Annotated in this window: 69 protein-coding genes and 2 pseudogenes (1 of these 71 only partly in view); 13 read left to right on the plus strand and 58 right to left on the minus strand. The window is 41.6% G+C overall.

Features of this window, described 5'->3' with window-relative positions; translation table 11 throughout:
* The 10 genes from SLH55_RS01730 to SLH55_RS01775 form a co-directional block, all read right to left on the minus strand.
* A protein-coding gene (locus SLH55_RS01730; RefSeq protein WP_320322384.1) for a hypothetical protein crosses the window boundary here: on the minus strand, positions 1 to 181 show its 5' end (the start). The gene continues 581 nt to the left of window position 1, outside the view; only the first 181 of its 762 coding nucleotides appear in the window; its start codon is at positions 179 to 181; its stop codon lies off the left edge, out of view.
* The gene (locus SLH55_RS01735) at positions 178 to 633 is read right to left on the minus strand and encodes an NUDIX hydrolase (RefSeq protein ID WP_320322385.1); all 456 of its coding nucleotides are present in this window, start codon (positions 631 to 633) and stop codon (positions 178 to 180) included. Before SLH55_RS01735 ends, SLH55_RS01730 begins: the two co-directional genes overlap by 4 nt.
* Positions 634 to 717: 84 nt before the next feature.
* Positions 718 to 933: a hypothetical protein gene (locus SLH55_RS01740; protein WP_320322386.1), complete on the minus strand. Its 216-nt coding sequence runs from the start codon at positions 931 to 933 to the stop codon at positions 718 to 720.
* Between the two features lie 15 nt (positions 934 to 948).
* On the minus strand, positions 949 to 1,323 hold the full coding sequence (locus tag SLH55_RS01745) for a hypothetical protein (RefSeq protein ID WP_320322387.1): 375 nt from the start codon (positions 1,321 to 1,323) through the stop codon (positions 949 to 951).
* A 59-nt stretch (positions 1,324 to 1,382) separates the two neighbouring features.
* Positions 1,383 to 1,724, minus strand: a complete 342-nt coding sequence (locus SLH55_RS01750; RefSeq protein WP_320322388.1) for a hypothetical protein — start codon at positions 1,722 to 1,724, stop codon at positions 1,383 to 1,385.
* A gap of 127 nt (positions 1,725 to 1,851) precedes the next feature.
* Entirely contained in the window at positions 1,852 to 2,580 is a 729-nt protein-coding gene (locus SLH55_RS01755) for an HAD family hydrolase (protein ID WP_320322389.1), read from the minus strand.
* A gap of 138 nt (positions 2,581 to 2,718) precedes the next feature.
* Positions 2,719 to 3,267 (minus strand): GNAT family N-acetyltransferase, encoded by a 549-nt coding sequence (locus SLH55_RS01760; protein WP_320322473.1) that lies wholly within the window; start codon positions 3,265 to 3,267, stop codon positions 2,719 to 2,721.
* A 92-nt stretch (positions 3,268 to 3,359) separates the two neighbouring features.
* Positions 3,360 to 4,148, minus strand: a complete 789-nt coding sequence (locus SLH55_RS01765) for an ABC transporter permease (RefSeq protein ID WP_320322390.1) — start codon at positions 4,146 to 4,148, stop codon at positions 3,360 to 3,362.
* Positions 4,149 to 4,152: 4 nt separating this feature from the next.
* Positions 4,153 to 4,965 (minus strand): ABC transporter permease, encoded by an 813-nt coding sequence (locus tag SLH55_RS01770; RefSeq protein WP_320322391.1) that lies wholly within the window; start codon positions 4,963 to 4,965, stop codon positions 4,153 to 4,155.
* Between the two features lie 3 nt (positions 4,966 to 4,968).
* A complete protein-coding gene (locus SLH55_RS01775) occupies positions 4,969 to 5,943 on the minus strand; it encodes an ATP-binding cassette domain-containing protein (RefSeq protein WP_320322392.1) in 975 nt (324 codons plus the stop codon).
* Between the two features lie 184 nt (positions 5,944 to 6,127).
* Here SLH55_RS01775 and SLH55_RS01780 point away from each other — a divergent pair, with 184 nt between their 5' ends.
* Entirely contained in the window at positions 6,128 to 6,859 is a 732-nt protein-coding gene (locus SLH55_RS01780; protein ID WP_320322393.1) for a MerR family transcriptional regulator, read from the plus strand.
* Between the two features lie 98 nt (positions 6,860 to 6,957).
* Here SLH55_RS01780 and SLH55_RS01785 read toward each other — a convergent pair whose 3' ends face one another.
* The 5 genes from SLH55_RS01785 to SLH55_RS01805 form a co-directional block, all read right to left on the minus strand.
* Positions 6,958 to 7,389, minus strand: a complete 432-nt coding sequence (locus SLH55_RS01785) for a DinB family protein (RefSeq protein ID WP_320322394.1) — start codon at positions 7,387 to 7,389, stop codon at positions 6,958 to 6,960.
* Between the two features lie 92 nt (positions 7,390 to 7,481).
* A complete protein-coding gene (locus SLH55_RS01790; protein WP_320322395.1) occupies positions 7,482 to 8,729 on the minus strand; it encodes an MFS transporter in 1,248 nt (415 codons plus the stop codon).
* Entirely contained in the window at positions 8,726 to 9,175 is a 450-nt protein-coding gene (locus tag SLH55_RS01795) for a winged helix-turn-helix domain-containing protein (RefSeq protein ID WP_320322396.1), read from the minus strand. Before SLH55_RS01795 ends, SLH55_RS01790 begins: the two co-directional genes overlap by 4 nt.
* 128 nt (positions 9,176 to 9,303) lie before the next feature.
* Positions 9,304 to 10,824 carry a hypothetical protein gene (locus tag SLH55_RS01800; RefSeq protein WP_320322397.1) on the minus strand — a complete coding sequence of 507 codons (1,521 nt, stop codon included), beginning with the start codon at positions 10,822 to 10,824 and terminating at the stop codon, positions 9,304 to 9,306.
* Entirely contained in the window at positions 10,817 to 11,344 is a 528-nt protein-coding gene (locus SLH55_RS01805) for a sigma-70 family RNA polymerase sigma factor (RefSeq protein ID WP_320322474.1), read from the minus strand. Before SLH55_RS01805 ends, SLH55_RS01800 begins: the two co-directional genes overlap by 8 nt.
* Positions 11,345 to 11,544: 200 nt before the next feature.
* On the opposite strand from SLH55_RS01805, the gene SLH55_RS01810 reads away from it, so the two are divergent.
* Entirely contained in the window at positions 11,545 to 12,771 is a 1,227-nt protein-coding gene (locus SLH55_RS01810; protein ID WP_320322398.1) for a hypothetical protein, read from the plus strand.
* 284 nt (positions 12,772 to 13,055) lie between these two features.
* On the opposite strand, the gene SLH55_RS01815 is transcribed toward SLH55_RS01810, so the two are convergent.
* Positions 13,056 to 14,060, minus strand: coding sequence for a hypothetical protein (locus SLH55_RS01815; RefSeq protein WP_320322399.1), 1,005 nt, complete (start codon positions 14,058 to 14,060; stop codon positions 13,056 to 13,058).
* Positions 14,050 to 14,595, minus strand: a complete 546-nt coding sequence (locus tag SLH55_RS01820) for a sigma-70 family RNA polymerase sigma factor (RefSeq protein WP_320322400.1) — start codon at positions 14,593 to 14,595, stop codon at positions 14,050 to 14,052. The genes SLH55_RS01815 and SLH55_RS01820 overlap by 11 nt, the downstream gene beginning before the upstream one ends.
* Before the next feature lie 169 nt (positions 14,596 to 14,764).
* On the opposite strand from SLH55_RS01820, the gene SLH55_RS01825 reads away from it, so the two are divergent.
* Entirely contained in the window at positions 14,765 to 15,556 is a 792-nt protein-coding gene (locus SLH55_RS01825; protein ID WP_320322401.1) for an alpha/beta hydrolase, read from the plus strand.
* 55 nt (positions 15,557 to 15,611) lie between these two features.
* On the opposite strand, the gene SLH55_RS01830 is transcribed toward SLH55_RS01825, so the two are convergent.
* Positions 15,612 to 16,280: a hypothetical protein gene (locus SLH55_RS01830; RefSeq protein ID WP_320322402.1), complete on the minus strand. Its 669-nt coding sequence runs from the start codon at positions 16,278 to 16,280 to the stop codon at positions 15,612 to 15,614.
* Between the two features lie 77 nt (positions 16,281 to 16,357).
* Positions 16,358 to 17,125: a 2,3-diphosphoglycerate-dependent phosphoglycerate mutase gene (gpmA, locus tag SLH55_RS01835; RefSeq protein ID WP_320322403.1), complete on the minus strand. Its 768-nt coding sequence runs from the start codon at positions 17,123 to 17,125 to the stop codon at positions 16,358 to 16,360.
* Positions 17,126 to 17,241: 116 nt separating this feature from the next.
* Here gpmA and SLH55_RS01840 point away from each other — a divergent pair, with 116 nt between their 5' ends.
* On the plus strand, positions 17,242 to 18,942 hold the full coding sequence (locus tag SLH55_RS01840) for a pyruvate oxidase (RefSeq protein ID WP_226673368.1): 1,701 nt from the start codon (positions 17,242 to 17,244) through the stop codon (positions 18,940 to 18,942).
* Between the two features lie 69 nt (positions 18,943 to 19,011).
* On the opposite strand, the gene SLH55_RS01845 is transcribed toward SLH55_RS01840, so the two are convergent.
* From SLH55_RS01845 to SLH55_RS01865, 6 genes and pseudogenes are all read right to left on the minus strand, one after another.
* Positions 19,012 to 19,614, minus strand: coding sequence for a hypothetical protein (locus SLH55_RS01845; RefSeq protein ID WP_320322404.1), 603 nt, complete (start codon positions 19,612 to 19,614; stop codon positions 19,012 to 19,014).
* 155 nt (positions 19,615 to 19,769) lie between these two features.
* Positions 19,770 to 21,074: pseudogene (locus SLH55_RS23205) on the minus strand (PEP-utilizing enzyme); the annotation flags it as partial.
* Positions 21,075 to 21,128: 54 nt separating this feature from the next.
* Positions 21,129 to 22,358: pseudogene (locus tag SLH55_RS23210) on the minus strand (PEP/pyruvate-binding domain-containing protein); the annotation flags it as partial.
* Positions 22,359 to 22,560: 202 nt separating this feature from the next.
* Complete coding sequence (locus SLH55_RS01855) at positions 22,561 to 23,403, minus strand: permease prefix domain 1-containing protein (protein WP_320322405.1); 843 nt, start codon at positions 23,401 to 23,403, stop codon at positions 22,561 to 22,563.
* Entirely contained in the window at positions 23,390 to 23,740 is a 351-nt protein-coding gene (locus tag SLH55_RS01860; protein ID WP_320322406.1) for a PadR family transcriptional regulator, read from the minus strand. The genes SLH55_RS01855 and SLH55_RS01860 overlap by 14 nt, the downstream gene beginning before the upstream one ends.
* Before the next feature lie 128 nt (positions 23,741 to 23,868).
* Entirely contained in the window at positions 23,869 to 24,291 is a 423-nt protein-coding gene (locus SLH55_RS01865; RefSeq protein WP_320322407.1) for an SRPBCC domain-containing protein, read from the minus strand.
* 364 nt (positions 24,292 to 24,655) lie between these two features.
* On the opposite strand from SLH55_RS01865, the gene SLH55_RS01870 reads away from it, so the two are divergent.
* Positions 24,656 to 25,639 (plus strand): phosphotransferase enzyme family protein, encoded by a 984-nt coding sequence (locus tag SLH55_RS01870; protein ID WP_320322408.1) that lies wholly within the window; start codon positions 24,656 to 24,658, stop codon positions 25,637 to 25,639.
* A 52-nt stretch (positions 25,640 to 25,691) separates the two neighbouring features.
* Here the strand turns inward: SLH55_RS01870 and SLH55_RS01875 are convergent, their stop codons facing one another.
* The 7 genes from SLH55_RS01875 to SLH55_RS01905 form a co-directional block, all read right to left on the minus strand.
* Positions 25,692 to 26,234, minus strand: coding sequence for a DUF402 domain-containing protein (locus tag SLH55_RS01875; protein ID WP_219166674.1), 543 nt, complete (start codon positions 26,232 to 26,234; stop codon positions 25,692 to 25,694).
* 17 nt (positions 26,235 to 26,251) lie between these two features.
* Positions 26,252 to 26,650 (minus strand): VOC family protein, encoded by a 399-nt coding sequence (locus SLH55_RS01880; RefSeq protein ID WP_320322409.1) that lies wholly within the window; start codon positions 26,648 to 26,650, stop codon positions 26,252 to 26,254.
* 95 nt (positions 26,651 to 26,745) lie between these two features.
* Entirely contained in the window at positions 26,746 to 26,952 is a 207-nt protein-coding gene (locus SLH55_RS01885) for a hypothetical protein (RefSeq protein WP_219166672.1), read from the minus strand.
* Between the two features lie 257 nt (positions 26,953 to 27,209).
* The gene (locus tag SLH55_RS01890; RefSeq protein ID WP_320322410.1) at positions 27,210 to 27,872 is read right to left on the minus strand and encodes an AraC family transcriptional regulator; all 663 of its coding nucleotides are present in this window, start codon (positions 27,870 to 27,872) and stop codon (positions 27,210 to 27,212) included.
* A gap of 26 nt (positions 27,873 to 27,898) precedes the next feature.
* Positions 27,899 to 28,570 carry an HAD family hydrolase gene (locus SLH55_RS01895; RefSeq protein WP_320322411.1) on the minus strand — a complete coding sequence of 224 codons (672 nt, stop codon included), beginning with the start codon at positions 28,568 to 28,570 and terminating at the stop codon, positions 27,899 to 27,901.
* 52 nt (positions 28,571 to 28,622) lie between these two features.
* Positions 28,623 to 29,006 (minus strand): hypothetical protein, encoded by a 384-nt coding sequence (locus tag SLH55_RS01900; protein ID WP_320322412.1) that lies wholly within the window; start codon positions 29,004 to 29,006, stop codon positions 28,623 to 28,625.
* A 10-nt stretch (positions 29,007 to 29,016) separates the two neighbouring features.
* Entirely contained in the window at positions 29,017 to 29,340 is a 324-nt protein-coding gene (locus tag SLH55_RS01905; protein WP_320322413.1) for a hypothetical protein, read from the minus strand.
* Positions 29,341 to 29,701: 361 nt separating this feature from the next.
* On the opposite strand from SLH55_RS01905, the gene SLH55_RS01910 reads away from it, so the two are divergent.
* Positions 29,702 to 32,734, plus strand: a complete 3,033-nt coding sequence (locus SLH55_RS01910; protein WP_320322414.1) for an efflux RND transporter permease subunit — start codon at positions 29,702 to 29,704, stop codon at positions 32,732 to 32,734.
* Between the two features lie 60 nt (positions 32,735 to 32,794).
* Here the strand turns inward: SLH55_RS01910 and SLH55_RS01915 are convergent, their stop codons facing one another.
* Positions 32,795 to 33,238 carry a hypothetical protein gene (locus tag SLH55_RS01915; protein ID WP_320322415.1) on the minus strand — a complete coding sequence of 148 codons (444 nt, stop codon included), beginning with the start codon at positions 33,236 to 33,238 and terminating at the stop codon, positions 32,795 to 32,797.
* A 63-nt stretch (positions 33,239 to 33,301) separates the two neighbouring features.
* Positions 33,302 to 33,730 (minus strand): hypothetical protein, encoded by a 429-nt coding sequence (locus SLH55_RS01920; protein WP_320322416.1) that lies wholly within the window; start codon positions 33,728 to 33,730, stop codon positions 33,302 to 33,304.
* A gap of 329 nt (positions 33,731 to 34,059) precedes the next feature.
* Here SLH55_RS01920 and mraY point away from each other — a divergent pair, with 329 nt between their 5' ends.
* Positions 34,060 to 35,016: a phospho-N-acetylmuramoyl-pentapeptide-transferase gene (mraY, locus tag SLH55_RS01925; RefSeq protein ID WP_320322417.1), complete on the plus strand. Its 957-nt coding sequence runs from the start codon at positions 34,060 to 34,062 to the stop codon at positions 35,014 to 35,016.
* A 75-nt stretch (positions 35,017 to 35,091) separates the two neighbouring features.
* Here mraY and SLH55_RS01930 read toward each other — a convergent pair whose 3' ends face one another.
* From SLH55_RS01930 to SLH55_RS01950, 5 genes are all read right to left on the minus strand, one after another.
* The gene (locus SLH55_RS01930) at positions 35,092 to 35,418 is read right to left on the minus strand and encodes an antibiotic biosynthesis monooxygenase (protein WP_320322418.1); all 327 of its coding nucleotides are present in this window, start codon (positions 35,416 to 35,418) and stop codon (positions 35,092 to 35,094) included.
* A gap of 116 nt (positions 35,419 to 35,534) precedes the next feature.
* The gene (locus SLH55_RS01935; RefSeq protein ID WP_320322419.1) at positions 35,535 to 36,446 is read right to left on the minus strand and encodes a GNAT family N-acetyltransferase; all 912 of its coding nucleotides are present in this window, start codon (positions 36,444 to 36,446) and stop codon (positions 35,535 to 35,537) included.
* A gap of 54 nt (positions 36,447 to 36,500) precedes the next feature.
* Complete coding sequence (locus SLH55_RS01940) at positions 36,501 to 37,025, minus strand: DinB family protein (protein WP_320322420.1); 525 nt, start codon at positions 37,023 to 37,025, stop codon at positions 36,501 to 36,503.
* 171 nt (positions 37,026 to 37,196) lie between these two features.
* Positions 37,197 to 37,418: a cyclase gene (locus tag SLH55_RS01945; RefSeq protein WP_320322421.1), complete on the minus strand. Its 222-nt coding sequence runs from the start codon at positions 37,416 to 37,418 to the stop codon at positions 37,197 to 37,199.
* A gap of 53 nt (positions 37,419 to 37,471) precedes the next feature.
* Entirely contained in the window at positions 37,472 to 38,314 is an 843-nt protein-coding gene (locus SLH55_RS01950) for an alpha/beta fold hydrolase (RefSeq protein ID WP_320322422.1), read from the minus strand.
* Positions 38,315 to 38,736: 422 nt separating this feature from the next.
* Between SLH55_RS01950 and SLH55_RS01955 the strand changes: the two genes are divergently transcribed.
* On the plus strand, positions 38,737 to 39,093 hold the full coding sequence (locus tag SLH55_RS01955; RefSeq protein ID WP_320322423.1) for a VOC family protein: 357 nt from the start codon (positions 38,737 to 38,739) through the stop codon (positions 39,091 to 39,093).
* Between the two features lie 22 nt (positions 39,094 to 39,115).
* On the opposite strand, the gene SLH55_RS01960 is transcribed toward SLH55_RS01955, so the two are convergent.
* The gene (locus SLH55_RS01960) at positions 39,116 to 40,006 is read right to left on the minus strand and encodes a LysR family transcriptional regulator (RefSeq protein WP_320322424.1); all 891 of its coding nucleotides are present in this window, start codon (positions 40,004 to 40,006) and stop codon (positions 39,116 to 39,118) included.
* A 118-nt stretch (positions 40,007 to 40,124) separates the two neighbouring features.
* Between SLH55_RS01960 and SLH55_RS01965 the strand changes: the two genes are divergently transcribed.
* Positions 40,125 to 40,751 (plus strand): class I SAM-dependent methyltransferase, encoded by a 627-nt coding sequence (locus tag SLH55_RS01965; protein WP_320322425.1) that lies wholly within the window; start codon positions 40,125 to 40,127, stop codon positions 40,749 to 40,751.
* A gap of 113 nt (positions 40,752 to 40,864) precedes the next feature.
* Here SLH55_RS01965 and SLH55_RS01970 read toward each other — a convergent pair whose 3' ends face one another.
* The 4 genes from SLH55_RS01970 to SLH55_RS01985 are packed head-to-tail and all read right to left on the minus strand — an operon-like array spanning position 40,865 to position 42,705.
* On the minus strand, positions 40,865 to 41,296 hold the full coding sequence (locus tag SLH55_RS01970; RefSeq protein ID WP_320322426.1) for a hypothetical protein: 432 nt from the start codon (positions 41,294 to 41,296) through the stop codon (positions 40,865 to 40,867).
* Positions 41,297 to 41,353: 57 nt separating this feature from the next.
* Positions 41,354 to 41,824, minus strand: coding sequence for a GNAT family N-acetyltransferase (locus SLH55_RS01975; RefSeq protein WP_320322427.1), 471 nt, complete (start codon positions 41,822 to 41,824; stop codon positions 41,354 to 41,356).
* A gap of 42 nt (positions 41,825 to 41,866) precedes the next feature.
* Positions 41,867 to 42,133, minus strand: coding sequence for a hypothetical protein (locus SLH55_RS01980; RefSeq protein ID WP_320322428.1), 267 nt, complete (start codon positions 42,131 to 42,133; stop codon positions 41,867 to 41,869).
* A 23-nt stretch (positions 42,134 to 42,156) separates the two neighbouring features.
* The gene (locus SLH55_RS01985; RefSeq protein WP_320322429.1) at positions 42,157 to 42,705 is read right to left on the minus strand and encodes a hypothetical protein; all 549 of its coding nucleotides are present in this window, start codon (positions 42,703 to 42,705) and stop codon (positions 42,157 to 42,159) included.
* Positions 42,706 to 42,811: 106 nt separating this feature from the next.
* Between SLH55_RS01985 and SLH55_RS01990 the strand changes: the two genes are divergently transcribed.
* Positions 42,812 to 43,507, plus strand: a complete 696-nt coding sequence (locus SLH55_RS01990) for a DUF4386 domain-containing protein (RefSeq protein WP_320322430.1) — start codon at positions 42,812 to 42,814, stop codon at positions 43,505 to 43,507.
* Here the strand turns inward: SLH55_RS01990 and SLH55_RS01995 are convergent.
* Positions 43,499 to 44,083: a Crp/Fnr family transcriptional regulator gene (locus SLH55_RS01995; protein ID WP_226673398.1), complete on the minus strand. Its 585-nt coding sequence runs from the start codon at positions 44,081 to 44,083 to the stop codon at positions 43,499 to 43,501. The genes SLH55_RS01990 and SLH55_RS01995 overlap by 9 nt on opposite strands.
* A gap of 208 nt (positions 44,084 to 44,291) precedes the next feature.
* On the opposite strand from SLH55_RS01995, the gene SLH55_RS02000 reads away from it, so the two are divergent.
* Positions 44,292 to 44,471 (plus strand): hypothetical protein, encoded by a 180-nt coding sequence (locus tag SLH55_RS02000; protein ID WP_320322431.1) that lies wholly within the window; start codon positions 44,292 to 44,294, stop codon positions 44,469 to 44,471.
* 78 nt (positions 44,472 to 44,549) lie between these two features.
* Here SLH55_RS02000 and SLH55_RS02005 read toward each other — a convergent pair whose 3' ends face one another.
* From SLH55_RS02005 to SLH55_RS02035, 7 genes are all read right to left on the minus strand, one after another.
* Positions 44,550 to 44,723 (minus strand): hypothetical protein, encoded by a 174-nt coding sequence (locus SLH55_RS02005; protein WP_320322432.1) that lies wholly within the window; start codon positions 44,721 to 44,723, stop codon positions 44,550 to 44,552.
* A 56-nt stretch (positions 44,724 to 44,779) separates the two neighbouring features.
* Positions 44,780 to 45,022 carry a hypothetical protein gene (locus tag SLH55_RS02010; protein WP_320322433.1) on the minus strand — a complete coding sequence of 81 codons (243 nt, stop codon included), beginning with the start codon at positions 45,020 to 45,022 and terminating at the stop codon, positions 44,780 to 44,782.
* 19 nt (positions 45,023 to 45,041) lie between these two features.
* The gene (locus SLH55_RS02015) at positions 45,042 to 45,623 is read right to left on the minus strand and encodes an AAA family ATPase (protein ID WP_320322434.1); all 582 of its coding nucleotides are present in this window, start codon (positions 45,621 to 45,623) and stop codon (positions 45,042 to 45,044) included.
* A 27-nt stretch (positions 45,624 to 45,650) separates the two neighbouring features.
* Positions 45,651 to 45,857, minus strand: coding sequence for a hypothetical protein (locus SLH55_RS02020; RefSeq protein ID WP_320322435.1), 207 nt, complete (start codon positions 45,855 to 45,857; stop codon positions 45,651 to 45,653).
* Between the two features lie 30 nt (positions 45,858 to 45,887).
* A complete protein-coding gene (locus SLH55_RS02025) occupies positions 45,888 to 46,526 on the minus strand; it encodes a nucleotidyltransferase domain-containing protein (RefSeq protein WP_320322436.1) in 639 nt (212 codons plus the stop codon).
* Positions 46,527 to 46,674: 148 nt separating this feature from the next.
* Positions 46,675 to 47,106 (minus strand): GNAT family N-acetyltransferase, encoded by a 432-nt coding sequence (locus SLH55_RS02030; RefSeq protein WP_320322437.1) that lies wholly within the window; start codon positions 47,104 to 47,106, stop codon positions 46,675 to 46,677.
* A complete protein-coding gene (locus tag SLH55_RS02035; RefSeq protein WP_320322438.1) occupies positions 47,094 to 47,999 on the minus strand; it encodes a DMT family transporter in 906 nt (301 codons plus the stop codon). Before SLH55_RS02035 ends, SLH55_RS02030 begins: the two co-directional genes overlap by 13 nt.
* 106 nt (positions 48,000 to 48,105) lie before the next feature.
* Between SLH55_RS02035 and SLH55_RS02040 the strand changes: the two genes are divergently transcribed.
* Positions 48,106 to 49,500: a PLP-dependent aminotransferase family protein gene (locus SLH55_RS02040; protein WP_320322439.1), complete on the plus strand. Its 1,395-nt coding sequence runs from the start codon at positions 48,106 to 48,108 to the stop codon at positions 49,498 to 49,500.
* A gap of 94 nt (positions 49,501 to 49,594) precedes the next feature.
* Here the strand turns inward: SLH55_RS02040 and SLH55_RS02045 are convergent, their stop codons facing one another.
* The 6 genes from SLH55_RS02045 to SLH55_RS02070 form a co-directional block, all read right to left on the minus strand.
* Positions 49,595 to 50,272, minus strand: coding sequence for a phosphopantothenoylcysteine decarboxylase (locus tag SLH55_RS02045; RefSeq protein WP_320322440.1), 678 nt, complete (start codon positions 50,270 to 50,272; stop codon positions 49,595 to 49,597).
* Positions 50,273 to 50,639: 367 nt separating this feature from the next.
* Entirely contained in the window at positions 50,640 to 51,035 is a 396-nt protein-coding gene (locus tag SLH55_RS02050) for a DUF4181 domain-containing protein (RefSeq protein WP_320322441.1), read from the minus strand.
* A 133-nt stretch (positions 51,036 to 51,168) separates the two neighbouring features.
* Entirely contained in the window at positions 51,169 to 51,792 is a 624-nt protein-coding gene (locus SLH55_RS02055; protein WP_320322442.1) for a hypothetical protein, read from the minus strand.
* Positions 51,793 to 52,265: 473 nt separating this feature from the next.
* Positions 52,266 to 52,868, minus strand: coding sequence for a hypothetical protein (locus SLH55_RS02060; RefSeq protein WP_320322443.1), 603 nt, complete (start codon positions 52,866 to 52,868; stop codon positions 52,266 to 52,268).
* A gap of 183 nt (positions 52,869 to 53,051) precedes the next feature.
* Positions 53,052 to 53,777 (minus strand): alpha/beta hydrolase, encoded by a 726-nt coding sequence (locus SLH55_RS02065; RefSeq protein ID WP_320322444.1) that lies wholly within the window; start codon positions 53,775 to 53,777, stop codon positions 53,052 to 53,054.
* A 527-nt stretch (positions 53,778 to 54,304) separates the two neighbouring features.
* Positions 54,305 to 54,916, minus strand: a complete 612-nt coding sequence (locus SLH55_RS02070) for a CGNR zinc finger domain-containing protein (RefSeq protein WP_320322445.1) — start codon at positions 54,914 to 54,916, stop codon at positions 54,305 to 54,307.
* A 120-nt stretch (positions 54,917 to 55,036) separates the two neighbouring features.
* Here SLH55_RS02070 and SLH55_RS02075 point away from each other — a divergent pair, with 120 nt between their 5' ends.
* Complete coding sequence (locus tag SLH55_RS02075; protein WP_320322446.1) at positions 55,037 to 55,510, plus strand: hypothetical protein; 474 nt, start codon at positions 55,037 to 55,039, stop codon at positions 55,508 to 55,510.
* Positions 55,511 to 55,582 lie beyond the last annotated feature (72 nt).

Consider the following 55,582-nt stretch of genomic DNA (forward strand, 5'->3'; position numbering starts at 1 on the left):
AGAGTGCAAGATCCAAACAATTCCCCGACATGCCGAATTGTCCCCGGTGCTCGCGCATGAGAGAGACATCACGCTGTTTCTTCGCACTTCCCTCGTTATAAAACCAAACCTTCGTTAACGTCTCCATTGGGAAATCATTGAACTTATTCCATGTGTTTAATATGCTATCTGACGCATTCATGTTCGCACCTCGGATTGAATGTATGGCATGATATATCTCTTATATTCATCCGTCAGCCCGTGCGGAAGTTCATTCAGTTTGAAAAATTGAACTGAAACCGATTCAGATTCATCCACTTCCATTTTTCCGCTCACGTCCTTCGTGACATAGACAGCCGTAACGGAATAGAGTTCATCCCCATTCGATACCTTGAAATAATAATCCTGACCGGAGAAGATGTTGACCAGGGTCAGTTCCCCGACCTCAAGTCCGGTTTCTTCCTTCACTTCTCTCCTTGCCGTTTCTTCTAAACTTTCACCGAGCTCCATCAATCCTCCCGGGAGTCCCCAACCACCGTCTGTCCGGTGCTGAAGCAGGACTTCATGCTGGTCGTTTACGATGATGACGACAGCCCCGGGGAGAATTAAGGGTAGGGTGCCTACAAGTTTTCGCAGATCTTTGACGTAGTTCATTATTTCCCTCCTTATGAATGAATCATGACGAAGAAAGGGTTCAATTGACTTAAAAAACCAGCTTTGCACATGAATTCAACTCATTTAACCACTTTGTCGAATATCCTTCAGAGCTGCTTTTTCCGACTTCAAATTTCTGATTTTCGAAATGAAATGATTTATTATAAACCCCCCTACTAAATAGACCAGTAAGAATACATCCGGCACTTCTTCCCAGATTAATTCTGTCACAACAAACAATGCGATCGAACCCAGTACGGCTATCAACCACAATCTCAATTGAAATGTTCTCTCTGACATACAATCCAACCTTTTTTAATCTTTTGCTAAAGTGAATGTTTCCTCCTGATTATCCCATCTCACCGTTACCTCAACCTCAGTATCTTCACTCATTTTGGCATTCGTGGGACCTGATTCACTGCTGTCACGGATCACTCCATTCTCTTCAAGGGTCACACCCGTTCTGCCAAATCCACCAACTTCTTCTACGTCATAGGCAACATTCCCCACAGAATCAATATCCTCCCCTTTATACTTCAGAACAAAATCCTGTTTTTCAAAATCACTGGACTGGTTGACGTTTAGTTCAGCATGCCAGTGATCGGACTCTCCGGAGAAGGAGAAGTCTTTGGTGTTGCAGGCTGTTAACAAAAGAACCGTCCCCATTAGCATGATGAATTTTCTTAACATAGGAATACACTCCTAACATGTGATTCTAGATCTCTCTTTTCAAAATGTGTCTACATTTCTTAAAACGAGCTCGACTTACGAATGATCTCCCCATCAGGATTCACACTATATTGAGCAATCGAATTGGAGACCTCATCTTCACCCTTAACCCCATCCTTATAATTGAACGTAATTTCCCATGCCTTGGACGAGCTGCTGAATTTGGTTTCTTTTGAAAGGAGTTCCACATCGTTTAGATTGATTTTTTTAACGGCAGTTTCATTGTGATCCTTTACATCATTTTCAAATTGTTCCATTGCAATGTTCTCCGCTTCCTCGCTGCTGATTCCATCATTCTTTCCGCAGCCGAGCAGGAAAAGAACTACTGAAATACTTATCATGAAAATGAATATTTTTTTCATATGATGTTCCTCCCTGATACAACAGCTTTATTACTCACAATTCCAATTATTCCAGTTTATTGAAAGTAACTCAATGATTAGTTCATAAAAAAGAAGCTTACCTATTGTTTTTAATAAGCTTAGATAATTATAATTTTTTCTCAATGCCGGTCCTAAGCAAAATATCTCTTATCTCCATAATAGAAGACACAATGGCAAACGGAGTATGATCCGTTGGCTTTTCTTCCCCTCTGAAATTGACCCATATTGTTTCCATTCCTGCTTCCATGGGTCCAAGTACATCGTGAGTCCATGAGTCACCTATGAATATCGTCTCTTCGGGTTTCTTTTTGAAAGCTTCTAAAGCAACATTGTACATTCTAGAATCTGGCTTTCTAAAACCTAATGATTCTGCGTGAAATATCTTATCCTTGCTGAATATATCCCCTAAACCCATATTGAGTATCTTTTGGTGAGGATCATAAAGTCCGTTTGTAACAATGGCAACTTCATAATGCTTATTCAATTCATTCATTAAATTTAAGACGGATTCATCGGCAGTAATATAGTTCATACTGGTGTTAAGAAAGAGTGATTCCAATTGATCAATTTCCTCAACATTTGCTTTCACGCCAAAGGAATCAAGAGCACTCTTCCATCTTTCTCTTTTAAATTCAAATGTGGTTAGTTCACCACTTACAAGTTTATCTATTAGAAATCTTGGAGGTTGTTTTATTTTCTGCAAGAATCGTTTTTCATCCATTCCCTGTGTCATTGGATGTTCCGCAAGAGACTGAACCAGCCCATCGTCAAACCATGCGGAATTTTCAAGCAGAGTGTCATCCAAGTCAAATAGAAGAAGGCTATACTTTTTCATTGGTTTATCAACCCTTTAGTTTTTTAGAATTCAAGTTGGGTCTCTGTATGAGAAACGAGGATTATGAGCGTTGATTTCCTGAATATTAAAGATGTCTCTTCAACACACTCTCCACCCACACAACTTCACCCCTCTACTTCATAACGAATGCAACCGTCCCATCACCACGGTATCGTAATAACGTCCGTCCGATAATAATTTATCTCTTTTCAATACTCCCTCAACTTCAAAACCGTTATTTTTATAAAGCATGATGGCTTTTTCATTGGTTTCAAGGACATTCAAGGTGATCTTCTTAATGTCGTTGTCATCTGCCCAGCGTATGCTCATCTTTAGTAGATTTTTCCCGATAGCGTACCCCCAGAATGCCTGTAATACGCAAACACCAAACTCAACCTTATGAGCTGCACGCTTTAAGGATGTCCCCTCACATCTGGAGAAACCAGCAATCCTGTCCTCGACTTCACAAACCAGGAAGAGATTTCTCGGACTCTCTGAATCTTGTTTGATGATCTGATTGAAGCCCTCTTCGTCTATGTACGCCTCTCCTCTTTCCCTGTCCATGTTTTCCGTCTCTCCATCTACTTGGAGCCGGACTTCTGAAAGCTTGTGCGCATCTTCTTCTCTTGCTGACCTTATAATATAAGTTAGACTACGAATATGAAATTCTATTGGATGAATAATGATCTTGATTCACTCCTTGAACTTGTGCTCGCTATACCCTGAAACTATTATCCATTAATTTCTAATTCCTAACAACCGTTATCTTGATCATCACATCAAGAAGTAGCACTCGAATACCTGCCCAACCCCTTCCTCCACAAAAATCCTGTAAACTGCGATATCACAAAGGTCAACAGAAGCAGTCCCACCAGTTGAACCAATGAAACTCCATGGAACAGCGCATATGTCGGAACTGCAGCCACTATTCCAACAGGAACGATGGTATAAAGAAGCCACTTAATCATCGGTGGATACAGATCAACGGGATACTTCCCCATCGTCCATATACTTGAAAATAGAATGAAGCCGCCACCTGTTCTACCGAGCCAAAATGACAAGATGCCGATCCACATTCTGAAGGAGTAGCTGATGATGAGGGAGCAGGATAACAAAAGGACAAACTGAATGAAATGAAGAAGCACGACCTCATCGAAATGAAAAAAGACTGCTCCCGTTATGACGGTGAACCCAAGTAGGATGTCAGTGATTGCCCACACATTGCAGCTGCCGAAGCTCGATAGGAACTGGGCATTCTCCGGTAGTAATAGCGTTTCGTCCAAGTGACCGTCGACGACCTTATCTGGTAAAGCTTCAATGTTCCCCATGACAAAAAGGGAAAGGACACCTGCCACCAATTGGTAGACTCCAAATAACGTGATGATTTCTACATATGTCCATCCTGCCAGTGAATCTGTAAATTGAAACACAATGCGGAGGCCGAATACTCCGCTTGCGAAATAGAAGAGTGTAGAAACTGCCTGTGTAAGAAAATTGACTCTGTAAGGCAGCTGGGTCATGAGCGACATTCTAAAGAACAGGAATACTAAAGCCAACTTTTTTCTCATTTTCTTAACCTCCAAGAGCAGAATATCGTTTAATGCCTTTTTTATATACAAAGGTACTGCATAGGACCAGAATGCCGATCCAGCCATACTGCAGGGCAAGTCCGGGAATGATAGAGATGCCACTGGTGCCGGTCAGGACTTCAGCCGGGAAGCCCAACATCCCGTAAAAAGGAAGATAGTATAACCATTCACCGAAACCTCCCTGTATAAGCAAAAGTGGAGCTACTTCTCCTCCGATAAAGAAGATGGCCACTTCACCTGCGTTGACTAATGATTGAGTTTTTTCAGTCCAGAAGGCAGCGAGTGTCAACAAGTAAAGCCACAGAAAGCGGAGGATGCAGGCGTTGAAGACAGTCAGGATAAAAAGACTTACCGTTGTGAAAGACGGTGTACTGTCACGGCTTAGCCAAACCCAAAGAGCGATGAGCATGGGGATGGAAATCGTATAGGACACCATTTTCACAGCAAGGTTTTCCCCAATGACGACATAAAGCAAGTGATGGGGCTTCAAAAGCAGATTGGTCAATTCACCGTTGTAAATCTGCATGCCAAACATATGGTGTTCATATGAGACTGTCAACTGTCGCACGATGACAATCGCTAAATAGTAAATCAGGAACTGACTGGATCCCCAGCCTCCAACGACTTGCCCTTTTGCCGTGACCGTTTGCCAAACAAATAACGAAACTAACGGTGTGATCAAATGAGAAAATACGAGCAGGTAGATGAATGACCTCCAGCTAAACACATCCATCGTTTTCCATACCGTATAGCCCTTAAGCAGGCGATAGCCGTTATAAATAGCGATTCTACTCATTCTTTACACCACCTCAGTTTTATATAGTTGTTGAATCGTATGATCAAAAGGCGGATGTTCGACGGTCAAGTCAAGAATGGAATAGTCGGATAGTAAGCGGGCGGTCACGGAAGGAACGTGTTCATTCGAAACGCGAATGGTGTAATTCCCTTCCTGAGCGTCTATTACCAACTCAGATAAGTCGGCAGTCAGCACACTGGACTTTTCAAGGGTAAAGACAATCAATTTATAGGGAGTCAACTGATCGACCATGTGACTCATATCTCCATTAAAACGTAATCTCCCTTTATCAATGACCATCACTCTCTTGCACAACTGGGTCACATCCTCCATGTAATGGGAGGTCAACAGAATCGTTGCATTGGTTTCCCGATTATATTCTTTCAAGAAATGCCGAATCCGTTGCTGGGCATCGGAATCAAGACCGATCGTCGGTTCATCCAGAAAAAGGACTTCTGGATTGTACACAAGTGAACAGGCTAGACCACAGCGCATCCTTTCTCCTAAAGAAAGAGTTCTAAGCGGCTTTTTATAATAAGGCTCAATCTGTAACCAATCGACAATCTTACATAAATCCCTGGTGAATTCCTGATAATCGATGTCATAGATTATCCTCTGCATATGAAGTGCGTCCAATGCTGTCAAGTCAGCCGGTGCAAAGAGAGGCTTGCTTCCCCGGATTAAGGCAATCTTCTTCAAATAGTCATGTTGACGTTGATGAGGTTTATACCCGAGAACATTCACCTCTCCTTTCGTTGGATGCAGGATGCCGCTGAGCATTTTCAATGTGGTGCTCTTTCCAGCTCCGTTCGGTCCGATAAACCCCACCATTTCCCCTGTTTGAATCTCGAATGAAAGATCCGATATCGCACATACCTCTTTCTTTTGACGCTTTATAAAACTGGAAATGGCCCCTTTGAGTCCTGATTCCCTCACAGGGACCTCATAGACCTTCCCTACATTTTGAACCTGCAGCATAAGTATCTCCCCTTTTATGATGATTGAAAATTTGAAATATTTTACTTATACTTTAATCGTAGCACTTTGTTGCAAGGTTCGAGGGTTTGTCAAAATAGAGGTGGAAGGATCATTGAATCCTCAATAGAAAGTCGGAATGAGACTTTCATGTTTTACGTCAATGTTTCAGGAGGAGTCAGTAAAATTGCGAATTTATAGAGGAATCGAAATCACCAGGCCATTTAATCTAAGTGCAGACCTGCTCAGGAAATATGAAACGTGGGGATTCATTCCCAGTGCCCCAAGGGGGAAAAATAATTATCGGCAATACACCGAGATACATAAACGATTTTTTGAAGCTTCACGTCTTATGTTGGCTGGTTACTCATGGACAGAAGTAGCGAAAATGATGAGGCTCGTTGTAAATATGGACCGGGAAGCAGCCATCATCTTAGCGGTAGAATTCCAGGCAGAACTTGTTAAGAACTACAAAGAAAGCACGCTGGTTCTAGAACAGTTGCAATCCACGTTGAGCAGTCAAGAAACTGTATCACATGTTCAAGTAGACGGCCCCGTTACATACAAAGAGGTGTCAAAGCGACTAAGCCTGCCGATCTCCACATTAAGAGTGTGGGAACAACAAGAGCTTTTCGAAGCCAGCAGAGGAGAAAATAATTACCGGTATTTCAATGGGGCATTACTAAACAAGCTGTTTATCATCAAACTACTTCGCTTATCCGGGATGGGGTTCGATCAATGCAGAGAAGTCCTGAAAGGAATGGAGACAAATAATTACCGAGACATCCTCCCCATCCTACAAGGACGGATCGTGGATATGAGAGGGCAGATGAATAACGGATTGAAGGCGTTGGGAACGTTGAATGAGTTGGTGACTTATTTAGAGGGGATCCATTATTTTAGTGAGTCATCGGAGTAAGGGCTTTTTCAGAAGACAAAAAAACCGGAGATTGGTCTGCAATCTCCAGCTATCCGGTTTCATCGCTGTGACGGCCACGAACCCTGCATCTTCCTCAACTACATGATTTGCCCCGTATGATAGGCATCATGAAGCATGATGTCCAGAAGCTTTTCTTCGAGAGAATCTTCTTCAATCTTTGCTTCTGTTGTTTGACTGAGCGCTTCTCTAAAACCCTGATGTGCGGTCTCTACGCGTTCAACAATTGCTCGCCATTCCTTGTCGTCATTGACTTGCTCAGTCAGGTAGAAGGTATCATTACCGTCAAGAGGATTCGTCCATTCACGACCTTCCAATTTGGCCGTCAACCTCTCTTTATAGTAAATAAGATGATTCACATTTTCCCAAATGGTTTTGGTCGCTTCCCCATCCGGTCTCCAACAAGCTTGAACAGCCGTGAGCCCTTCGATTGCAGGTTTGAAAGGGGCATACCAGCTTTCCTGGTCGTAGGTTGTGTCGAGCATTCTTAAGAGCAAGGTTTTTCGGTTCATTTAATGTTCCTCCTACTAATTTAGTTTTCTACTTAATATTTCATCATAAATTGAATAATTCCTTGCACAATCTACAAAACAGATAACGCTTTTCAAATCTCTTCTTTGACAGTAACTGTTGAAGGTATACTTCCTTTTTCCTTTAAATGCGAAATCGTTGTTAACGCACAGAGCAAAGCGGCGATTAGGGCAATGATGAGCGTAGTTCCAATGACTAAATATTTCACTCCATATACCTCACTCAATAACCCTGCCAGCAAGATTGTTACTATTAGCATTGAACTCTGGAATAAACTCAATGTTGTTCCTATCCGACCGATTTGATGGGATGGGATGCTCGTTTGGAAAAAGGTTTGAAAGCCTGTATTAGCGAACGAGGAGAAGAAACCGAGTATGATAAACCCTATACTTGCTACTAAAAATGTCGTTGAAAATGAGTAGATAACGTAGCCGGCACTGAACAAGCTTGTACCAAATCCAATCATATATGGGATTGTCATTTTTTTTGCAACCATTGACATGAGTATGGATCCTATTAAATAGCCGGCACCTGTGATGCTCATTAATAAACTGAACTGACTTTCTGTTAATCCAATCACTTTCTGTGTAAAGACAACTTCCTGGGAATCCAGTGCTATCGCTAAGGTCATGATGAATTGAAATAAAAGATAGACGGCCAGGAAATACCGGTGCTTCTTTAAGAAATGCAGCACCATTCGTAAATCATCTAATATGATCTTTATGTACTTGGATTTTTCTACAGTAGAATCAGATCTTATGTGCAGATTGGGTAAAAAGAAAATCATAACCCCTGATATCAGGAAGGAAACTGCGTTACACCAAATGGCGACCTGATATGAACTAAATTGAATTAATGCACCTGCTATGGCTGGACCCAGCACTAGAGAACCTGTTGTGAGAATCGAACTGAGTGAGTTATACCGTAACAAGTTTTCCTTGGGAACAAGTTGTACCGTGTAAGCTGTGGAAGCAGGTCTAAAAAAAGAGCTGCACAGGCTTATAATAAATAAGACAGCATAGATGGACCATAACTCGGACATCAAGGGAATCACAGCGACAAAACATCCCCTCAACACATCCATTAAAATCATAATATGCTTTTTGTAAAGTCGATCAATGATGCTGCCTGACCAGAACCCCGTGATGATGCCAGCTATCGGTCCAATAATCCAGAGTCCGGCAACAGCTGCTACAGAATCCGTTTTGGCAAAAATAAATAAATTCAATGCAACCAGATAAATGAAGTCACCAATATAAGAAATCCCAACGGCACCCAATAACAGTCCGGGCGCTTTCCACTCTCTTAATGATCCCCTCATTGATCCTTAACCTCTTCAAATAAACAGGACACTTTGAATTCCTGTTTTTGATCATCCTTTGACAGATGCCTTTCCCATCTGACAAAAAGCTGCTCCAGCTCCAACAGGAATTGTTCTTTTTCTTCTGGATTTAACGTTAAGTTTGTTGAAAGAGAAGAAGGAGCCTCAGAGTCTTGTTCTTCTAAGACGAACCTGGTCGCTTTAGATCTATAATACTTCTCCAAGATGCCCCCTTTCTTCTTCTCCTTCACAAGTTCCAATATCCCACCTTTATAGAGAAGTTGAATGTGATAATGGACACTCCCTACAGATTTCTCCAATCTTTTCGCAACTTCCATTGCGGTTAATTCCTCATGCTTTAACAGATGAATAATTTTTATTCGAGTAGCGTTTGAGATCAACTTCTGCTGCTCCATTGAAATGGATATCGACGATTCATTTTTCATGATTAATCCCCCTTATTCTAATATTATAGATTATTCTATTTTTTTAGAACATCTCCTTCTTTTTTTAGAAATCTTTTTTCAGAAATTTAAAAAGCGCATATCTTAACACGTGATATGCGCCAGTAAACCTATTTTGTTTTTTTATAAGTACCCAACAACCTTTTCAATTCACTGCCGGATACATCCTGCGTGACGATTTCAATTATATAGTCACCGCTCTCTCCTTTTGCGAGAACCTCATCTGTGCCTTCCACTTTGAACATACGCCATTGAATTCCGTTCATTAGCATAGAATCAATTTCTTCGCCTAGTGGCCTTACAAAATCGCCTGTTTTTCTGAGGTATGTGTCCTTAGGATGTATCCTTGTGTAAAGCAAACGAGATCCGGATCCAACTTCATTTACAGGCTTGTCATAACTGTAGACGACATAAGCGTGAAGATCCTTGCGGTATTTTTCAATACTTGCAGAAAAAGGGGAGAGTTTCGGATTGTTAAACTCATAAAACAAAGGCATGGTCTTCCTCTGAATGGCCATTACTTCTTCTACTTCAGTCCGTTTTGTATCAGCATGTTCAATGACTTGGAGTTCCCTATCCCTCTCATCCCTAAAAGAGTGAAATCCGTCAAGATCAGGCTCGAACTCATTTTCATGGAATGTTTTATTAATCTCCAAGCTTTTTGGATGTAAATAACTGACTAGTTCCCCGGTATCACTATATATCTCATTTTTCACCATGATTCCAGTATCTTTATCCACCCACATCCTAAATTCTTTTTCTTTTGGTTGCATGGTATCGACCAGGCTATCGTCCAGTGTCCCTGCGATGACCAGCGTATTATGTCCCAATAGTTTCTCATTTTGCTTTTCTATTGACCATTCATTTTCAGGTCTCAAGTATTTAGCGATGAATGTATAATTATAAAGCGAAATTCCCGCTAACATGTTTGGAGGAGTCTCCCTAAAAATGTTCATGGTATCGTATTCAAGAATATCGTCTGGATCCATTTTGAAAATGTCATCTGCCTTTACAATTGGTATATTCTTTTCCGGCATTATGCCGAATTTTACATATTCCATTGAGTCTAAATCAAGGTGCCAAACATTGTGTTTGTTATAATATGTTTTACTTACCTTCTCTTTCGATTGGGGATTCTTCGGATCTGGATAATCGATTACCTTCTCGTATCCACCAACCACACCTTTATTTCTCACCTTATACTTAACCGTTGATTTACTTAAATAGTATACTTCGAATTCGCCGGCCGCTGTCTCAAAGTAATCGACTGAATTAAATAACTTATGAAGGACTTCCTCTTTTGTCATAACCTCATCGTTCTCTTTTGGCTGTGGGTGAGTATGCTCTTTATGTTCTTGAACCTCATTCGATTTTTCATTCTTTTGAGAAAGACCTTCGTCTTTTGATAAACCCAAATGATCCATTATAAAATAGCCGGCGACTCCTAAAAATAAGACTGTAAAACAGAAGCTTAAAACCAACCCTATACCAAAGTGCTTCTTTTCTCTACTCGGCTCACCATTACTTTTAAAGTGGTTCCTAACAAACGCTTTGTTTCTCTCCCTGAAATCTAAATCTTTCAGTACCTGTTCATCCAATTCTTCTTTCAATTGATTCAACATATCACTCATTTCCCTCCCCTCCTTTAAGCTTCTTCCGTAACATGTTTCTTCCCCTATGTAATCTGGATTTGATTGTTTGGCTGCTGACCCCCAACAAATCTTGAATCTCCTTATACGTAAATTCTTCATAGTAAAACAGAATCATGATTTCACGATATTTGATTGGAAGACCCAGTACACTTTGGGATAATTCTGTTTTTGCTTCTAGATTAAGTAACTTGCTCTCTGGGGTATGATTTGTGATGCTCCTTGAAGAAAAGAAATCACTAAACACAAGGTTCCTAAAGCTCCAGCTTTTCAACCGATCCTTACACAGATTTACCGTTATGGAGTAAATCCATGTTTGATAGGATGATTCTTGACGGAACGTATCAAACTTTTGATAACACTTTATAAACACTTCCTGTGCCACATCCTCTGCGAGTTGCTCTTGTTTCAAATAGGTATAAGCAAGTCGCACAACCTTCTTACCGTACTCATCCATTAACCATTCAACCGTCTCTTCTCTGCTCATTTCATTTTGCTCCATATACAACTTCTTATCTCCTATCATCATGTACTCCCTTTCAACCTTTAGACGACGCCCAAATTGAATGGTTGCGAATATTGTAAAAAAATCCTTTTATGCTTTTATTTTCATATTAGCATTGAAGTCAATGAAGCCCCTCTACATAAATGGACCGATTCAAGAAAATAGTAAGAACACAAACATAAAAGGAGACTTAAACAATGAGAATAGCCATCCTGCTAACCTTCATCCTTGTATTTATTTTTCCATCAGCACCCTCCGCATCTTTACATAATCAAGTTAAAGCCGCCTTTATCAGGGATGGAAACTTATGGACATTATTAGATGGCAAGGAAACACAAATAACGAATTCAGGAAACGTCCATTTCAAACCAAAATGGTCAACAGACGGAACGTTGATTGCCTATCAAGTGGAAACATCTACCGAAGGGCAGTCGGAGCTTTGGACCTATAATCTTAACAATCAAAGTAAGAAAAGAATTTCGGATAACGGCCATGTACCAAAATGGGCTCCCCATAAAAACCATCTAGCCTATATAAACAACGGTATTTTAGATATTTCAGACCTCAACCGATTCTACAACATCGCTACCGGGGTCAGTGATTACACGTGGCTTCTGGATGGCAGTGGGTTTCTTCTGTCTTCATCGGGAACCCTCAATCCGGATGGATGGTCAAGCGCGTCTTTGTTCATTAAGAAAGTCAGTGATAACTATGAGGACATCGTTCTATTTGGAGGGGTGAAGCCATTCTTCACACTCCCACGGGAAATCGGTACAAACGATCAAAACAAACTGATTGCGGTCTATGCCGAGCAGCTCACCTATTCGCCGAGTGGCAAGTGGATTTCATTCGTTGTGTCTCCAACCGCTTCGTGGTCCATGGACAGCAATATGGTGTGTGTCATTGATAAAGACGGGAAAAATTTCGAGGTTTTGGACGAGATGATTTTGGATGTCGGCCAGCCAAAATGGTCACCTTCTACAGATACGTTAGCTTACATTGCAGGCGGCGGGAGAATCGTATTCGGTTTTAAAGATAAGGACCTTAAGGTAAAGGAAATGCCGGTTTCAGGAACGTATACACCCGCTCATTACGCAGATCTTGATTTTGACTGGATGACCGATAAGACGCTTGTGGTTTCGAGACTTAAGGAACAGGCATGGACAAACGATTTCAGCAAACACCCACTGCCAGCTCTATACACTCTGAATATAAATTCTAATAAACAGAATAAGATAACGAGTCCACCAAAAGGATTCGGTGATTATGCCCCTCAGTACATCTCATCTATTGGAAAACTCGTTTGGTTAAGGGGGACATCCCTGACTGATTTGAAAAGGGATCTTTGGATCGGGAATCCGGATGGGACTGAAGCTGGGGAATGGATTCGGGATGTTGAGGAGGTTGTTTTCTACACAGGTTGATTCAAACATCTTGCGCGGGATGTGCTTTCGTTTAAAGAAAATTCGACATCCCGGCATGATTATCTGAAATCTCGCATGATAATTTTTAATCCCGCATGAAAAAGCCAGATCTCGCTCGATTATCTTTCATTTGGCATGATTTCTTACAAAACCCGCATGATTCTCCTGTCAAGAAGATTAAGGAGCTAAAGAAACCATCCCTGTGGTATGTCCCGGCCCCTATTTCCAGCTAAAACAGAACAATCATAACTTAAAAACAGAGTACTAAACATTAATTTCAACTCTCAACGAGTAATCTCCATCACAATGACATCAAACAACTCCCCATCTGCATATAGTAAAAATGCCCACTCCCCGTGTTCAGGAATCGTCACAGACGACGGAGCATGAACATCCGCACCGTTATTCTCCCCTCCTAGAGGAATCGTCCAACTCTCACCATTATTTAATACGGGGTATACGGTACCTGAGTCTTTGTGATAACCAACAACAGTCAGATTTGAAGCGTCCGTATTCCATAGATGCCACATCCATTTTTGGCTGGACAGGCTTGGCATATCGGCCCCGATGATACCGGACTTTCCTTCATTCCCGATCATATTCTGTCCAAAGGTAGTCGCTTTTTGATCCCAGTTGATCGCATCAACATCACTATCTTGAACGTAGGAAGTGATATCATCAGGTAATATAACAGGGCTCTCCTCGTTTTCATTTACATTGACCACCACTTCACCGTACACCTTGTCGTCAAGATAGACTTCATATTTCCATATCCCGCTATCAGGAACCCGAAAAGTGGTGGTGAAGCGCTGTAAGCTTGAGTACCCCATTGAAGGCTGTGTGATTGTTTGAGGGGCCACTACTTCCACTCGATTCCCTGTATTTTTTTGAATCGCAGAAATAGACAGTTCTTTTCCTTTATACGTGTCAAAAGGTTCTTTGAAACTAAAAATATATCCATATGCCTTACCCGCCTGAAGCTCGGGGTCAGGTAAGATGCTAAATAAAACTTTGTCATTCTCTTTATACTCGTGATGGACTTTCCACGGATCTGGGCTCCCGTTACTCCCACCACTCTCTTTCACTAACAGTTCTGTTGAAACAAAGAAACCTATTAAACAAAGAACAACAGATGTCATGATGAAAATAATGAATGGATTTGGGCTTTTTGATTCCATTGGACGGTGAACAGCATGGCGAATCTTGCTTTTTTGGATATCCGTGAAATGCCGGCCTTTATGCGTCGTAGTATCCATTGCTCTCTTTAACTCATCAAGCTTACGTTCCATCCTGTTCCCACCTTTCCATTATCTCTTTGAGCTTCCCTCTGCCTCTATTCAACCTTGTTTTGATCGTGTTTCCGTTCACACCCAACAGTTCTTGAATCTCATCAATGGAACATTCTTCATAATAATAAAGAATAATCACTTCTCTATATTTAACGGGTAAGTCCAGAACGCTCTTTGAAAGAACCTCTTCCTCGCTTCGTTTCACTAAAGTCATTTCCGGTAATGCTTCTTTTGATGTAAAAAGAGAAAACAGGCTCGAATTCATCACCACTCTCTTAAACGCCGAACTCTTCAGGACATCCTTCGCCCGATTGATGGCGAGTCGATAGATCCATGCTTTGAATGAAAGTATTTCATCTATTTTTTCAAAATGCGTGAAGCATGTAACGAAGACTTCCTGCACGATGTCTTCGGCCATACTCCAGTCTTTCACATAGTTGTAAGCCAATTTCGTCAGCCGTTCTCCGTACTCATCCATGATGCTTTCAAGCCACGCATCCCGGTCTGAGTTCTCTGCATTCTTGACCTTCCTCACACGATCCTCACCTCATTCCCTTTAATGCTAAGACGAATCAAACAGGGGTTGGTTTCATTATTTTTTTATAAAACTGCCATTTACTGCATTCAACACAGATGGATGAGTATCCTTTGATTAATCCAGAAAATAACATATACTTTTAATAGATTAGAAGGAGGGGATTTTCATGGCTATTCATCATAAAATCATCGGAGACGGTTTTCCCATCGTGATGGTCCATGGGTGGACGCTCGATCATCAGGCGATGATGCATGCAATGGAACCGAATTTCGAGGGCAGGAGCGGTTGGCAAAGAATTTACATAGACCTGCCTGGAATGGGTCAGTCGGAAGCGCAATCGTCCATCAAGAATTCTGATGATATGTTAGCAGCCGTTCTTGAAAAGTTGGACGAGCTTATTCCCGATCAACCTTTCATCATTTGCGGGTATTCGTATGGAGGGTATATGGCGAGGGGGATGGTAGAAGCACGGCATGATAGAGTTCGAGGCTTAATGCTCCTGGCACCTATGGTCATACCTGATACTGATAAAAGAGAATTACCGAAGCAGATCGTATTAAAAAAGGATCCTGATGTGCTATCAAATCTCTCTTCACTGGAAGCCGAGGTCTTTTCTGCGATGGGCGTCGTGCAGGGTCAGAGGGAATGGGAACGATTTCGTGATGACATCCTGATGCCTTCCACTCAAACGAATGAGGAGTTCGTAAACCGGATCAGGGAGAACGGATATGGGTTCACCTTCGAGTTTTCACATACACTGGACTATCCAACGCTGATCCTAACAGGGCGGCAAGACCATGTAGTCGGATATCAGGATGCGTGGCGACTGATTGAGGATTATCCAAGGGCATCATTTGCTGTGCTTGATATGGGTGGTCATAATGTGCAGATTGAGCAGGAAGAGGTTTTCAACTCCCTGGTGCAGAACTGGCTTGATAGGATAGAAATAATTGAATAGATATCACGTTCAAAAAACGATCAAGGTTGAATCCTATGATCGTTTTTTTAAACAACTATTTAAGCATTGAAATGAATCTTTCCAATTCCTGTTTTGAGAAGTCCGCATACCCATAGCGGACTTTTTCATATAGGGGGATCACTTCTACCGGACCGTTGATGCGATGGAACCACTCTGAAATGGTTTCACTTTTCTTTCTCTTTTTATAAGGTGATAACCGGTTTTCCCATTGTTTTAGTGTTTCTCGCACTTCATTCATACTGGATAGAGGTAATTCTTCGGTGTGAACTGCTGAATTCTCTTGTTCGGCTTGCTTTCGGATTGGGTCTTTAAGAGCATCGGCGACATCGTCTGATTCTTCATTTGATCTCTTTTTCTTAGACCGATACCATAAAACTGCCACTGTTAGTAAACATAACGCCACTACAGCCGACATGATGGTCTTTCTTACAATTGACCCTTTGGACGAAGGAATCCCCAAAGGGAACTTACCTTTCACAATAATCTGGCGCCATGTGTCAGAATGGTCGGGAGGACCCTCTAAAGCCGTAAATTGATCAGCGTTCACAACGAGCGGCGGGCCTCCCTCTCCAGATTTTGCTTCTTCTGTGTTTGCATAAAAGTGTTTGATTTTACTTGTTGCAGCCATCGACCCTTCACTCAACAGAAAAGCCGCTGCTAACCCAATGAACAAAAAAACGAAGATAACTAGTATTTTTTTCATTGTAATCCCCTATTTATTCGGCATGATCATAATTGTTATTACAATTATAACATATAAAGGATTTCACCTTAAAAACTTCACCCCATCCAATCCCAATTCTCCCTATCATCCAAATCCATATGCCGAGGAATTCTCTCATGCGGCACCTCTCCCTCATCATCCAGATAATAATGCCTGATGGGCTTTAAGTCGTCATCCAATTCATACACAAGGGGGATGCTGTTTGGAATGTTGAGGCTGACGATTCCGTCGTCGGGTATATGATCAAGATATTTCACGAGTGCCCTGAGCGTATTTCCATGCGCTGAGATGATGACACGCTGATTATTCCGGATGCTCGGGACAATTTCTTCATGCCAATAGACAAGTGTCCTTTTTTCCGTATCAAGTAGGCTTTCCGATAAGGGCATATCTTCCTTAGGTATAGATGCATATCTAGGATCAGAAAGATTCCCTTGATGACCCTCTTCTGAAATCACTGGTGGCCGAATATCGGCGGAACGCCTCCACTCATGCACCTGTTCTTCTCCGAATTTCTCCGTCACGTCATCTTTATCCAGTCCCTGAAGACCGCCATAATGCCGTTCATTCAATCTCCAGGATTTATGGACAGGAATCCACACCAGGTCCATTTCGTGCAGCGTGATCCACAATGTCCGGACCGCACGCTTTAAGACGGATGTGTAAGCAACATCAAATACAAACCCGTGTTGCTTCAGAACTGCCCCGGCTTTTCTTGCCTCGTTATAGCCATCATCGGTCAAATCCACATCCGTCCAGCCGGTAAACCGGTTCTCAAGATTATATTGGCTCTCACCGTGTCGGATCAACACTAGCTTCTTCATCTTTACCACCCCAGGTCTTTTTTTTCAGTATGTGCATGTTGGATTAGAAATATTGAGTAATTTAGGAAGTATTGTACCAAAATAAGAACAACTAATTTTGGAGAGGAGACGGTGTGATGTTTAAACAGAACGCTGGTGAAAAATTAATTGATCTTTTGATTGAATGGGGAGTCGACCATATTTACGGGATGCCCGGTGACTCCATCAATTCGATTATCGAACCACTGCGAAAGAAACAGGACAAAATTAAGTTCATTCAAGTCAGACATGAAGAAGCAGGGGCATTGGCCGCTGCTGCGTATGCAAAGTTGACGGGAAAACTAGGTGTGTGCACAGCGATCGCCGGTCCGGGAGCGATCCACCTTCTGAACGGCCTGTATGATGCCAAGCTCGATAAAGCTCCAGTATTGGCCATCACCGGCCAAGTGGAAACGGACCTGTTAGGGACGGACTCCTTTCAAGAGGTGAACCTTGAGAGGATGTTTGACGATGTCGCCGTCTATAATCAGCGCATCATGTCCGCTGAGCAGCTCCCTGCCGTTGTCAATCAGGCAATCCGGACGGCCTATGCGAAAAAAGGGGTATCCGTGCTGACGATTCCGGATGATATCCCCCGTTTTGAAGTGGGGAATGAAGCTCGCGTAACGGCCCATTTTGCTGTAAAGCAAGACATCTCACCGCTTCCTGAGGATTTACAAAGAGCGAAAGAGATCATTGAGGGAGCTGAAAAGCCGATCATCCTTGCTGGAAAAGGGGTTCATGGGCATAGGGAAACGTTATTATCGTTTGCTGAAAAAGTCGGGGCACCGATCGTGTTGACCCTGCCTGGTAAAGGGGTCATCCCTGATAAACATCCGTATTGTTTAGGAGGTCTCGGTCTGATCGGGACCAAGCCTTCATATGAAGCGATGCAGGAAGCCGATATGCTCATGATGATCGGTACTTCATTCCCGTTTACTGGGTTCCTGCCTGACAGTGCCAAGACAATCCATATTGACATCGATCCCACCCAAATCGGGAAGCGCTACCCGGTGGATGTCGGTCTTGCAGGTGATGCCGGTACCTCCCTTAAATGGCTGACTGAGCATGTTGCGAGAAACGAAAATCGGGAATTCCTCGAGAAAAATCAGGAACGAACGAACAAATGGTGGGAGAAGCTAGAGGCACAAGAAGAGAACGGATCGGTTCCACTCAAGCCTCAGCGACTGATTCATGCCTTGAAAGAAGTCGCTTCCGATGATGCCATCCTGTCTGTGGATGTTGGAAACGTAACGGTGTGGATGGCGCGACACTTCCCGATTACCAATCAATCCTTTGTCATCTCAAGCTGGCTCGCGACGCTTGGCTGCGGTCTGCCTGGTGCCATCGCCGGTCAAATCGCCTATCCCGATCGACAGGTGTTTGCCATTTGCGGCGACGGCGGATTCGCCATGACCATGGCGGACTTCGTAACGGCAGTCAAATATGACTTACCCATCATCGTCGTGATTCTAAACAATCATAAGATTGCCATGATTAAGTTCGAACAGGAAGTTATGGGGAATATTGAATTCGGGACAAACTTACAGAACCCGGACTTCGCCAAATACGCCGAAGCCTGCGGTGGCGTTGGATACCGTGTGGAGCGACCAGAAGAGATCCTGCCATCTTTGCAGAAGGCGATCCAACAAAAGAAACCATGCATCATCGACGTCGTCGTAGACGCCGACGAAGCCCCAATGCCTGCCAAAATCCAATTCTCTCAGGCAGCCGGCTACACCAAACACATGCTAAAACAACTATTCGAAGAAGGAAAATTTGACCTTCCTCCACTATAAGAGAGAGGGACGGACCTTGCTTTGCAAGGTCCGTCCCTCTAATTTTCTTAGATTTGAGGTCCGTCCCTCCTATTGTTCGAAGGGGACGAGGTCGAGTTTTGCCATGAAGCCGTCGGGTTCTTCCCGTTTCATGATGTTGGCGTATTTTTTGATGGTGGTGATGTCTTTAGATTCTTCGGTGAGAGGAGTACTACCGCTACTGGTAGTCAGGTTTTCACCAAGTGGACCGAGGATTTCTTGTACGTCTTTATTTTGTTTTCTCGGGTCGAGAACGATTTCAAGTCTATAGCGTTGGTTTTCACTTGGTCTTGGAATCGTGATCGACTCCATCGTACCATCCTTCTTCACTTTCACCGATCCTGAAGATGCGATAGTGTCCAGTGGCTCGACGGCGGTTCTGATGATTTGAAGGGATGTCGCATCATCGGGATATGGTTTTAATTGGACGTCTACGACTGCTCCTTTGGGTAAAGTGGTCTCACCTCGTATGAGAAGAGATTTCTTAAATAACTGTGCCTTCGCGTCTAACTTCAATTCTTCATTAGGCTTTTGTACGATCTGTTCCACTTCACTCTTGTCTTTGCTTTCATCAACCAGGATCACCCTGCATCCAGCTATTAACGGAATGAAACATAGAATGACGATGATCCATTTCCTTCGCCATCCCTTCATATATCTGCCCCCTCTACTCTCAACCAGTTTAATTAATTCCCATTATACCTCTTACTCTTCCAACAAAAGTAAATTCTCCACAAAAAAATCATCCAGATCGAGTAACCGACCTGGATAATTCTCTCTATCTATTCAACAGCGTGACCATGAATCTCTTACAAAAGCTCCACATACCCTTCTGTCCCATGCACCCTGATCCGCTGTCCATCTCCTATCCTCTCGGTCGCACGTTCAACGCCGACAACAGCCGGCAGTCCATACTCCCGTGCAATCACCGCTCCATGTGTCATCAGTCCACCAACTTCTGTGACTAAGCCTTTGATGGAAACAAATAACGGCGTCCAGCTCGGATCGGTATACGCGGTGACCAGGATATCACCCTCTTCCAGATCTGCGTCTTCCAGATTTGTAATAACACGTGCCCGACCCTCTATCACTCCAGATGATACAGCCAGACCGGGAATGGCATCTGACGGGAGATCCTCCCGCTTGTATTCACCTGTAATGATTTCTCCGTCAGAAGTGATCACCCTTGGTGGGGTGAGCTTTTCATAAAAGCGGTACTCTTCTTTTCGCTTACAGATGAGTTCGTTTTTCGACTCATGCATTTTCACCAAGTCCTGCAATTCTTCAAATGAAAGGTAAAAAATGTCCTCTTTTTCAAGAAGAATATTTTGTTCGACAAGTCGATCAGCTTCTTTTAATAATGCCTGCTTATAAACGAAGTAGCGGTGAATCATGCCGTATTTCGGATATTCCCGGTAACCGGTGAAATACCGGATGATGTCAATCCTTCTTTTCGTCTCTTTTACCTTTTGTTCTCCATCTGGTAATGAGCTTAATCGCTCCAGTAATTCTCGTTCCTTTTCTAACGCTTCCTGCCGCCCTTGCTCAAATTTCCGCTTGCTTTCCTCCGGCTCAAATTGTTCGATGTTCCTAAGAATCATCGGGACAATGGTTGTTGGCTTTTCACTCCAGCGCACCCTCGAAATATCGATTTCTCCGCTGCATCTCATTCCATATCTGGTGAGAAAGTCTTCGATGGCTTTCCGGGCTTCCTGTCCACCCTCGACTTTCACCAATTCGTCGAGGAAATGATCCTCTTTTGCGTGGCGCAAATAATCGATTACTGCCTGATGAGGACGTATCACATCTGCTACGTCCATCAATGCCAAGCCCATTTCAGAAGTAATGTTATTCGGGACCGATTGAGACAGGATATCTGCCACATTTTTTTCTCCCAACCATTCGTATATATGGTCATTGATCCAGAATAAAGCATCCATCGCGGCCATGATCACCCGGGAACTCTCGGGATCAAATAGAATCCTCTTCAATTCCTTCATATCTTCTAAGATGAAATCCATTAACCCGGATCCCGTTTTCGAATGGATGGTTTGTTACAACTGTTCGATTGAGGAGTCACTTTTCTTCATTAATTCCGCAACGATGGCAGGATCGGGGTCGATTGCATCCACTCCATTTTTCCTTGGAACAGGCATAGCTTCATCTTCTACCGTTTTGATGAAACCGTTCCTCTCTACAATCGTTGTAAGAGCATCTTTTGTAAGTGGTTCAGATTTGCCCATTAATTCTATGAACGATTGTCTGCTGGCAGGTGATGCCAACCGGGGTGTGCAATCCACAAACAATCTTCCTCCTGCAACTTTCATCGGTGCAGGAGTCGTTAATAGGAAAAAGGACAAGCCTAAAGGTTTCATGGCATCCGTCATCATTTGCTGATGGCCGACGGAAAGATATACTCGATTCTCCCCTTCAACCGCTTCAGGAATCGGGTAGAGCGTCGTGATCGGCCGACTTTGCACAATATAAAAGGTGCCATCTTCCAAACACCATTCAATATCTTGAGGAAAGGCAAAATGTGCTTCGATCTTCCTGCCAATTTTCGATAGTTGTAAAACCTGTTCATCCGTAAGGGCCGATGCCTTTTGCTGGTCCGAAGGGATAGGCTTCGTCTCCGTTCCTCCACCGTTCACCCCATAAATAGCCAGATTCTTCGTTCCAATCTTCTTCTCAATGATCACACCGTCCTGTACTTTATAGGAATCTAGTGAAACCAGGCCGGACACCAATGCCTCACCAAGTCCAAAGCCTGCGTCGATGGATACCACTTTTCGATTGGAACTCACGGGATCAGCCGTAAACAGAATCCCTGAAACCTGTGGGAATGCCATTTTCTGAACAATAACGGAAATGTGCACCTGACTGTGATCAAACCCATTTTGCATACGATAAATGACGGCACGATCCGTGAAAAGGGAGGCCCAGCACTTGCGGATATGTTCCAGGATGGAATCCTTGCCGATCACATGAAGGTACGAATCCTGCTGCCCGGCAAAGGAGACATGTGGCAAATCTTCCGCCGTGGCACTGGAACGCACGGCATAGGCATGCTCCTCTCCAAACCGGGAGTGATAGTGCGTAACAGCTTCCACTACATCGGAAGGAATCGTTACACTCATTAGGACATCCCGTATCTCCTTGCTGATTTCACCAACTTCTTTCCGATCCTCCGGTTTGAGCCTGGATAACCTCGCCAGCAATATGTGATACGTCTCATTCTGTTCAACCGCCCGTTGAAATCCAACCGTCGTCACACTGAATCCGTCCGGAACCTGAATTCCTTGAATCCTTGATAAAACTCCGAGGTTCAACCCTTTTCCCCCTACAAGCGAAAGCTCCGATTGTTCCATTTCCTGAAAGCTGAGAACCAATGAATTCATCCTGCCACTCCCCTTATCCATCAATGTTATTTGATTTTAGCAGGAGTGCAGTGGAAGAAACAGTCTGTAATATGGTTTTTTAGCGTGATATAATGAAAGTAGGAAGAGATGTTTAGTTTTTAGAAACATAAGATAAAGATGATAAAAGCTCAGAGATATTTCTCTGAGCTTCTTTTAATACAATTTCATATCGGTCATTCAGCTAAAGGCTTTTTGCTTCTTTAACTCTCATTTTGTGCTTTTTTCTTCCCACAACGTAATAACCCAAATACCCCAATACATTAAACAAAGCAAACACCAAAATCCACCCAATGTTTAATCGTCTATGATGATACGCGTTAATCGTTGCCCAAATCGTAAACAACGTGATATAAATCGCCATTCCTGAGAACAAAATGATCGCCAACCAATCACCTATATGTCTTGTTTCCATTTGGATGTACCACTGTTTTCCATCTCCGTTTCCGTATGGAAAGAAATCTCCTTGGAGCCATTCAGGATTCCACACTTTTTGTTCAAATCGGTAATCGGGCTTTGCGTCTCTGACATAATCAAATAATAGATTGTTATTTTCCACACTACTTACATCATAAATTTCAACACTTGCGATTTGATCCGTCATTTCAATTAAACTATTTATTTTCATTTTCATCTCATCAGTAATGCTGGACTTATCTTCTATAACATAAGCAACTTGGGTAGCTATTTCAGAGTTTTCACTAGCATTTTCTTCTTCCAGTGACCATATATACCCGAACGCAGAAACGGTAAAAAGAAGAACAACAAGTGCAAGATAAAGCACCCATTTAGCAAACGTTTTTTGAGCTTTGAATAGTTGCCCTACAATCGAACGCATCTCCTGTTCGCCACCGAAGCGCTCAATGGCCGAATCAACAGCTTCCTGCTCACGCATTCCTTCAGCTTTAAGTTCGTGAACGGACTCCATCAAGTGACTCTTCATCTCAGCTTTCAATTCCTGAATTTCTCTTCGATTACCCCCGATGTTTTCATAAACAGAATCTACATATGCATCAATCTGTCTCAAGGTTCTCTCCCCCTTCAATAAAGGTATCAATGATTTTTTTTATGAATTGCCACTCCCTGCGCTTTTCTTCAAAACCCTCTTGGCCTATTGGTGTAAGAGTGTAATACTTTCTTCTTCCCCCAGGTCCTTGCTCATCACCCCAGTAAGAAGAAATCCACTGGTTTTTTTCTAGCCTTTTCAATGATAAATAAAGCGTACCTTCTTTTAGTTCGAATTGATCTCCACTTTTTTCACGAACCGTTTTCGCTAATTCATATCCATACATATCACGGAAATTCAGAAGCGAGAGAATCAATGTATCAATATGTCCTTTTAAGACCTCTTTATTAATTTCCAAATTTTACACCCCCTTACATATTTATATAATACATTACCTAATAATGCAAGGTATTCATTTATATAAAAATCACCCTTCTGTTAAAGGATGATTTTTATATAACCATTCATTAAGGTTATCTCTACACCTCACTTAACAAGTGAAGCTCTAAGATTCACACCATACTCCATGTACCCCTTCAAGCATGTTGACATATATACCCAGCCTTCTTTATTATCTACTAATTCGTTGATAACATTTTCATTGTTCCCATCGAACCCTTCTTCTTTCACTCCTACGATTGTGCTGCCATTTTCTTCTTGAATAAAGGATATGGTCACCTTATGGTTTCCTGTCCACTCGAAAACGATCTTCTTTTGTTCTTGGATTTCTACTATATGTATCTCACCTTGAGCATCATACTCTTCATATCTCAAAGTAACCGTCTTTCCTTCCTCCCACCTCTCAGAACTTGAAGAGAACCAGAAGTTCCCTATCATTTCAGGGTCAACAAATGCCTCGAAAATTTCATGTGCGGGCTTTTCAATTTTCATTTGTGAGATATTATTCATGAATCATCCGCTCGCTTTCATTTTATTTAACACTTATTATACCTCAGACTCCCCCATTCGAAATCCCTTGATTTCCCAATCTTATAAATGGTATAATTTTCATACCAATAATGAAGGGAGTGAGATGACGCAATGACTAATTTCATGAAGATAACCTTGGAGAATGATACGTATTGCCCTCTCACTCATACGGATACATTGTAATAATAAATGAGCATGGGCTTATGATGAATAACGAAATTTTTAGCCACAGGGTTATTTTATATACCCTGTGGCTTTTTATCTTTCGTGTTCTACCCCAATGTCGTCTCCAATTTTTCTTCTCAATGGCATGACCCAAACTAAATGAGGAGTTGACTGTTTTATGTTGAAGCTGAAATATCTATTTAATAATGTGGACCTGGCAGAAATGCTGGTAAGGAATTGGGAACTCGATGAACGATCACCTGACGTGTTCACCACCTACAGAATCTCATCAAATGCTACTTACTCTTTTCAATTCAATGGGAAGACTCAGTTTCTCAGATTTGCTCCAACATCAGAGAAGTACCGGGAAAATCTTCTCGCGGAACTTGATTTTATTTCTTACCTTCGCTCAAAGGAGTATGGCGTACTAGAAACGGTGGGTTCAAAGAGTGGAAATGAGCTTATGGAAGTTCAAACCCCCTGGGGGGAGTACTATGCTTCCGTATTCAAACAGGTACCAGGTGTACCAATTAGCGAGACTGACCTAAATGATCATATTATCTTCAGTTATGGAAAATCATTAGGCAAACTTCATCGATTGTCCAGTGAGTATCAACCTGTTCGGTCCAAGCGTCAGTCTTTTAGCGATGTCCTGACTTCCATTGAGACGTTTCTGATCGATCTTCCACATGAAACATTAGCGTTAAAGGAAACAACGTTATTACAAGATTATTTTCAGAGCATCCCTAAGTCAAAGAACAATTTTGGATTGATTCATTATGATTTTGAATACGACAATGTATTCTATGATGCAAAATCTCAATCTTGTTATGCCATTGATTTTGACGATGCGATGTATCATTGGTTTGTGATGGACATTGAACAGACACTTGATAGTTTGCAAGATTGCATTCTGCCTAAATTGTTTCAGGAGAAAAAAGAATGCTTTCTGGATGGGTATCGAACCGAATTTAAAATCGAGGATGATATGATGGAATTACTTCCGGCTTTCAGAAGGTTTGCGGATTTATACGGGTATGTACGTATTTTGAGATCAACAGAAGATCAGTGGAACCATGAACCGGACTGGTTAGTAGGCTTGAGAGGACGGTTAATGGAGGCAATGAAGAATAAATCGCGGTATTTTGGAATGGATTTATAACATAAAAGGGGTGTCTGGCTCAATATGCTGAGGCTCAGACACCTTCCTCTTTTTACTTAAGTGCAATCTCCAACAATCTTTTATGTTCCTGAGCCAGTTTTATAATCACAAATTCATCATTTTGAAGCTGGCTCATCATTTCTTTGCATTCATCCCAGGCTAAATCATACATATTTTTAGAAATTATTCGGTTTTTATAAGCCTGCTCAAGCTCATCCTCATCAAGCAGAAAAATTTCCCCAGAGGGCAGCACTACTATATCCAAGAAGAGATCGTCCATCCAAGGAACACCAGATTCGATTCCATTACCATGGCATATATCTATGTACCATTGTACGATTTCTCCACTCGCATCAAACATCGTAGTGACGCTATGATGTTTCCCATAAGGAAACTGCTGAAGCCACATATATCCGTTATCAACAATACATATTTCTTTGTCTCCATATCGGGTGATTAATGGTTCCTTCACTTTCACTGTTTTCAACAGTGTAATATACCCTTGGAATTCCTTCGTGTTTAGATGGGATTGAGAGTATTTCCTTTGTTCTACTCTCCTCCAATCAGCACGGTTTCCGTATTTTCTTTTGAGCATACATTCACTCCATTACTTCATTTAGGCAAATTCAACTGCCACGATACCCCAAATCGGTCATTCAGCCAGCCAAATTTCTTACTGAATCCATAATCCCCAAGTGGCATAAGCGCTTGACCACCTTCAATAAGCTTCCCATAGATCGTCTCAAGTTCTTCTTCCGTATCGCATGTAAGAAAGATGGAGAAGGAAGGTGTGAAGTCAAACTGATGCTTCACATTGCTGTCAATGCACATAAATTCCTGGCCCTTCAACGTGAACGTCGCCTGCATCACCGTACCTTCATCTCCACTTTCATTTGCGCCATACCGAACAATATTGGTAATAGCTGAATCTTCAATCAGAGACGTGTAAAAATTCATTGCTTCCTCTGCATCCCGGTTTTGAAACATTAAAAATGGTGTGACTTTTTCCATGTTCGATCTACTCCTTTTTATCTATTTCCTAAAGTATAATTCAACTTATATAGTTATATCCAATCTCTCCATGAGATTTTCTCAACATTAACTCTCTAGTTAGTCATCCCTAAGAGTTCAGCCACAATATCAGCACTCCCCGGGGTAAACATAAATATAGATAGGCCAATCAATGCAGCACCCAGAACCCCAAAGAAAATCACCTTTATATTTATTAATGAGCCTTTCTTCAACGCCTGCAAACCTGCTCTAAAAATCAGAAAAACTCCTATAAATAGAATGGCAAAGTAATAAACACCCACTCTATCACCTCTTTCAGCTTTTTAATCATCACACTTACAATCACAGAATCATCCTTTATTTTTCCCAAAACCAGATTACACTAAAGAAAATCATAAGACTCCCCCACACAGAAAATGAGAATAATAGAGTTTTTTGTTTATTAAACCGTTTAATAAGCATCGATCCAACCCATTCAACTGCTCCAGCTACTAAAAGCAATCCAAACACCAATGCTAAATCATTCATTATATTCATCACACACCTGCCATGAATTATGTCACTTACCTTGACGACTGTCCTTGATCAGACGAAAATACTGCGTATCCCCCAACCCATACTCTCTAAAATTCTCAATCATAAGCGATACCAGCTTCTCAACCGGAACGTCCCGATGCTTTTGAATATACAACTTAAGCTCATTGTCCTTCTTAAGGTAATTCAAATAAAGTTCAATGCCTCTATTTAAAGGTTTTAGCTCAACCGATTCAGGCATTTCATGGTGAATCATCACTTGTTCGTAAAGAGCTGCATACCCTTTGGCTTGGAGGGAATATTCGTTCAGGGGCTTATACTGATCATCCACAAGATGAAGGTCAATTGATCCTATATACTCTCTCTGGTCCAGCCAGGCGAGGACCGTCAGCACATTCATCTGACAGAACATATCTTCATCAAACCATAAGGCAATATGGTCCACGTTTTCTTTAAAGAGTGGCTGCAACGGCTTTAGCGTAATGTCAGCATATTGATCCCGCGTTACATGATGCACCCTTGCACGCATCTCAATAAACTCATCTGAGAATATGTTTTCACACGTCTTTCCATAACACATGGCCTCGTTAAAAGGGATCATCTCTTCTGTTTTAAGAAACCCTGTCTCTTTAAATCGTTTGTACATTTCTGTTCCATTCAGGATATGGAGCGTTTGATTTTCAGTCACATAACCACCTCCAGGATGCACTTCATCTATTTTTTTACTCCTTGCTTTTTTGCAGGAAACAGCGTCTTTAATTCCAATAAATCCTCAATGATCACGTCAGCTTGAGCAAGCTCCTCTTCCCGGGCAAAGTCAAACCGACACCCAACGGAAAGCAAACCATTGTCCTTCCCCGCATGGATATCTGATAACCGGTCCCCTACGACTGCTCCACTCGTAATCTCGTATTTATCAACAATCCTCCGGACCAAATCTGATTTATTCAGAGATTCAATATGCTGAATACTGAATGTCTCCGATACCCATCGGTCCAGGTCATAATAATCGACAATAGCCTTTAAGTAGTCTATTAATCCGTTACTGGCTATGTAAATGAGGTAATCATTCTCTATTAAATAGGTGAAGACCTCCTGAACATGAGGGTATAGGGCACCTTTCCCTTGCCTGATATTTAGAATTAACCTCTCTAAGAAAAAGGCATCAGTCTGCTCTCTTTCTTCTTGAGAATGGTCGGGCAGCAATGTTTCCCATACCTTTGGCAATGGAACACCCATGATCTCCCGATATTTCTGAATCGGTGTTTCCGCATCCCATTGGTCTAATGATCGTAACCGTTCAAAGGCATCTTCCAGAGAAGCTTCTAATATTTTGTCTGTTTGAAAGAGTGTTCCATCCATGTCGAAAATTAATGCTTGTGCCATTATCATTTGTCCTTTCCTAACGACTTTTCGTCATCGTGCATGATTGTTCTGCTCACAGCCCTGTCACACTATCAAAAACGGCAGGCTCCCCATCCACCAGAACGTGAATGACGTCTTGCCCTTGATCTCTTGTTAAATAATATACTTGTTGCTTCACTTCATTTTTTTGTGCATTTGATGTGCTGAACATGATCGTGACCGTATCGTCTTTTGACTCAACATCTGCGTCTACTTCCCCACTTGATTGAAATACGATATATGAACCTTTTTCCCCTTCGTCCATCAGCTGAAGTGTATACACCGGTTCGATTTTGTTTTGTACTTCATCGGGGACATTTTTCACTTTACTAAAGCTTAATGTTGATGAATCCTTTGATGAGTTACATGCGGTTAGAATCGAGAGCATTAAGATGGTTATTCCAACTATTTTCTTCATGTACACCCTCCTAGGGCCCTGTCCCACAAGCCACTTCATACTTCTCACTCTCTTTCAGCTTTGCATAACAAATAGTGGCCGTCTCACCAGTCGGACTATTGTAGTCATACCAGTACACATCGTATTGCTGTCCATATTCCTGATCCTGATACTCGCCTTTTTTAATGAAGGCAAAGAAGCTTTGATAAGGGTGGCCATCCTTGTAAATCGCTTCTCTCAAAGCAGACCTCGGTGAATCCGCATGATGGACCTTTGGAGCAAGTATTGGCGGCAGGACCAACAACGCCACAACAACCAGTAAACTTATTGTTAAAATCTTTCTCCTCTTTTTCACATTGTCCCTCTTTTCTTTCCTTCAATCCAATCTATTCCAATTATTCCAAAAACTCTTTCAATAGACAATCGGTTTGTAAAACTTTTATCAATTTGAAATTCACCATTTCCACTTCCTACCATCCATACTATAATACTATATTGTGACAGGAATATTTTTACACAAATCTCTACCTTACATAAATTTAACATGTTATTAAGAATACCTGACCCTGTTGCACCGTAAAATGAATTTTGTGGCAAGATGAATTACGTCTCAAGACCTAGGGGAATATTGGCCTGGAGGTGGCTGTGATACCGTCCGTATTACAGTATCTTAGAAAAGAAGGTTCACAACCAAATCAGTAATTGGGGGGAAACACATGCAAACTTTAACAAATTGGGTATTCCGCAATAAGGCAGCCATGACACTATTTATTATCATCACGTTGCTTATCGGCATCATTAGTTATTTCCGTCTGCCAATGGAATTCTTGCCTGAAGCGGATAATCCACAAGTAACAGTCGTCACCCTGGGACAGGGGTATGACGCAGGCTCCATGACAACCAACATCACGGAACCCGTGGAACAGGCCGTCGCATCCATTTCAGGAAAAACATCGATCCTGTCCACCACCGGGGAGGGATATTCCCAGGTTACCATCAACTTTGATTCAAAAAGCGACATGAAAGAAGCTAAAAATAAAGTGGAGGATGCCATCAAAGGGATACGGCTTCCAGAGGGAATCGGAGAACCACAAATCTCCCAGCTGAATACCTCGATGATCCCTATCGGCCAGGTATCGGTGACATTTGATGACGGATTGACGAAAGAGAACCTGGATCTCGTCAATGACGAATTCAAGCCGCTGTTTGAGAATCAATCCGGCTTGTCTCAAGTAACTCTAGCCGGTGAAAACAGTGCCCGGGTACAGATCAATCTTGATCATGACAAACTCGAGAAGTTACATATCCCGGTTAACTCGGTCATGGGAGTGCTTCAAGGGCAAGATGTTTCTGCCTCTGCCGGAAGCACCACGATCGATGGTCAGAAGAGTACGATCAACGTCACGGATAATTTGACTTCCGTTGATGCATTGAAGAACTTGTCCGTTCCGTTACAAGTCCCGAATGCTCCTGTCGTCAAACTGAAAGACATCGCAACCATTGAAAAAGTGCAAGCAGAAAACACCATCACTCGTGTAAACGGAAAAGAGGCCCTGGCCATCGTCCTGTTCAAAGAGAGTGATGCCAGTGCCGTTACGGCCGGAGAAGAAGTAAAAGACACGGTCGATCAAATCAACAAGGACTATGACGGTGTCGAAGCGACAACGCTGTTCACCACAGGGGAAATGGTGGAGAACTCAGTCAACAGTATGGTACGCGAAGTAGCACTTGGTGCATTGTTCGCAACGCTTGTGATACTTTTATTCTTAAGAAAATTCAAGCCGACCCTGATTACCGTCGTCTCCATTCCATTATCACTCTGTATCACGCTATTCCTGCTCTGGTTATCCGGAGTAACACTGAACATCCTTACACTGGGAGGAGTCGCGGTGGCGGTCGGACGACTGGTCGATGACAGCATTGTCGTCGTCGAGAACATATTCAGGCGCAGCCAAAATGAGAAGCTGACCAAACAGAATGTTCTGCTCGCGACACAAGAAGTGTCCCGTGCAATTACGTCATCCACTCTCATTACAGTGGCTGTGTTCCTGCCGATGGGACTCGTCAATGGATCGTTGAAAGCGTTCCTGCTTCCGTTCGGCTTGACCGTTACGTATTCGTTACTCGCTTCCCTGCTTGTCGCCGTTACGGTCGTGCCATTGTTAAGCCGTGGCATGTTGAAAAATACAACTCTGCCAAAACATCACACGCCGCACCGTTATGTAAATGTGCTGCGATGGTCACTCAATCATAAATGGGTTCCGATCCTATTAGCCATTCTTGTATTTGGAGGATCCATCGCACTTTATATCACTTTACCGAAAGCAGCAACGAGCGCGAATGACGCATCGTTTGTAGCAGTCACGATGGAATTCCCGAGTGCTACGCCGCAAGATACCATGAAGCAGCGTATGACAGACTTCGAAGACACCATTTCGGAGTTTGAAGGGTACGACTATATAATTACACAATACGGCTCCAGTGAAGAAAATGCTCAATACGGAGCAGTGAGTGACCCAGACACGGTTTTCTACACCGTCATCATGAAAGAAGGATCCGATGCGGAAACATTCATTGAAAAAGTGAATGCAACGAAAAAGGATGAAAAAGGTGTGACCATCACGGCATCACCATCGTCCATCTTCGGAGGCTCATCCAACTCCAGCATCACCTATGACGTCGTCGGAAATGACACGAATGAACTACTGACCACGTCCAAAACGCTCATGGATCAGATCAAAGATGTAGATGGAGTGAAGAAAGTCTCGAGCAACCAGGAAAAAACGTCTCCAGTCTTCACCGTGAACGTCAACACGGAGAAAGCGAATGCCCAGCAAACGGCTATGCAAATCCGTTCTTTATTGAACCCACAGCCGATCGGAGCCATCAACCTGGATGATGTAACGACACCTGTATTTCTGGACGCAGGAGTCAATCCTGAATCCACATCCGATTTGAAAGACTTGACGATCGCCACAAACGCAGGCATACAGCCTCTTACAGAAGTCGCTTCCATCACGGAAGAAGAGAAACCAAGTACCGTCCTGCATAAAGACGGCGACTTATATGTTCGGATCACAGCAGAAGTCGATCCTGAAGAACTATCGGTCATTTCGAAGAATATCGATACTGAAATCAAGGACATCGATCTGCCAAAAGGCGTTTCCCTTGATACTGGCGGTGCCGCTGCCCAACAGGCCGACGACTTTAAGGATCTTGGCATGACGATGCTTGCGTCCATCATGATCGTCTACCTGATCATGGTCCTGACCTTTAAGACGTTGAAATCACCATTGGCCATTTTGATCACCTTGCCGCTCGCATCAATCGGGGCCGTCCTCGGACTGCTCATTGCCCGCGTCCCTGCAGACGCAACGGCGCTTATTGGAGCGTTGATGCTGATTGGAATTGTTGTGACAAACGCCATTGTCTTGATTGACCGCGTCAAGCAGAATGAGGAAACGATGATCATACGTGACGCGATCTTAGAAGCGTGCGGTACCCGCCTCCGTCCCGTGGTCATGACGGCGATTGCCACGATCTGTGCCATGCTTCCGCTTCTCTTCGGTCACACGGAAGATGGAAGTCTCGTATCGAAGTCGCTGGCTGTTGTAGTCATCGGTGGTCTTGCCGGTGCTACGGTGCTGACGCTTGTTGTTGTTCCTGTGTTTTATGAGTTGCTGTATTTCAGGAAGTCTAAGCGGCAACGTGCTCAGCAGTTAGCAGGTGAAGAGAAAGTAGCTCAGTAGATTAACGTAAATAAAATGAAACAGGTGCTTATCCTCTAGCGGATAAGCACCTGTTTTTCTTTACTTTAATTGTTTCACATATACTGTAAATTCCTGATACATTCGATCAATGGCATCGTTACTTCTAAGAGCATGGTTTCTCATGATGCACCGAATAACCGATCTTATTAAATCATGCAAATCAACATATTCCTCAAATACCAAAACAGATTTAACATCATATCCTTTCTCAGAAATCCGGATGATGGCATCTTTTTGATCAACTCTTTTAATCTCCCATATGTACTTAACCGGTTCATCCCACATGGTAAGGCTAATTTCCTTTCTTGGGAACGCAGCCAAACCGGGTAATAATTGATAGATGGCACTTAAAAACTCTTGCAATGGATTGTGGAATAAATAAGAACACACAAATTCAAATCTGCTTTGATCAATACGTATGAAGCCTGAAGCCCAGGTCCCTCCATCAATATGTGTGTATTGAAATTCAACATGCTCTGCCAAATGGATCAACTCCAAAAGCTTACTAGATTTATCGTAACGATGGATGATGAACACCGATCTTAACTACTTACTCGATTGTATAAGTTCTCTTGAATGAACATCGAAAATGGTATAACTGATTTCAAATAAATGATCCTTAGTAACCGTGATTTCACAATAATATGGAACGGCCCTCCCATAGGAATCCAGATCAGGGATATTCCAAAAGGTATAAACGTCATCTGAATCAACCATCCGAAATATTGCTTCAGAAGATCGTCCAGATGAATCTATTTCGATTGTGCAGCTGCCTTTTGCCACGTCATAATCTTTAAGTATCATATATTTCAAGCTGGGCAGTGTAATCATAAGCATTAAAATACCTATGAGTAAGGATAGAAAGGCTTTTAAACAATGCCAAAGTGTAAATTTTTTATACTTTAAAATATAGATTAACCAGAAAAGTCCAATAAATAACAACAATGCCCCTATCGTTAACATAGCATAGTACATGTAAATCCCCACTTCTCTTCAGGAAAAACGTCAATTTTCATTATAATCTATTTACGTAAAAAGTGATTCATAAGTTTCGAGTGTCCTATATAAAAGCAGATAAAAAAATAAACCTGTCAGAGGTCTATTCCTTTACGATAATCGCTTATGGATGAATAATTTATTCAGCTGCTGATTTAATTGAAAAATTCACCTGCTGAATAAACTAATAAATTCAGCAACTGAACCTAACGATACCAAATGCATCAATTTACAAAATTTAAAGGATATCCTCCCTCTATATAGAAATTATCTTTATAGATAGTTAATAAAAGAGGAGTAGATAACAAATGATTGACCAAATCATTCCTGCAGTTATTGCTTTTATAATCGTCACAATACTATCTCCACTATTCATTTCACTCCTAAGAAAATTAAAGCTCCTTCAACCAATACGAAAAGAGCTCCCTTCCAACCATCAAATGAAAAAGGGTACACCGTTAATGTTTGGAATCATTCTCTTTATAGGAATTATTGTAGCCTTATTTTTTTCACCTACTCCACTGATGTTTTTCTTGGCCATTACCTACATCCTATTCAGCTTCATCGGTTTTTTGGATGATTTTTGGAAAGCATCCCGGCAAGATCCCGGCGGTGTATCAAGTAGAACGAAGCTCATCTTCCAATTTCTATTCACAGGTGCCCTGCTTTTCTACTTGATGAATGAACTGGGTATAAATACGACAATTGGTATCTATCAAGATTTCTCTATTGATCTTCCAATGGCCGTATATCTCATTGTGATTACGTTGTTTGTGGTGGGTTCTGCAAATGCTATTAATTTTACAGACGGCTTGGACGGACTGTTAGGAGTCGTGGCTATCCCTACATACTTTTTCTTTTTTATGATTTCAGACAGTAATGAGATCCAGCTTTTTTGTTTAATTATGATTGGCTCCCTGCTGGGCTTTCTCATTTATAATATCTTTCCAGCCAAAGCATTTATGGGGGATACAGGATCATTGGCGATTGGGGGCTCCCTCTCCTTTCTGGCTATTATCGAGAAAGTCGAGATTCTCATTCCAGTGTTATTTTTTATTTATTTTGCTGAACAATTGTCGGTCATACTGCAAGTGGCCTCGTTTAAAACGACAGGCAAACGGATCTTCAGGTTTACCCCGATTCATTATCACTATGGTATTAAATATGGTTGGGGTGAAACGACTATTGTCACCGCCTTTGGGTTTGTATCATGGATTTGTACGTTTATCTGTTTTGCTTATTGGAAGTTTATTCTTTATCCATAAGTTAACAAAGAAAGGAACTTCAATAGCTAGAAGTTCCTTTCTGTTTCGGTTATAAGACCCCAGCAAAAGGGCATATTACATCTCGAAAAAGCGATCTCTTTCGACTTTACCTACCCGTAATGCAAAGTTTTTGTACCATTCTTTTTTCCCTCTATCCTGCGCTACTTGATGAGCAGAATGTTCCTTCCAATTCTTTATAGCCTCTAAAGATTCCCAGTAGGAAACAGTGATCCCCAGTCCTTCATCCCTGGCACTCTCTACTCCTAAGAATCCTTTCTGCTGAGACGCTAACTCCACCATTTTTTCCGCCATCGCCCCATAGCCTCTATTATTCTTCGCTTGTTGTGAAGCGAATATGACAGCATAGTAGGGTGGTTCAGGAGTTTTAGCAATTCTGCTCAAGTTTAGTCCCCCTTCAGTGATTGCAGTTTCATAAGAATGTCGTCCACATTTTTATGTTCATCCACCTTAATTTCTTTCATTTTACGCCCTTCCACAATAAAGACATAGCCGAGTTTTCAAAGATACATATCCGTTAAAGATCGATTCCGAATAAATCCAAGGTTTTCATAAAGCTTAATCGCATGATTTTCTTTTAAGACAGATAGACGGGTAGCCGGGTATTCTTTACCTGATACGTTTATGGAATGGGTTAATAGGTATCGTCCAATGCCCTTATGCTGGTGTTCAGGGTCAACAACTAAGCTCATGATAAGGGGATACTCTTCGAACTCCATATGCAAACAGACCCCAACAATGTGGTTGGTGCTCTGATCGACAATCACTCTTGAGCACTCATCCATAATTTTATTGTTTTTATGATCGTCTAAGAATTCCTTTACATGTGGAATATAATCCTCTTTTGTTCCAATTTGGTTATAAGCCGGATTTGCTTTATAAGCTTTCACCAGTAAGCTCGCTATATCTTCTATACCTTCACGTGAAACAGGTTTTGACAGATAGCCTTCAGGAAGGATTGCCTTTAATGGTTCTGTCGGACGAATCATCCAGTCATTCACTTCATTGATCTGGCATCCATACTCTTCATAGGTTGGTACCTGTTCTTCTACAACCTCTCTAATGGTAATCTTCTCTTCGGTATTCGAGACCTTTTTTAAATAGTTTAAAAGCTTCTGTACCAACCCTTCATAATCATTATAGGGAGGAACAACGAATAAATCGGACATGAAATTAGGTTTTAGGAATACACCGCCAATGGTGGTTTCATCCTTCATGATGAAATATCCGCAGTCAAAGATGGATGCAAGTTCGATCAATGTCTCAGGTGACCTTCTAAAATAGTAGTCTGCGTACTTTTGTCCGTGATAGATGGAATGATATAGAACGAATTCTTTGGGTGGTTGATAGACTAACTGCAATCCGTCTTCTAAATCTATATGTTTATTTAATGCTTGAACTTGTTCATTCATATATGTACCTCCACTTATCATTCCATACTATGAAGCAACTATTGTTCTATCTGTTCAATTATTTGAATCTAAATACCTCTCCACAATCAACCTCCGATGATGAAGCTCATGCCCGGCAATGATGTACCCAATCGCTCTGGCCGTCACTTCTCCTCCATTTGCCCGACCTCTCTGTCGTAAAGCTTCATCATCCATACTTCCTAAAAGGAGAATGGTGTGTTGACGGACAAGAGATTGATGGTGCAATAGTTTCTGTAAGGTAAACCGATTGAATTTAGCCATTTTCACATACTCATCATCATGATATCCCGGCAGCATCTCCTTTTCGCCTCTACCAATACTGAGAAGGCGGTAGCACATAATACGTTCGGTGTCGGTTATATGACCGATGACTTCCTTGATTGTCCACTTGTCGGGAGCATAGCTGAACTCTGCTGCATCGTCGCTTAAATCTTTTAATAAATTCATCGTTTCTTTTTGTTGAGCATCTAGAATCTGGAGAAGATCTCCTTCTGGTACATGATTCACATATTCTTTATAATACGGTGGATATTCGTTTACCTCTGGTCTTTTAAGCATAGCTTCTACTCCCTTATTCATTTCATCTATATACCAATTATTTCAAAAAAAGTACATTCCTACAATCCCTTTATTCACCCGACAGGTATTGATATATCAGCCCTGTGTAAATGATAAAGGTGCATTTCAGTATGAAGAAATGCACCTTTTCGCTCTTAATACATGTGTTATTCAGTTCTCTTCGACCGTTCGTTTATGCTTCTCCTGGATGATTTTCTTATTTAATATTCTTACTTCCCCCACCATCAGTAATCTCATATCTTCTACGATGTAGTTGGCCAGTTCTTGATCAGAGATGTCATCTCCATCAATATCAAGACGGAAATCCTGCCCCTGGATACCACCGCCGTTGGTAAAATCGATTTCAAAGTCAAACTGAACTCGCTTATCCATTTGAAACCTCCTGTGGTCATATGAGGAACGCTTTTAGATGAATGATTGCAGTCTTACACTAAACAGCTGAAATCCTTCACCATATCATTGAATTTCTCTTGTTCCTCAACATGAGGTGAATGATTGCTATTCTCAAAAATATAAAATGTTGAATTTGGGACTAGATGAAAGATCTCTTCGGAAAACACAAACGGGCATTGGGCATCATGCCTCCCACAGAAAATGATCGTCGGAGTGGTGATTTCCGAGATGGTTCCTCTAATATCATACGCCGGAAGTTCCGTCTTAGAATAATAGTCCAGACGTTTTTGAACCACTTTGCCACTGCTCGGCTTAGAGAAGTATTCATCGTATCTTTCCGGATCATGCAAGGACATTTCCGTCCACATCTTCCCTGCCTGCCGGCGTTCTTCTTTGGTTGCCTCTTCAGAATAAAGGACCGAAACGACCTCTTTCAAACGGTCGTTATCAGGGTTCTTGTCGCAATAAATACTGTCCTGATGCTCCATGTATTCGTTTGTAGCGGAAGCACCGCCTACAATCAACCGCTTCACGGAATCCGGATGATCAGCGGCATAGTGCAGACCGAGCATCCCACCGGTTGAATGACCGGCAAAGTTCCAGTCATCGTACCCGAGAGCCTTGCGAATCGCTTCTAAATCTTTGCTTGTCTCACTCATGCTCAGCTCATCTTCGTGCTTCACTTCAGTGGAATTCCCTGTTTCTTTCAGGTTCACAAGGTACACTTTAAAATCTTCCACGAACCTGTCAGCGAAATGGTAACCGCGCTCGTTAAACTCACTATATAGATGAGTCACACATAAAGGTTCCCCACTCCCCGCTTCAAAGATTTCGAAAACCCCTCGATTTGTTTGGATCAGCTTTTGTTCCCACATATATTTTTCCCCCATTCTGTTTTGTCTGTATCGGTTTTTTGATTTTTTTGGGTAATTTATCTTATACACTACTTATTAGACGGAAGCCAAAATGGAATAGTTTCAATTATTCTGTTAACTTCGTTTTATTTTAAAATTGGTACAATTGCAGATCGTCATCTACCTTATATAGAACCGCTATTTGAGTCGACCCAAGCGGGGGTTGTAGTCATATATACGTCTAAAGAAAGAAGAAAGTTTCGAAAAAAGGAGAAAATTCCGAGAAGATAGTCAGAGGGGGAGGAGAATGGATTTTTAACTTGAATGTAGTTATAGTATGGAAGATTTCAAGTAGGCGACAGGAAAAATTCTCACCTTAACGTGCCCGAATTTCACAATAAGGTCTTTCATTGAATGCAGTCAAAGATAGAGGAGGAAATAGAATGTTGAACTATTCAGGTGTGACCTTCCAGGTTCGAGTCACAGATTATCAAGAAGGTTTTAAATGGTACAAGACACTATTCAATCGCGATCCAGACTTTATCCCACATGAGGATTTTGCCGAGTGGGAAATCGTGAAAGATACCTGGCTGCAGGTAGCTAAAGGAGAACCGGTGAAAGGAAATGGTCCAATGCGTTTAGGAGTTCAAGATATCTATTCCGAACGTGAGAGATTAATGAAAACACTGAATATGTGGATGGAAGAAGTCCAGACCCGGGAAGGAGTTCCTGCTGCCTGGTGTTCGTTCAGCGATCCGTTTGGTAACTTAATCGGCTTGTTTGAAGAATTAGAGTCTTAACTTTAGAGCGGGATCACCCGCTCTATATCTGCCCGCCTGATCGGCAGGACCTCACTGTTTCGACAAAACGGAGGGCAGCTGGAGGCAGGGACTGTTCACTATCCAGACTCACTAAGGCGACTTCCCTGTATAATGTCGGCATATCTTCCGGTTCTAGCCGAACCAAGGTCCCTTCTTCTAAATGGGATGAAACCATAGACTCTGTTAGAAGCGCGGTTCCACCGGAGTGCTGGACAAATTCCAATGCAGTAGCAGGAGGCAATTCGATGGAATCTCCACCAAATGACATATGGGTTCTCTGCCAATGCTTACTCTCCTCGCTCCAATCGGTCAAGATGTAGGGTCTGCTTTTCAGAAAAACATCTTCGACCCCATACCTTTCACTCTTCAATTCCTGATTATGACTGGCTACTAAGATCAGGGGTTCTTTTATCGTATAAAGCTTTTTCAGATCTTTATTGAAAAACGGAGAAGTGATCATTCCCATTTTGATGCTTCCATCATAGAGCATGTCGATGATTTGTTGGTTATGGCCGGTGTGGATGGCTATGTGGATGTCTGGAAAGGCGTCATACATTTTCCTCACGATCGAGGTGAAATGTCCGGATGTGAAGGTTGGAAGGGTTCCAATCGTGATTTCCCCTCTTTTTCCCTCCTTTATCGACAGTGCCCTTTCCTTCCCTTTCTGCAGCACTTCAAGAGCCTGCCTGGCATAAGGAAGAAATCCTTTCCCCAAATCCGTCAGCACCATCTGTTTCCCTTCTCTGACAAATAGATATCCCCCGACACCCTTCTCTAACTCTTTTATCCGCAAGCTGACAGTAGGCTGTGATACGTCCAGATATCTAGAAGCCTTACTGTATGAACCAAGCCTCGCTACAAGCTCAAATGCAATCAGCTGATTGATTTCCATCCGGATCCCTCCTTAACTATAAAAATATTTAATAGTAACTATAAATGAAATAGGATTGTTTAATAGTTATAAGAAAATTATAGTGGAAAGACAGAGTGAACAAAAGGAGGGATTTACGATGAATGTGAAAGGAACATTACAACACATCCTCGATCATCAGTACAGCCGGCCAGCTGGGATCCTCGGCTGGGTGATCGGGGAAAAAATGATCCGTCAGCATAAGCCTGAAACCCTGTGGACCATTGAAAAACTACAGCTTCAGGAGAATGAACGGATCCTTGAGATTGGATGCGGGGCAGGATTTGCATTGAAACAGATTGCTTCATTGAATGTTGGTCACACGATGACCGGGTTAGACTTGTCAGAAACCCTTCTCCAGTCAGCTGCATTACGAAACAGAAAAGCCATCACCCAAAACCAAATGGAGCTAGTTCACGGAACGGTTGAAGAAATGCCTTTCCCAAATGAACAATTTACAGCGGTATTCAGTATCCATTCCATTTATTTTTGGGAGGATCTGTTCAAATCTTTTCACGAAATACACAGAGTGCTGACTCCTGGAGGGACTGTCCTGATGACACTTTGCGATGGAAAAGACGGGGAAGACTGGGATTCAATCAAGAAGATGATCAGGGATGAATTGCTTCCCTTAATGAAACAACTGAAGTTTAAGGATCTTTGTGTACTGGAAGGACCCGTCTCGCGTGGGTATCATACGGTGGGTGTGTATGGGGTGAAATCTTGATGGTGTGATATTCATTATGAAAGATCCATGGGGCAGGTTGGCAGAATCTATGACCTGGAATGGCCCCCATCGGATTTTTTCACGTCCCAGTTACTCCATACGGAGCTTTTTTCTTAATCGAAAAATCTTGAAGGGATATTCTTTTCCAATCCGAATATTCGGTTAAACTCCCAATACTGCCCTGATATCCCGATCAGGACTGGCGATTCAAAATAGCCCAGTGTATGAAGTACTTCCCCTTCACTATTTTTAAATACTAGTTTGTAAGGTGGAAAATCGCTAAGTTTTAAAGCGTTCGTCGAGAGCGTATCAGCTTCATTTAAGTCATCAATTAATTCGTTAATAAACTGTGCATCATCTATCGTACCAACGTGCTCCTCCGTTTCCCACGTAACCATTTCGATTTCTTTTACCTTTTCGTTCATACCTAAATTATTTTCTTGCGGACTTACTTTCATTGAAAATATGTATAAGAGAATAGTAATGAGAAGAAAACTTCCGATAGAGAGGATCAGCTTTGTCAGAACTCTCTTTTTCATGCTCATTGTAAAAGTCCTCCAGTCATCGTATTGATTACTCTTGTAAAAGGAGCCACGAGGCTGCTACAAGTCAATCCCCATCCGCCTGACCTTTGTCTTAAGATTCATTGACTCATAGAACTTAATAGCAGCTTCGTTAAATTCCCACACACCGAGTTCCAATGAGTCCGCTTCAATATCCTTTGCAAACTCTAAAATCTTTTCAAAAAATATCTTTCCTAGTCCTTTTCCTCTGTAGACGTGATCGACACCAAAGTCGTCCATGTATACAACTTTCTTCGAAACAAGGATGGGTCTCTCCTCTGTGTGCTTTATCGTAATAATTGTATAAGCGATCGTTTGATGATCTTCCAGTAAGAATACCTTTGTGTTATCCTCCTCGACCAAACGGCTAAAATACGCCTTATCTAATGTAGTTTCAGCCATTCGATAATGGTCCGGCCTTTCCTTTGTATGCATTTCATGAACTTGTTTCTGAATGTGATGAACCGCATCATAATCATTTACAGTTGCTTCTCTCATTAATACATTCAATATGCTTCCCCCAGGTAATTTATTTAGAGTAATCTTTATTCCTTACGTTAAAAATATAAAAATAATGTTACCAATGAAATACAATGCCGGTAACGCACTGATGATAAACCCCAACACTGCTGATTTTCTAATAAAAGAAAGAACAGAACCGATGATCCATACTCCTATAATGAGTAGAAAGCCAGGGTAAACAAATGTATGGTCGGTATAATTCTCTCCTAACCCTCCACTTGCCATAAAAAGAGTAATGGGGATCGTGATGACTCCGGTTATGACAAGATGAAAGATCCGATATAGTCTAAGATTCATTGAATCCCTCCTCTACTAATCTTTTACCTTTTATTAAACCGATCCGTCGATTCCTCTAACATCTCATCATCTAATTCCTCAACAACCTCTTGTGTTCCGTCTTCCATCACGATCTTCACTTCTACATCCTTTTCATCACTGACTGCATACCAAAACCGTTTATCACCTTCCACCTCAATGATGTTGGCTTTCTCTCTTCCTGCAAATACTTCCTTAATCGAAGAATCACTGATTGCCCCGGAATAGATGTATGGTTCCTGGTGCATGACCGACCATTTGACAGGTGTATCCCATTCAGCACCTCTCGTTTTTTTCCAATTCCAATGGCTATCCTCTTGTTTAAAATAGGCGATAAATATTTGCTCGCCTCGGGGATTGTTTTCTGTAAATACGGCAATCGCATCGTTTGGTTGGACGACCTCTTCCTCTTTGTAAACAAGAGAATAGGAGTCTTCTGACACTTCCTTCATCTTCTGATGGAAGAAGTCTTCAAAGGTAGGGGTATTGGAGCAGGCTGATAATAAGGCGATGAGTGTGAGTACACTAAGTGAAACAACTTTTTTAATGGTCATCATCCTCTTTTCTAATTGGATTCCTCATCATCTTGATTTAAGTCAATGAAAGTCTACCCCATTCACATTACAATCGTTATAAAAGTGATTGGGAGGAGGTATTATTATGAAAGTAACGAATCAAAACATGCAGCAGAAAGCAGCCATCTTCTCAGGTATCGCATTGCTTGTGATGGCATTTGCTGCATTTTTTGCTCAAGGGTATGTTCACAGTTCATTGGTCATGGATGGTGATCCGGCAACCACATATGAAAACATCCATGCATCACAATCGTTGTTTCGCTTTGAGATACTCGGGTGGCTAATAATTGTCATTACGGATGTAATCGTAGCATGGGGTTTTTATATGTTCCTGAAATCGTTCCATCCTGGATACGCATTGTTAGCCGGTTGGCTTCGTTTGCTTTACACAGCCATTCTGGCCATGGCGGTTTCACATCTGGTAATTACCAGTCGGATGATTCAGGAACCAGTCTCAGGCATGTCACAGCAGGTGATGGGTTCCATAACAGCATTTGAAGCAATCTGGTCATTTGGATTAATCATATTTGGGCTCCATCTGATCGCAGTAGGTTTCATCGCAACAAAGACAAAAGTGATCCCAAAAGTGCTTAGCATTCTATTGATTTTAGCTGGCTTCAGCTATTCGCTCATTCATTTCCTGTACGGTTTTATCCCAGAGGTTAATCGTTTTACAGGACTACTGGAGCTGATTTTCATGGCCCCGATGTTTATAGGTGAATTGGGTTTTGGTATATGGCTATTGGTAAAAGGAAGGAAATTGACAACACAATCAAGGTGACTTGGCTTCCGACCGTTTCTTGATACGGCTTAAAGATTCCGGCTTGATTCCCAGGTAGCTTGCCAGCTGGTACTGGGGAACCCGGTCAATTAAATCCGGCCTTTTTTCTTTCAAAGCATGATATCGCTCTTCTGGTGTCGAAGAGATGAAGGAGGAGAAATCATCCCTCATAGCACCCATATCTTCTTGCATCATTTTACGGGTCATCACCTCCAGCACTGGATGTATGTCGTAAGCTTCCTGCTCAGTCGCTAAATCACCCACAACAAGCGTGCAGTCTTCCAAACAGCTGAGAAAGTATTTTGAACCTGCATCAGCACCTTGCTGAGGAAAGATCGTGACACTTTGTTCTTCCGTAAAGAAATTGACCGTATTCTCAACCCCATTTTCATTTACAGCGTACTGTCGTACACACCCTTTTAGAACAAAATAACACTTGTCGGGAACTTCTCCCTGATGTAAAAGGATCGTTCCTTTATTAAACGTAGCAACCGGAACATCTACTGTTAGTTTTTCCAGCTCCGGTTCACTAAGATCGGAAAAACGTTTCATATATTGGATAAGGACTTCTTTCATGTCATTCTCCTTCCTTCGTACTGTATTTATGCTTTAACTATAGTAATATTTTACATGTATAGAAGTGGAAAGAAAGCCATGCAAGTGAATTTCTTTAAAATGATGAACCTGATAAAAAAAATGAATAGAATGGTCATCTTCATTAGTAAACTGAATAAACGAAGGTGTAAGCTAAATTCTGTAATTCTTTAATAAGGAGGAGATACGTTTGGACCTGTTTTTCTTTATATCCGTCATTGTTGGGATGACGTTTATCTTTTTATATTTTGTGATCCGCTATGACTTAAAGAAGAAGAACGTCGAGCTGGAACAAAGTAAAGTAGAACTGGAAAAGATGAAGTTAGAACTCAGCAAAGAACGTAAAGAACAAGATGGTGATGAGCGTTAAGAAAACGATTCCTATAAAAGACCATTCGCATACACATTTTATAAAATGACAGTATTTGAATGGTCTTTTTTATATGGGTTAATCCCCCTTATCCAGAAAGGTTTCTACTTCCATATCGGTTAACCATCGGTCAATGGCCTTAACCGGGAAGTAGTATTCATACCCCCATTTCGATGTAAGAAAAACGAGCCTTCTCCTTTGATGGAGAGGCTCTTGATCACTCATAAGAAATGCATTTCCGGCATTACCCATTCAGTATTTGATATTCCTCTCCCAGAATAAAAATATAGTTATTTTCCTTATGAGATCTATTTCTGCTTATGCTTTTTATACCTCTTTTCATTTGTTATCCAAGATGTCACCGATAAAACCACGCCAAGGAAGATGGATTGATAAATAAAAAGGCCAACGGTTAATGGTGTGTTGAAAAGCACGCTGAACAGTAGTAATGTCAGAAAGCACACGAGGCCTGATAGGAGGGACTGAGAGACCATATAGTTTAGTTTCCCTTTTTCTCTTATCCTTTCCCACTTTTGCATATACTCGCTCATCTCTATTTACCCCTTTCATTCACCCTTTCAATAGCGCTTCCCCTGAAGCGATTTGCACAATTTCATTCATCACCGATTCCACTTCTTGATGCTCCCTGATCACAAATAAATAATCCGCTTCCCCTTCTTCAGGATCTACAACATCTTTACTCATCGAGCCCCCCTGTTGGCTGATCAGTACTTCCTCAAAGGTTGAGTAGGATCGCCTGAGAATATTTGTACTCCGCTTGCTGTTCCTTACTCTTTCCAGAAGGATATCATCCGGGATATCAAAGTGAACCAAGGTCCGGACAAACTCATGTTTATCATAAATATCTTCGAGCAAATACGTTCTCCCTTTTTTGGTGCGATTGGCACTGCAGGTGATAATATGGCCATCCGTGTGCTTCTTGGCGTATTCCACAATCACCTTAGAGATTGAATGCTTTAGAAAATTAGGTCCTTGTTTTGGTAATAGATTTTGATAATATGTATTTAAAAAATCAGCCGTATTGTCCTGGTCCATGATAATTGAATGGTTTAACTTGTTTTCTAACGCTTTTGCGAAAGTTGTTTTTCCGCTATGTGTTTTACCTACTGTGATGATGGCTAATCGTTTCATGGAGCCTCCTGTTTTCTCAGCAAAGTATTATTTCTTATCGTTTTCCTGATCTGCCAGAAGTTTATCTAATTTTTCCTCAACACGTTTCAATCTGTTATTTCTCTTTCTTAAAACAACGACTAATAAAATAATGACTGCTGGAATGGCCAAAAGAAATAGAAAAGAAAATAACTGAAAAATAATATCACCTGTATTAATTGTGGCTGTTGATTGTGCTGATGCCAGTAAAAACATAAACCTACCCCCTCAGAGTTTCTCCCTCTATTAATTGATGTCCGGTTCATCTCCATTAATTAAGTAATGAAATAGCTCCTTAGTGCATTTTGGATCTGCATTTTTAGCTAATGCCTTTTCAAACAGGTCATAAGCTCTCTCATCGTGATCTTTTAGCCAATTAAAAGAACGTTTAGGTCCCAAATACCATAAACCCCTTAATTCAAAATATATTTCCAAGCTGTCCTTAAGTGCCCAGTGAAATCTATAGTTACCTTCAATATCATTCTTACAGGACCGCAAATACATTTTTCTCAGCCAACTCTTCAAAAAATCCTTCTCAGTGTCAGAAAGTTTTCTGGGGCCTTCATTCAAAATACGCTCAATACTCAATAAGAATTCTTCAGCAAGATTCTTATTATCTATTAATATCTTACCTTTATGTACATGCAAAAATTGTTCAGGATTTTTCATTCTGTCTGTATCGTATATCCAAACATCTAATGGTTTCCCTTCGAATATTTCAACATCATTCCGATCATCGTCCACTGTGTCTGAAAAACAGATGATATCGATATCGCTTTCTTCTGTAAAATCACCTCTGCTATAAGAACCGTAAAGAATGACAGTGTGACAATGATATTTATCCATCAAATAACGTTTCACGTTGTTAACTATTGTTTCACCCATTTGCCTTTATCTCCTATCTCACTCTTAATGACCTATCCCTCATTATACCTTCCACAAATAACCATTATTTCAAACTTTCTTACTTTTGACAATATACGGGTGAGGGAAAATGAAGCAACTAAATCGGTGGTGTTTATCTCCCCAGACGTTAGATTTTTTTCCTAAAAGAATAACACCATTTCTCATAGCCCATTTTGCTTTCATAAAAGCGGTGAGCCTCAGTTCTCATGATCCCTGACTCTAACGCGACGTACTCTGCTCCCGTCTTTTCCGCATAGAAATGGATGTATTCCAGCAACCGCTCCCCATGACCACTTGATCGCTGAGAAGGACTTGTAACCAAATCATAGACGAATAAATGATGTTTGTTATAAAAGTTTATCGCCTTTCTTACCCCGGCCAATGAGATGATCTCATCTTTAACCATGAGTGCAAACAATAGATACCCCTCTTTCCTCATGTCTTGGGCAAACTCCATATACCTCTCAAGCGTCAAATCTGTTCTTAACTGTTTCATGATCTCAAATGCACTTCTCCACTCCTCATTGGTTACCAATTGTTTGATTATTATAGAATCCAACGGTATTTCCCCCCTTTTGGTTGTTGTTTTTTATTCGCTTTTAAAGCAATCAAAGCCCCAACACACGACATCAAACATCCCACTACTAAAAATACGCTCAGTTCCGTTTCACCGATGATGACCGAGGCAGCTCCACCAACGGCAGGAAATAAAGCTACCATGTAGCCACTACTCCCTGCTCCCATCTCACTCACCAATTTCAAATAAAACAGCCAGGCGAAAAAGGAAGCAAACAATGAGAGATATACAACCGCCATCCAGTAGGAAGGTATGGCAGGAAACGTCATCTTGGTATCCTGCATTGATATCACAGTCCCAAGGAATATGCTTGCAGCCGTAAATCCAATGACATTTGAATAGACTGGATTAATCCCTCTGTCAGCATTGATGGAGGAACATACATCACCTATGGACGTGATGATGGTTCCGGTCAATGCGAAGAGGATTCCTTTCATTGATAAGGATTCAGGATCCTCCATGAGGGTTGGAAATAACAATAGAAACACTGCGATGATTCCTAGTGCTCCCCCTATGCCCAACCGTATGCTCATAGGTTCTTTCTTCACTAAAGCAAGGGCTACCGGTGTCAACACCACTTTCAGTGAATAGATCATCGTGACGATAGCCGCTGTACTCATGATGGTCCCATAATAAAGAAATAAATAACTCCATGCGAAATTGCATAAGCCAAAGAGGATAACTGTCAGATAATCTTTCTTCTCAAGTGTGTAAAAAGGCTTCCGCACGAAGAGAAGCAGAGCGAACAGAAGCGTTGTGATGATCAAGCGGTAGAATAACGATAGCTCCAAAGGGACCGGCTCCCCTTGAATCTTAACCGCAATAAAATTCAACCCCCAAATCAATGTGCAGAATCCAAACAATAACTTTGTCATATGATTGCCTCCAGTAGATGTTTTCTCCACTCATTATTGATTTTCACTGTCATTTCTAAAAGGGTCAGTTTACAATAAACGTACATGACAGATAGGAGGAATCAAGATGTTTGAGCTTTTATTCAGTATCAATCACGACAGCCCCACTCCTATGTATCATCAAATCTACCAGTATTTGCGTACTCAGATTCTATCTGGCAAAATAGCTAAAAACACAAAGCTACCCTCTGTCAGGCGTTTGGCTGAACAACTGAATGTAAGTCGGAATACGACACAAGTGGCGTATGAACAGCTGCAATCAGAAGGGTATATCCGGAGTGAAAACAAGAAGGGCTATTATGTGGAAGCTATGATTCCCGATGACTTGCTTGCTTTTGACACAAAGAAACAATCTGTTTCTGGTGAACCACTAAAGAAACCTGAACTCATAGATTTCAAGCTTGGGACAGTGGACGAAGCGAACTTTCCATTTAAAAAGTGGAGGATGCTCACAAACAAAGTGATGAAAGACCCGGACATGTATTCGTATGGAGATAAACAGGGAGATAGATGGTTGCGGATGGAATTGGAGGATTATCTGTTCCAGTCTAGAGGAGTCAAGACGAGTGCGGACCAGATCATTATAGGGGGCAGTACCCAGCAGTTATTAGTATTAGCATCACTCCTCCTGAGAGATACCGTTCAATCGATTGCCGTTGAGGATCCCGGGTATGATGTAGCAAGAGAACTGTTCAGTTTAATGTCCTTTTCCGTCCATCCGATACCAGTTACAGAAGATGATGGCATGATGATCGATCCATTGCTCTTGGCGGACACCCGATTGGTATATGTGACGCCTACCCATCACTTTCCTTTTGGCGGGACCATCCCGGTCAGCCAACGCGTTCAATTGCTCCAGTGGGCTAACGAGGTGAATGGATATATCATAGAGGATGATTACGATAGTGAATTCCGATACATTCATCATCCGGTCCCCTCACTGCAGAGTATCGATTCTTCGCAAAGGGTGATCTATATGGGTACCTTCTCCAAAGCCCTGCTCCCAACCATCAGGGTCAGTTACATGGCCTTACCGGAAAACCTGATGATGGAGTATCGAAAAAACATGGCGGTATTCGAACAAACCGCTTCTGCCATCCATCAAAGAACGCTGGCTTTTTTCATGAGTGAAGGACATTGGTACCCCCATTTAAGGAAGATGAAGGCCATATATAAACGGAAAATGAATTTACTCATCAATGAATTAACGAAGCACTTTGGGGATGTCATTACTATAAAGGGTGGTCATTCTGGTTTATTTATCATCATGGAAGTGAAAATAGATGTAAGTGAAGAGCAGCTACTTGTGGATGCCTATGAGGGAGGAGTCGTTTTATATCCTTGTTCCAGATACTATGTTAATGAGCAACCTGTCTATCCACATGTGCAGATAGGGTTGGGGAATCTATCTGAGGAGGAGATTGTTGGCGGGGTTTCTCTGTTGGCGAGTGCATGGTTGTGACGATATTATATTTCAGGCGCACTTCCCTTTGAAAGCACGCCTGATTTCAATTGAAACCTTCTCTTTATCCTGGTCCCAAATATCATCTAAATTTTTAGTTCATATTTCCCGCAAGTATATGTATCAATCCCTCAGCCGTTTCTTTTTTACTGGCATACTTTCGTGGCGATTGACCTTTTGATACGATATAATGCTCTGCTTCTTCCCCATAAAGTGAACCTGTTTTATTGGCAACCATATATTCCGCTCCGGAAGTCTCCATTCGGAGGTTCGCCCTCTGAAATAAATAATCCGGATCATCCGTATGTTCTAACTTAAATCCGACAAGTAACACGTCAGGATTCCATGTTTTTATTTGCGATAATACTTTCGGTGCCTTTTTAAAGCGAATAATTGGAGGTTCGTCACTGGACATCTTTCCTGTCTCCAGTACCGGATTCCCTTGTTGATCCAATACTTTATCAACCACCCAATCTGATCCGGCAGCTGCCATGATCACAACGTCTACAGGTTCAGATTGTACAATCTTTTTGATTTTTTCTCCTAAATCCTCAATACCCTCGAACGGAATGAGTCGCATTTTAGGATGATGTTCGGGGAGCTTTGCGAAATAGCCGTGTAAATAAATCACCTCTGCCCCCTGTTTCAAAGCTTCTTCAGCTAAATAACACCCTATCGCACCTTTTGCTAAATTAGTGTGTCCTCTGACATTGTCCCACTTTTCAAGCGTCCCTCCGCTTGTTATTAACATCTTTTTTTCTTTTAGATTCATAGATACATCACTGCCTTATGCATATTTTTATCTGTCAGGGAGCTGACCTGGTTCACGGTACCTCATTTTCCTATAGATCACCAATCCCAGGTAATAGATAAGACCAATCCCCATTATAATCACGCCATAAACGATAAATCCCATCCCGTTCCATCCTCTGATAAAGACAATACCTATAACATAGGATAGATAGCCTGCTATTGAAATAGATAAGGGAATCACGAACCTTCTTTTACTTTTCACTCTAAAGAAATGAATGCTAATCAATATCAGAATAGCTGTCAGCACTGCTATCGAAATGACCGCGTCTCCATAGTAATTCCACCAGATAGAAATCTCCTCCTTTTTAAAACCGGCACTTTTTCCCCTACAGAATCCAAACTTGAAACACGGTTATAACCGCAGTTAACATCAAGACCATTTCCGCTATTGTTAAAATAGCTTGTTTAGGGTACTCACTATATTTGATTTCGAAGAATGCTCTTACAGCATAGTCCAACCCGAATAACGCAACGACTCCCAACAGATAGACATTCGTAAAATCTTTATTATTGATCATAAGAAGGGCTAAAGTCATTACAGTCAGGGCAGTAAATACTCTCAACCTCTTATCAACTTTACGATGAGTCTCATTTATATGATTATAGGAAAAGGGGTTTCTTTTTACTTTTTTCAGTTTAAGAAGTTTCCTTAATACGTATTTAACAGTTGAGATCAGAACAAATATCATGATAGCAATTGATATAAATTTCACCCAATACATAACATGCCCCCTATTACACAAAAAGTCTTTAACTCTTTACCAATCCATCATCGCCCAATAACTCATTTCACCCTAATCATATATTTTACGAAACATTCTGATGATCCATTTGCTTATTATTGTCTATTAACCCTTATTTTCTCCGACGAAGAAAAATCTTCTGAATAAGTGAGGTTTTATGTATGGGTGCTGGATCTTTTTGAACCTTTATGACTTCCCAAAACCCATCTTTCTCAGAAGGATCGACTAAAATATCCAGCCCAAAACAAAGACAGTATTCCTTCATATCCTGATAGTCAAAAAAGTTGGAGTCCTCCTCTGCTAAAACCACGGTGTGATTCACTGGGTCTTTTTCAAAAGAAAGCGGATCACCATATTGTTCTATGCCGTCATACCCCTCACCTACATCAAATTTTCGCAACAGATGGCCCTCTTGGAATATGTTCAAATGGTAAGTATCAACGGTACTCTGACCTAAGGCATGAATAACCAGCGTATGGAATCGAGAAGAAAGGCTGGAGGACAACTCCATTAACTGTTCATATGAATCATGTAAGACCGTTACCCACTCCTCATGCAGGTGGCACAAAGCAAATTGTGTCGGAATGTCATGATCGAACATCGGTAAAGACGAATCTTGATTTGAAAGGATGATTGGCTTACGGTCGTGTTTATCCTCTAGCCATCGGATCAAAGCAGCTTTTACTTCATTTACCTTGTCTGTCTTAATGTGAATGTGATACATGGCGACTGACAAATGCATCCCTCCTCATAATTCCAATTATTTCAAATATCAAAGTCTTACTCAAGGAAATTTTTTTAAAAAGGAGGATTCATCCAAATCAAAAGCTTTATGATTCAGCGGCATCAGACAGGATGGATACGTATTTATTAGTTGTAATGTCAGAATAATTCCCAGGGCTGATAAATAGACGGAAAAATTCCGCTTATTTAGTCCTACTATTGAAAAAAGCTGAAATAGGCGGAAAATTTCCGCCTATTCATTCTATAAATACATCTGTAGGTGATTTTACGGTGCATAAGCGGAAAAATTCCGCTTATGCACCCCCAAAACAAGTTCAATTCTGAATATAACCGGAAAAATTCCGCTTATTCACTTTTGCCAGTACTTCTATAAAGAGCAAGACATCTTATGTAATAGAATGAATCCTATACAAGTAAAAATGAAAAGGCTGGGACCCTTTTGTCCCAGCCTCTCTGGAGCTCCTCTTATTTCCCAACGACATACACTCCATTAGGATCCCTTTGACCGGAAGTCACTAATCCACTCATCACTGCCTTGTGGATCGTAGAAGTTTCTCCTATTCCTACATGTATATGGTTCATTGGCTTGTGAAATAAACAGGATATATCATTCTCAAATTCTCCATCTTTCATGATTAACTCTAATTCTTCAATCCTAGCAATAGACGGTGTGCCGTCAATCGCATCTTCATGGCTTTGGAGTTCAATCCTGAAACCATAGGGTGTTCCGATAAAGGTTCTCCTTTCATTACTATTCACTTTCCAGTTCATTGCTTCGGCTCTTTGACATATCTCATCAAGTTCCTCTGGACTCACCAAGAAACCAATATGGTCAAACATCACTCTCTTACCGTATCCAAAGGTAATATTGATAGCCCCTTTCCTCGCTTCGATGATCCTGAACGAGATTCCTTTATCCCGAAAGTCATCCCACTCCAAAGGGGGATTGAATGTCTGAAAATCACCTCGAAACTTCCCAGTGCGAAGTGAAATTCGAAATCCATTCTTCACATAGAACTTTTCTGTTTCTTCTACATGGGGCGTCCAGAAATGGTAATGAAATAACATGACTCATCCCTCCATAAAAATGCTTCGAATGCTCCCTTTAATGTATCAGTCGTCCACTCCAGCTTCGTCCTTAATCAGAATGAAATCCACCTCATCTTTTAGTCGCAGGTAAGGGGATTATGAGTATTCACTGGCTAAATAAATTCAGGTGCAACCCACAAAAGATCACACCTGGCAGTAGGACTATACAGTTAAACGATTTTGAACTTCCCTTAGGAACTCACCTAATACTCCCGTATATATATCAGGTTTTTCCTCATGTACCAAATGCGACGCAAACGGAATGACGCACACATGCAAATCATTATGTAAGCTTTGGTATTTTGCTGCAGTGGCCACTTCTGCCTGATTCCCCTCGCCCACCATAAATAGAATCGGCACAGTAATGGAACCTAAGTCGGACGTATCATCAAAAGGGTACCAGTCTTCGTCTCGAGCCATATAAATAAACTGTCTCCAGTCCGATTCGTGTTGCAGATCCAATTGACTGGTGAATTCTGTATTTTCCAATAATTCTCTTTGGAATTGAACATCTTGAGCATGCATTTCCTTCCAATTGTCCGGCTTATCAGAAGTAATTCCAGACAAGGTTAAGCTTCGTAATCGGTCAGGAAATTTCTTTGCAAATCGTAAACCCACTAATCCCCCTAGTGAGCACCCTACTACATGCACTTTTTCAACTTGTAAATGATCCAATGTATCTCTCAAATCATCCGCAGCGTCTTCAAAGTAATTGCTGAAGTCATGACTTACCGACTTTCCATGTCCTCTTAAATCGGGAACTATGACTTTCCTGCTTTGTTGAAGTGCCTCTCTTTGCTTCACAAAATCAGTCGTTCCGGCTTGTAACCCCGTGTGGAGAAAAACAACAGGTTCCCCTTCCCCGTATACTTCAGTATGTAAAATCATCTAACAATCCTCCCTTTAGTAAAATAAATTAATCTAACCAACATAATGAATAACCAACCGGTATAATGCCACACACAGTCCTAAGACACAGGCTTTCATTTTGGCTGGATGTTTTCTTTTACTAAATAACAAGTAAAGGAAAATCACCACAAACCCTAGAGGGAACCACAGCTCGAAGAAACCTTCTTTTGTATCTCTAGAATAGATTGGACCAATATGCGTGCTGATCAAAAAGTAAATAAAAATGGAATAACGACGTGTTTCTAATTGTTTACTCCACCTGACTAAGAAGAAAAAGATGATAATGGCTATAGTGGTAGTTAATAAAAATTGAAGAGCCAAAGGAATGGGATTTAATTCCACTCTGAATATCCCTCTCTTTCTAGAATTCTTTCCTTCAATTCCATATCGTTACTACCAATTATTTCAAAAACTATTCATCCTTACAATTATTTTATGACACAAAAAAAGCGCGATGTACATAATCGCGCTTAATTGTCGCTCTAGCCCCATTGTTTAACCCTCTATTATTTCTCTTTTTGATAAAACCTCCGCACCTTCGCTCGATTCCCGCAATCGGCCATGGAACACCACCGCCGGCTCCGGTTCCTGCTCGTATCGAAGAATAACCAGCCGCAAGGGTCACCTTCACATTGTTTGACCCGCTCCAACTCATTTTTTGAAACAAGCAAGTCTACAGCGGATTGCAGAATGGGAGGCAGCATCGCATCCAGATTTTTGTCTGGTTGATTGAACTTCAACATGAATTGATCTTCAATTGGGATGATTTGCAACGATTGATAGTAATGGCTCACATATTCATTGAAGCGCTTAAGATTCTCCTCATTCGGTGAGGTTTTCTTTGAAATGCTCTTGAACATTTGATACATCACTTCCCGCAGTTCAATTGCCTGCTTCAGAGCTTCTTCTGCTAGAGAAGGATTTTCCCCGGCTTCCACAAGAAGATTCTGTGCCTGTTTGGCAGTCAATACTTCGGCATGGATTGACCAGTCAACCAATTTGGCGTAGTCCGTAAACCAGTCCCGCCTTTTCTCCGTACTTTCCCGCCAACTGACGGTATTGATGAAATCCATACACAGTCGTTCTCCGACCATCATATAAGGGTTTGTTTCCGACATAATCATGACTCCTTTACTCTAACCATCATAATACATATTGACAGTTAGAAACAACCAGCGTAAACTTATAACCATCTAAAGTGTTTTAGGTGGTTAAATTCAAATTCAGGAGGTTTTAAAATGGAAAATGCGATGTTGGCAGCTGTTAAGACGTTGTTGAAGGAAACATTCGAAGGACCTGAAGGAAATGGAAGCTGGTACACGGAATCGAAGCCTGGCAGTGGATTGTTCGGAACACTTGACGGATTATCGGCAGAAGATGCCTCGATCCCGGTCCATGGTACCACCATCGCCGCCCAAACCGATCACACCCGTTATTATATATGGGTGGCAAGATCGTACATGAGTGGAGAAGTCCCCGACAAGGACTGGGAAGCTTCATGGAAAATCACAAGCGTAGACACCGACACATGGACACAATTCACCTCAGAACTTAAACAAGAATACACCGCACTGCTCACAACCATCGATTCCCTGACCTCCTTTGAAGAACAGACCTTCTCAGGCATGCTTGGAGCAATCGCCCACTCCGCTTACCATCTCGGTTCCATACGACAAATGGTTAAAGCGATTAAAGTTCCGAGTCAGCCCTAATGTTGAAAATGAGATATTAATCCGTTTGGAAAGGAAGAACCCGCCGTGGTATTTTTGGCGGGTTTCTTTATT

Source organism: Rossellomorea sp. YZS02, assembly GCF_033963925.1.
Lineage (GTDB): Bacteria > Bacillota > Bacilli > Bacillales > Bacillaceae_B > Rossellomorea.

Bases quoted from the DNA above. Each gene is read 5' to 3' on its own strand.
- SLH55_RS01735 (WP_320322385.1), bottom strand. From the start codon at position 633: ATGAACTACGTCAAAGATCTGCGAAAACTTGTAGGCACCCTACCCTTA.
- SLH55_RS01740 (WP_320322386.1), bottom strand. From the start codon at position 933: ATGTCAGAGAGAACATTTCAATTGAGATTGTGGTTGATAGCCGTACTG.
- SLH55_RS01745 (WP_320322387.1), bottom strand. From the start codon at position 1,323: ATGTTAAGAAAATTCATCATGCTAATGGGGACGGTTCTTTTGTTAACA.
- SLH55_RS01750 (WP_320322388.1), bottom strand. From the start codon at position 1,724: ATGAAAAAAATATTCATTTTCATGATAAGTATTTCAGTAGTTCTTTTC.
- SLH55_RS01755 (WP_320322389.1), bottom strand. From the start codon at position 2,580: ATGAAAAAGTATAGCCTTCTTCTATTTGACTTGGATGACACTCTGCTT.
- SLH55_RS01765 (WP_320322390.1), bottom strand. From the start codon at position 4,148: ATGAGAAAAAAGTTGGCTTTAGTATTCCTGTTCTTTAGAATGTCGCTC.
- SLH55_RS01770 (WP_320322391.1), bottom strand. From the start codon at position 4,965: ATGAGTAGAATCGCTATTTATAACGGCTATCGCCTGCTTAAGGGCTAT.
- SLH55_RS01775 (WP_320322392.1), bottom strand. From the start codon at position 5,943: ATGCTGCAGGTTCAAAATGTAGGGAAGGTCTATGAGGTCCCTGTGAGG.
- SLH55_RS01785 (WP_320322394.1), bottom strand. From the start codon at position 7,389: ATGAACCGAAAAACCTTGCTCTTAAGAATGCTCGACACAACCTACGAC.
- SLH55_RS01790 (WP_320322395.1), bottom strand. From the start codon at position 8,729: ATGAGGGGATCATTAAGAGAGTGGAAAGCGCCCGGACTGTTATTGGGT.
- SLH55_RS01795 (WP_320322396.1), bottom strand. From the start codon at position 9,175: ATGAAAAATGAATCGTCGATATCCATTTCAATGGAGCAGCAGAAGTTG.
- SLH55_RS01800 (WP_320322397.1), bottom strand. From the start codon at position 10,824: ATGAGTGATATGTTGAATCAATTGAAAGAAGAATTGGATGAACAGGTA.
- SLH55_RS01805 (WP_320322474.1), bottom strand. From the start codon at position 11,344: ATGGAGCAAAATGAAATGAGCAGAGAAGAGACGGTTGAATGGTTAATG.
- SLH55_RS01810 (WP_320322398.1), top strand. From the start codon at position 11,545: ATGAGAATAGCCATCCTGCTAACCTTCATCCTTGTATTTATTTTTCCA.
- SLH55_RS01815 (WP_320322399.1), bottom strand. From the start codon at position 14,060: ATGGAACGTAAGCTTGATGAGTTAAAGAGAGCAATGGATACTACGACG.
- SLH55_RS01825 (WP_320322401.1), top strand. From the start codon at position 14,765: ATGGCTATTCATCATAAAATCATCGGAGACGGTTTTCCCATCGTGATG.
- SLH55_RS01830 (WP_320322402.1), bottom strand. From the start codon at position 16,280: ATGAAAAAAATACTAGTTATCTTCGTTTTTTTGTTCATTGGGTTAGCA.
- gpmA (WP_320322403.1), bottom strand. From the start codon at position 17,125: ATGAAGAAGCTAGTGTTGATCCGACACGGTGAGAGCCAATATAATCTT.
- SLH55_RS01840 (WP_226673368.1), top strand. From the start codon at position 17,242: ATGTTTAAACAGAACGCTGGTGAAAAATTAATTGATCTTTTGATTGAA.
- SLH55_RS01845 (WP_320322404.1), bottom strand. From the start codon at position 19,614: ATGAAGGGATGGCGAAGGAAATGGATCATCGTCATTCTATGTTTCATT.
- SLH55_RS01865 (WP_320322407.1), bottom strand. From the start codon at position 24,291: ATGAATAATATCTCACAAATGAAAATTGAAAAGCCCGCACATGAAATT.
- SLH55_RS01870 (WP_320322408.1), top strand. From the start codon at position 24,656: ATGTTGAAGCTGAAATATCTATTTAATAATGTGGACCTGGCAGAAATG.
- SLH55_RS01875 (WP_219166674.1), bottom strand. From the start codon at position 26,234: ATGCTCAAAAGAAAATACGGAAACCGTGCTGATTGGAGGAGAGTAGAA.
- SLH55_RS01880 (WP_320322409.1), bottom strand. From the start codon at position 26,650: ATGGAAAAAGTCACACCATTTTTAATGTTTCAAAACCGGGATGCAGAG.
- SLH55_RS01895 (WP_320322411.1), bottom strand. From the start codon at position 28,570: ATGGCACAAGCATTAATTTTCGACATGGATGGAACACTCTTTCAAACA.
- SLH55_RS01900 (WP_320322412.1), bottom strand. From the start codon at position 29,006: ATGAAGAAAATAGTTGGAATAACCATCTTAATGCTCTCGATTCTAACC.
- SLH55_RS01910 (WP_320322414.1), top strand. From the start codon at position 29,702: ATGCAAACTTTAACAAATTGGGTATTCCGCAATAAGGCAGCCATGACA.
- SLH55_RS01920 (WP_320322416.1), bottom strand. From the start codon at position 33,730: ATGTACTATGCTATGTTAACGATAGGGGCATTGTTGTTATTTATTGGA.
- mraY (WP_320322417.1), top strand. From the start codon at position 34,060: ATGATTGACCAAATCATTCCTGCAGTTATTGCTTTTATAATCGTCACA.
- SLH55_RS01935 (WP_320322419.1), bottom strand. From the start codon at position 36,446: ATGAATGAACAAGTTCAAGCATTAAATAAACATATAGATTTAGAAGAC.
- SLH55_RS01940 (WP_320322420.1), bottom strand. From the start codon at position 37,025: ATGCTTAAAAGACCAGAGGTAAACGAATATCCACCGTATTATAAAGAA.
- SLH55_RS01945 (WP_320322421.1), bottom strand. From the start codon at position 37,418: ATGGATAAGCGAGTTCAGTTTGACTTTGAAATCGATTTTACCAACGGC.
- SLH55_RS01950 (WP_320322422.1), bottom strand. From the start codon at position 38,314: ATGTGGGAACAAAAGCTGATCCAAACAAATCGAGGGGTTTTCGAAATC.
- SLH55_RS01955 (WP_320322423.1), top strand. From the start codon at position 38,737: ATGTTGAACTATTCAGGTGTGACCTTCCAGGTTCGAGTCACAGATTAT.
- SLH55_RS01960 (WP_320322424.1), bottom strand. From the start codon at position 40,006: ATGGAAATCAATCAGCTGATTGCATTTGAGCTTGTAGCGAGGCTTGGT.
- SLH55_RS01965 (WP_320322425.1), top strand. From the start codon at position 40,125: ATGAATGTGAAAGGAACATTACAACACATCCTCGATCATCAGTACAGC.
- SLH55_RS01970 (WP_320322426.1), bottom strand. From the start codon at position 41,296: ATGAGCATGAAAAAGAGAGTTCTGACAAAGCTGATCCTCTCTATCGGA.
- SLH55_RS01980 (WP_320322428.1), bottom strand. From the start codon at position 42,133: ATGAATCTTAGACTATATCGGATCTTTCATCTTGTCATAACCGGAGTC.
- SLH55_RS01985 (WP_320322429.1), bottom strand. From the start codon at position 42,705: ATGACCATTAAAAAAGTTGTTTCACTTAGTGTACTCACACTCATCGCC.
- SLH55_RS01990 (WP_320322430.1), top strand. From the start codon at position 42,812: ATGAAAGTAACGAATCAAAACATGCAGCAGAAAGCAGCCATCTTCTCA.
- SLH55_RS01995 (WP_226673398.1), bottom strand. From the start codon at position 44,083: ATGAAAGAAGTCCTTATCCAATATATGAAACGTTTTTCCGATCTTAGT.
- SLH55_RS02005 (WP_320322432.1), bottom strand. From the start codon at position 44,723: ATGGGTAATGCCGGAAATGCATTTCTTATGAGTGATCAAGAGCCTCTC.
- SLH55_RS02010 (WP_320322433.1), bottom strand. From the start codon at position 45,022: ATGAGCGAGTATATGCAAAAGTGGGAAAGGATAAGAGAAAAAGGGAAA.
- SLH55_RS02015 (WP_320322434.1), bottom strand. From the start codon at position 45,623: ATGAAACGATTAGCCATCATCACAGTAGGTAAAACACATAGCGGAAAA.
- SLH55_RS02020 (WP_320322435.1), bottom strand. From the start codon at position 45,857: ATGTTTTTACTGGCATCAGCACAATCAACAGCCACAATTAATACAGGT.
- SLH55_RS02025 (WP_320322436.1), bottom strand. From the start codon at position 46,526: ATGGGTGAAACAATAGTTAACAACGTGAAACGTTATTTGATGGATAAA.
- SLH55_RS02035 (WP_320322438.1), bottom strand. From the start codon at position 47,999: ATGACAAAGTTATTGTTTGGATTCTGCACATTGATTTGGGGGTTGAAT.
- SLH55_RS02040 (WP_320322439.1), top strand. From the start codon at position 48,106: ATGTTTGAGCTTTTATTCAGTATCAATCACGACAGCCCCACTCCTATG.
- SLH55_RS02045 (WP_320322440.1), bottom strand. From the start codon at position 50,272: ATGAATCTAAAAGAAAAAAAGATGTTAATAACAAGCGGAGGGACGCTT.
- SLH55_RS02050 (WP_320322441.1), bottom strand. From the start codon at position 51,035: ATGTATTGGGTGAAATTTATATCAATTGCTATCATGATATTTGTTCTG.
- SLH55_RS02060 (WP_320322443.1), bottom strand. From the start codon at position 52,868: ATGTTATTTCATTACCATTTCTGGACGCCCCATGTAGAAGAAACAGAA.
- SLH55_RS02065 (WP_320322444.1), bottom strand. From the start codon at position 53,777: ATGATTTTACATACTGAAGTATACGGGGAAGGGGAACCTGTTGTTTTT.
- SLH55_RS02070 (WP_320322445.1), bottom strand. From the start codon at position 54,916: ATGTCGGAAACAAACCCTTATATGATGGTCGGAGAACGACTGTGTATG.
- SLH55_RS02075 (WP_320322446.1), top strand. From the start codon at position 55,037: ATGGAAAATGCGATGTTGGCAGCTGTTAAGACGTTGTTGAAGGAAACA.